The sequence below is a fragment of the Achromobacter sp. genome, assembly GCF_057314935.1.
Genome location: NZ_DBHKZA010000030.1, coordinates 1 through 54,443, shown reverse-complemented (window position 1 = coordinate 54,443; position 54,443 = coordinate 1). Strand labels below are relative to the sequence as shown.

The window sequence follows — 54,443 nt, the reverse complement described above, 5'->3', positions numbered from 1 at the left end:
ACCAGCGCCACGCCGGCGCCATGGAATGCGAGCACGATGCCCGTCATGGACGTCGAGACTTCCAGGCGGATGTCCAGGGGGCGGTCCATGAAGGCGCTCAGGCGATGCCTGAGCAGGGCCTGCGGCACGTACGTGATGATGGGGTAGGGCACCAGGTCTTCAATCGAAATCGCGGCCAGCTGAGCCAGCGGATGCGTATGCGGAAAAATACAGCTGAGCACCGCGCCGCCGACCCGCAGCGATTCGATGCCATGGCGGTCACCTTGCGTGAACGCCACGCCCAGGTCGATCTGTTCGTTGATGAGCCGCTCGGCGATCAGGTTGGAATCCATCGACTGCAGGGAGATGCGGACCTTGGGGCGCGTTTCGACGAATTCGGCGACCGCCTGCGCCAGCCACGCATTGGCGATCGGCGAGCTGGCGGCGATCGACAACGACCCCTGTATGCCCTCGGCCAGGTCTTGGCTGAAGCGCTCCAGGCCGGTGACGCGGCCGAAGATGTCCTGCACTTCGGGCAACAGCGCGCGCGCTTCCGGCGTGGGCTCCAGGCGCCCGCCTTGGCGCCGGAACAGGATGAAACCCAGGCGTTGCTCGAAGTGCTTGATCGTCGCGCTGATGGCGGGCTGCGTGACGTTCAGCAGCGCCGCCGCGCCGGTGATCGAGCCGGACATCATGACGGCGTGGAAGGCTTCCAGGTGGCGTAACTGGATCCGGGACAGCATCGTGGCGTCTCCATAAGCAGGCTTTATGGCCGGCATCGTTTTCGTGATTGGCTCCCATGTTAGGCCACTCCCTAGAATCCCGGAACGCTTCATTTTCTGCAGGAGTCCCCATGTCAGCCACTCAGCAAACGGTCTACCGTCCCGAACAGGAAGACCTCTACTTTCCCGCCTACCCCACGTTTGATTCGATCCCGGCAGAGCGCTGGCATCGCCGCCAGAGGCTGGCGGCGGTATGCCGGGTCTTCGCCAAATTCGGCTACGAGTACGGCTTCGCGGGCCACGTGACGGTGCGAGATCCCGAGCATCCGGATCTCTACTGGACGAATCCGTTCGCGATGGATTTCGGACGGGTCCGCGCCAGCGACATGCTGCTGGTCGACCATCTGGGCACGGTGCTGGAAGGACGCTGGGCAGTCAATCGCGCAGGCTTTGTCCTGCATTCGGCGATTCATGAGGCGAACCGCGACCTGGTGGCGTCCTGTCACGCGCACACCACCCATGGCATGGCGTGGGCCGCGCTGGGCCGCGAACTCGACCCCATCACCCAGACCGCCTGCGGATTCTACGAAGACCAGGCCCTGATCACCGAAGAAGCCGGTGCGGTGGTGGTCGAAAACCTCAAGGGCCATGCGGTGGCTCGGGCCTTCGGCAACGCCAAGATCGCCATCCATCAGAATCACGGGCTGTTTTCGGCCGGGCGCGAATCGGTGGAAGAAGCCGCCTGGTGGTTCATCGCTGCGGAACGCGCGTGCGAAATCCAGCTCAAGGCTGAGGCGACGGGCAAGCCGCTGAAGCTGATCGGCCGGGAGGCTGCCCTGCATTCCAAAAAGCATCTGGCGACGCCTTTCATGGCTTGGCTGCACTTCCAGCCCATTTATGACGCAATCGTGCGCCAACAGCCCGACTGCCTGCTCTAGCGCGCACGCGGGCCCACGCCTCAAAACAAGAAATAGACAGAACTCAAGGAGACAAACCATGGCAATCGCCTTTCATCAGGGCGCCCTGCGCGCCGCCATCCTGACCGTTGCAGGTTTCTGTTCGCCGGCGCTCGCCGCCTGGCCCGGCGACAAGCCCATCGAACTGGTGGTCGGATTCGCTGCGGGCGGGGAAACCGACGTGCTGGCCCGCACCTTGGCGCCTTACCTGCAGAAGCACCTCTCGGGCGCCGCCAACCTCATCATCGTGAACAAGCCCGGCGCATCGGGCGCGATCGCCAACGCCTATGTGCAGCGGGCCGCCAAGGACGGCTATACGGTCGCGATGGTGAACACGCCACCCATGAATTTCATGCCGTTGGTCCAATCGACGCCCTACGACCCCGACAAGTTCGCACTGATCGGCCGCGTCGTCAGCGACCCGACGCTATTGGTCGCGCGCGCCGACAGTCCGTACACCTCGTTGAAAGACCTGGTGGCAGCGGTCAAGGCCGGACGCGCCGATGTCAGCATCGGCCAGAACGGATTGGGCAGCAATGGCGGCGTGGCCCTGAGCATCTTGACGCAGGAGAGCGGAGCCGCGTTTACCGAGGTGCCGTTTACGGGAACCGGCCAGTCGAAAATCGCGTTGATCGGCGGCCACGTCGACATGATTTTCTCCAGCCATACGGCGGTGCCCAACCCGGCCGCAGAGCAGACCAAGCTGCGCGTGCTCGCCCAGTTCGTAGACAAGCGCGCGCCGATGCTGCCGGACGTGCCCACGGCCAAGGAAGAAGGGTTTGATGTGGTCGTCCCGTCGGACCGGGGGCTGGCAGTAGACAAAGACGTGCCGCCCGAGATTCGCGACCGCTTGCAGGCGGCATTGGAGGCCGCGCTGAAAGATCCGGAGTTCCTGGCCGCGGCACAGTCTTTTTCGGCCATCCTGGCCTATAAGCCGGGCGCCGCGTGGCAGCAGGACATCGATGCGGCCAAGGCGCCGCTGGCCAAGCTGGCGGCCAGCCTGAAACAGCGCGCGGCAGGCCGCTGAAGGGGCCTGCGCCTTGCGCGCGCAGGTTGCCCGCAGCTATCCCGCCGCGGGCAGCAGTCGCATCCCTGTCCGCCTGACAAACTCTTCATACGTGATCGGCGGGCCTTCCTTTGTGCTGGGGCTGTTGGCCTGCCAGTGCACCCAGGAGCGTCCCGTCGTCGCGTCATACACAAGCTTGAAGAGATGGCTGGGCACCGCCACGCCGGATCCAATAGTCTTGGGCTTGTCGCCGTAGACCGGGCCAGTGAAGATGTAGACATCGCCCGAGGCGCGCATGACGTACTTGCGCGTGTCTTGTTCGATGCGGCTCCATGCCCCGCTATTGTGTATCTGGTCCTGGGGCACCATGTTGGCCAGCGAGAAGCTTTGCGCCATGGTGTCCTTGGAATACATGTCCGCGGCGGGCGCCATGTGGCCGCGCGAATAGCCGGATCCCCGGTAGTCGTCGAGATTGGCGCGTTCCGCGTTGGGCAGGCGCGCCTCGGCGTAGAACTTGTCGGTCCGCTGCAAGCCTTGGGCCTGGGTCAGCATTTTCCGGTTCAGCCGTTCGGCGACGAACACCGATGTCTTGGTCTGGCCATTGTGCAGGATGGCGAAGCCGGAAAAGCAAAGTTCACGCAAATTCTGGCGCGCGGGGACCGCGGGCAGGTGGCCCCGTGGAAAGAACTGCGGGCATTCCGCGAACCGCGTCTGGGTCAGCGCCCCGTTTTGCACCGCCACGGGCGCGTAAGTATCTTGGCCGGGCCATCCCAACCGATCAAGGATGGCTTGCGGCGTGAACTGCGCCGGCCATTGCGGCTTCAGGACATAGGTGGCCGCGCCGAAACTCGCCAGCGACGAGAGAAGGAGGGCTCGCAGGAATCGATAGGCGCGATTCCCCGCTTTGGATTGGGACCGGGCTGCCGGGCGTCTTTTGGTTGAAGCTGTTTTTTTCGCGCGTGTCATGCTGCCTGTGTGTTGCTGCAGGCCGGCGCCTTGGTGGAGGCCGGCACGTCAACGGATTGTAGATGACGTGCCGCGAGGCCCTCTACAGGACCAGCTTGAGCCCGATGGCCGCCATCGCGACCCCGACGCAGCCATCGAGCACGCGCCAGGCTTTCGGGTTGGCGAAGAAGGGCCGCAGCAAGCGGGCGCCGTAGCCCAGCGTGAAGAAGAAGACGAACGACGCCGACATGGCGCCCAGCGCGAATGCGGTCTTGGCGCCTTCATACTGACTGGAAATCGACCCAAGCAGCACCACGGTGTCCAGGTAGACGTGCGGGTTCAGCCATGTGAAGGCCAGACAGGCCGCCAGCGTGGCGGCCAAGCCCGCCGTTTGCCTCGTCGAGGGCGACAGGCTGTCGTGTTGCGTGCGCAGGGCGGCGCGCAGGCTGCGCGCCGCGTAGACGAACAGGAACAGGGCGCCGCCATATCGCATGGCGGGTTCCAGCCAGGGCAGGGTGTCCACGGCCAGTCCGAACCCGGCCACGCCGGCGGCAATCAGGATGGCGTCTGACACCGCGCAGGTCAGACAGATGGCGAAGACGTATTCCTGGCGTAGTCCCTGCCGCAGGACGAACGCATTTTGTGCACCGATCGCGAGGATCAGGCCAAGACTGAGCAGGAAGCCGGGAATGAAGGCGGTTGTCATGGATCACCCTGTAAAAGGGCGACAGACTAGCCGTTGCGCGAAGATTAGAAAAACTAAATAGCCTAAACCAAGTTCAGTTCTGCTTAATGGGCCGCGTCCTGCCTGCGCCGCTTAATGCGGGCGTGCCGCAGCCAGGGAAGCATTCAATGTCTGCAATTGGGTTTGCAGGGATTCCAGCAGCATCTGGATCTGTTCGGAAGTCAGCGCGTAGACCCGCCCGCGGCTGGCTTGGTCGGGGGATTGCGCGGCTTGCGTGATGAAGTCCAGGCGGACCAGCAGCGAATCGTATTCCACGACGGGCATCATCGCCCAGCCGGTCACCGGCAAGACGGCCTCGCCTTCCTTGAAGTCTTTGTCCTGCATCTCGATGTTCCTCTTCCCGGTTTCAGGCGGTTGCCCGTGCGGGAGGGGATTTTATGTGTTCAGCTTAATGTAAGCAATGGGCGAATGCTGCTATATTCAAGCCGACGCATCCCGGCCTGCCTCCGGTTGCGGTTCCAACGGACGGCGGCGTACTTCCCATTCTGAAGCGCGAAGCACGCAACCGTCGTCAAGGGCGCGGGCGGCTCAGCCGCCGCCTTGGTCCGCTGCGCGCAGCAAACCGTACAGCTTGTCCTTCAACTGCAGCTTTTCCTTTTTCAGCACCTCGATATTGGTGCCGGAACTCGGCACGATGCCGTCTTCCATGTTCTTGATCTCCTGGTCCAGATCGTTATGACGTTGGAACAGCGCCGAGAAATGCGCATTCTCGGATTTCAGCTGGGTAATGAGTTGGCGATATTCAGGGAACATTGGGGCCTCTCTTGGATACCAGTTGACGGGACCGGTGTCGCGCCAGGCACGACGCGCATCGGCGTCAATTCCATGACACGCCAACGCCCGCGCCTTGTCAACCGCACGACCCGCCGCCACACGCCCGGCATTGACGCCACGCAAGGCGCGGCGCGGCGGTAGCAACTCTGTCGCGCATGCTCACGTTTCATTACATGGGTGTTGCCGCCCGGCGATACACTCGCTTCCCCGTGGTCAGCCATAAAAGTGACATGAAACAGCGCGTGCCTATCTATCGGCAGGTCTTTGAACTTTTCCGACAGGACGGACGTATCCACGCCGGCACAGGGATGATGAGCGGCGTGATCGCGCTCTTCCTGGCCATCCTGTCGGTGCTGGGCGTGCTGGCCTTCCATTTCCCGGCCTATCTGACCACGCCGGAGCTGCGTGCGTTCTATTCCGTGGACGCGATGCGCACCTTGCTCTTCGGCGCCCTGCTCATCTCGGGTTCGATCGCGCTGGCCAATACCGTGTTGGGCCGCCAGCGCTGGCTGAACATCACCGCCTTCGTGCTCGTCTGCTGCGCCGTGGCGGCCGGCGGCAGCCAGGTCGTGGTGACGACGACCAATACCGGCAATCACCCCTATCTGGGCCTGGACTGGTTCATCCTGGACCTGCTGGCCTCCAGCACGGTCTTCATCATTTTCGAGAAGCTCACGCCGCTCTATCCGGGCCAGCCGGTGTTCCGCGGCGAGTGGCAGGTGGACATGAAGCACTTCCTGTTCAACCACCTGTCGGTGGGTGCGGTGCTGCTGTGCATCAACTTCTTCATCCACCGCCTGTTTTCCTGGGCGGCATACGAGCCCCTGCAAGCCGCGATCCAGTCCATGCCGTATTTGCTGGAGCTGTTCGTGGCGGTGCTGGTTGCCGACCTGGCGCAGTACGCGGCGCACCGGGTGTATCACGAGGTGCCGGTCATGTGGCGCTTCCATGCGGTGCATCACAGCACGCGCACGCTGGACTGGCTGGCCGGCTCGCGCCTGCATATCGTTGAATTGCTGATCACGCGTGTCGCCGTGCTGGGCGTGCTGTTCGTGCTGGGCTTTTCGAAGTCGGTGCTGGACGCCTACATCATCATCGTCGGTTTCCAGGCGGTGTTGATCCATTCGAACGTGAAGCTGCCGTGGGGGTGGCTGCGCTACATCATCGTGACGCCTGATTTCCACCACTGGCACCACTCGTCGGACACGGAAGCGATCGACAAGAACTACGCCGCGCATTTCTCGTTCATCGACTATATCTTCGGCACCGCCGTGCGCGGCGTCGGCAAGCGCCTGCCAGAGAACTACGGCATCCTGGACAACGACATGCCGGGTTCCTTCCTGGCGCAGCAGGCGTATCCCTTCCAGCGCAAGAAGTAAGCCGCTCGCCTGTCCGGGCCGCTGCGCCCGGACGGCGCCTTCTACAGCATCTTGACCGCGCGCCCGATGAACTGGATGGGTCCCGTGGGCTTGCCGATCGGCGAACCGGTCTTGGGTTCCAGCGTCAGCTCGAAGAGCTGGTTGGGTTCCAGCGGCGGCAGCTTGTCCAACGGGATGCGAACTGCCTCGCCAGGTTTGATCAGGCCCAATGACACAGGGCCGGCCCAACCGTCGGCCTTGGTCCAGAACTCCAGTGCGCGGTCCGCCGGGACTTCAGTGGCGGCGAGCGGCACCAGTTGCACGGCGTTCTGGCCGGCCTGGGCCTGCACCACCCAGCCCGGCGCCTGCGATTGCGGCGCCACCAGCACCACGACGTATTGCGCGGCGCCCGGAGCAGGCGCGGGCCGCAGCGCCAGCGTGCTGCCCAGGATCAGCACTGCGGCCATGCCGCCGGCGGCCAGGCTGCGCCAGAAGAACAGGCTATCCCAAAGGCCGGGCGCAGGCCGGTCGGCCAAGGGTTTGCGTTGGGGGCTTTCCGCGTCAAGCGTGCGGGTGATGCGCGGCCAAAGACTGGCTGACGGTTCCAGGGGCGCAGACAGGTTCGCAAGCGGCAGCAGCCGCTCTTCCCAGCGTGCGATGGCGGTGCGCAACGCCGCGTCGTGCGGCAGACGGGCCTGAACATCGCGGCGCGCCTGGGCCGACAAGGTGCCCAGCACATATTCGCCCGCCAGTTCGTCCAGGCTGTCGGGGGATTCTTGGGGGGCGGTCATGCCAGGCACTCCTTGAGCGCTTGCAGGCTGCGCTTGATCCAGGCTTTGACGGTGCCCAGCGGCGCCCCCAGGCGTTGGGCGATCTCGCTGTGCGACAACCCTTCCACATACGCGTGCAGTACGCAGTTGCGGCGCACGGGTTCCAATTGTTCCAGGCACGGGCCGATCTGGCCGGCACTGGCGCGCCAATCGAAGGCGTCGCGCGTGTCGTGCCAGGCTTCGATGGCGTCGCGGGCGTCCAGGGCGGCGGCCGCCTCTTCATCGACGCCGGTCTCGCGCGCCGTGTCGCGCAGCGCGTTCAGCGCCAGGTTGCGGGTGATGCTGTAGACCCAGCCGCGCCCCGATCCGCGGGATGCGTCGAAGCTGCCCGCCTGGTTCCAGATCCTGACGAAAGCGTCATGCACGATGTCCTCGGCCCACGTGCGGTCGCGCAGCAGTCGTTGGGCCACGCCAAGCAGGCGCGGGCCTTCTTGCCGGTAAAGGGCTTCCAGCGCCGGGCGGCGGCCGGCGGCGCACTCCTTGATCGCAGCGTCGTAATCGAAATCCGGGGCCAGGCGATTCGGCATGCGAGAGCGGGAGCGGGAAGTGGGCGGCCGTGCGGAAAAGGTACGCACGGTGGTCGGTTGCGCCATCTTACCGGACTCCCCTTGACGCCGCCCGTGCCTGCCGCCGCATGCGGCCGGCCCGGGCGGGGCTTTTAGTTCGCCTTCCAGAAGATGTAGTCGGCCTGGTATTGCACCTGGCTCTTCTGGCCCAGCGTGGCCGGCGTGCAAGGCGTCTTCGGCGCCACGCCGCCCTTGAGCGCCACGCGCTGGATATACGTCACGCCCGTCAGCGCGCCGGCTCCCTCGGCGGGGTTGGCCTTCACCAGTTGAAAGGGCAGGTGGCCGTCGCCCGATGGCGCAACCGCCACTTGCGTGCCGGTCAGCTTGGACCCGTCCATGGCTTCCCAGGTGGCCGGGGGGCCGTAGTAGGTGCCTACCTGCTTGCCCTGGCGGTCGTTCAAGACCGCCTTGGGGCCGGCGAAGACCCATTCGGTCTGGCTCTTCATGTCCGCCTTGGCGCGGCATTCATAGGTGATTTCACCCACGCCTACGGTTTCCCAGGCTACCTTGTTGCCCGCGGGCACTCGGACGCTTGCGGGAAGGTCGGTCTGCGAATAGGCCATGGACTTGGCGCTCATCGAGCCGCAAGCGGCCAGGAGCGACACGGCGAACAGGCCGGCAACGGTGGGAATGCGATTCGGACGTTGGGTCTTCATGAGTGGTCTCCAGCGGCAGGAAAGTGCCTGTAGACGACGCGCCCGATGCGCGCCGGTACAGGTACTACACGCGGGAGACCCAATCGGATGCAGGCCGGATGCAATTATTTTGCGTCCGGCCTGTGGGGGAAGGGGCGTGATTACTTGGCGGACCGGTTGGCCGAGTAGGAGGCCATCAGGTTGCGGTAGTCGGGGATGTGGTTGGCGAACAGCGTGCCCAGACCCTCGACGTCATTGCGCCAGTCGCGATGCAGTTCGCATGCCACGCCGAACCACGACATCAATTGCGCGCCGGCCTGCTCCATGCGGCTCCAGGCGGCGTTGCGGGTGACTTCGTTGAACGTGCCCGAAGCATCGGTCACGACGAACACGTCGAAGCCTTCTTCCAGCGCCGACAGGGCGGGGAAGGCGACGCACACTTCAGTGACCACGCCGGCGATGATCAGTTGCTTCTTGCCGGTAGCCTTGACGGCCTTTACGAAGTCTTCGTTGTCCCAGGCGTTGATGTTGCCGGGGCGGGCGATATAGGGCGCCTTGGGGAACTTGTCTTTCAATTCCTGGACCAGCGGGCCGTTGGGGCCGTCTTCGAAGCTGGTGGTCAGGATCGTGGGCAGCTTGAAGTATTCAGCCAGATCGGCCAGGGCCAGCACGTTGTTCTTGAACTGGTCGGGTTGGAAATCGCGCACCAGGGAAAGCAGGCCGGCCTGGTGGTCCACCAGCAGGACGGCGGCTTCGTTCTTGTCCAGTTTCACATAGGGTTTGGTCATGGTTTGCTCCGTTATGTCGTCAGGTCGTGGTGCGCGGGATTGGCGCGGGGTTGAACACGTGAGTGCATGAACAGAATTCTAAATACAAGCCAATAACCCCGGTAGACGGAGTTTTCGCGCCTCAGCGTTCTATAAATCGGACGATGCGAGGCCGCTTTTCAGAAAGGGGATGCCGTGGCGTTGCTGGGTCTCGTATTCGCGTCGGGCGCTTTCACGGTACTCCGCATTCATGAAATCCAGAAGCTCGCGCACGGCGGGCAACAAGCCCCGACGCGACGGGAATACGGCATGGACGGCGCCCGGCTCCGGATACCAGGGCGCGCCGACCGGCACCAGCGTGCCCGCATCCAGTTCGTCGCGGATCATCATCAGGGGCAGGGCCGCTACGCCCACGCCGCGCAGCGTGGCTTGCTTGAGCGCCAGCATGTCGTCCGTGACCAGCCGGGGGGTGAACGGCACGTTCTGCCGGGCGCCGTCAGGGCCGTCCAGGCGCCATTGGCATTCGCGCTGCTCAGTGCCCAGCGCCAGCGTGGGCAGCTGGCTGATCTGGCTGACGTCGGCGCCCGCGGGCAGCGTGCGCGCCAGCGCCGGGCTGGCCACGAGGCTCTGGCAACTGATGCCCAGGTGCTTCATCACCAGGTCGCTGCTTTCGATGGGGCCGAACCGCACGCGCACCGCCAGGTCGAACCCCTCGCGCAGCACGTCGACCGGGCGCGAAAAGCTTTTCAGGTACACGTGCACCTTGGGGCACTTTTCCATGAAGCGCGCCACGACATCGCCCAGGAAGTAATAGATCAGCGCGGGCGGCGCGCTCATGCGGATCGTGCCTTGCGGCTCGGCGTGGGTGCGGTCGATGACGTCCTGCGCGGCTTCGGCGCCGGCCAGCATCGACAGGCACTGGTCGAAGTATTCCTGGCCCAGTTCGGTCACGGCGAAGGTGCGGGTCGACCGCTGGATCAGGCGCACGCCCAGGCGGTCTTCAAGCAGGGCGATGCGGCGGCTGAGGCGGGACTTGGGGATGTCCAGGGCGCGCCCGGCCGGCGCAAAACCGCCGTTCCTGACGACCTGGACAAAGTAATAGAGATCATTCAAGTCGTGCATGGACTTTCCGCTGTTCTGAAAATGGGATACAGCGGGGAGCATATAACGCCCGCTACGTCCCCAGGCGGAAAGCCTGCGCGCGGCGCCGGTTGCCGACGCCCTGCCGGATCAGGCCGGCGCGCCGACTGATTCTTCTTTCCAGCGCTGCTTGTCGCGCAGCGGTGGCGTGCCGAACAGGCGGCTGTATTCGCGGCTGAATTGCGACGAACTTTCATAGCCCACGGCGTGCGCGGCCAACGCCACGCCGGCATCGTCGCTCAGCATCAGGCGGCGGGCTTCCTGCAATCGAAGGTGCTTCTGGTATTGCAGCGGGCTCATCGCGGTGGCCTGCTTGAAGTGGTGATGCAGCGACGACACGCTCATGTGCACGTCGCGCGCGATCTCCTCCACGCGCAGCGGCTGGGCGTAGTTGTCGCGCAGGATGCGGATGGCCTTGGCCACGCGGTTGAGCTGGCTGTCCTGCAGCACCGTTTGGCGCAGCACCACGCCCTGGCCATTCATCAGCAGGCGGTAGAGCAGTTCGCGCTTGACCATGGGCGCCAGGATGGGGATGTCGCGCGGGGTGTCCAGCAGCCTCAGCAGCCGCAGCACGACGTCCAGCAGCGACCCGCCCAGCGGATTGACGCACAGCGCGCGCGACGCTTCGGCCGGCAGCAGTGGTGGGAGGTTCTCGTCGCTGATCAGTTCGGCGATCTCTTCCGGGTTCAGGTCCAGGCGCAGGCCCAGATACGGCAGGGTCGGACTGGCGACCGACACCTTGGCCACCACGGGCAGATCCACCGATGAAATCAGGTAGTGGAAGGGGTCGTACTCATAGGACTCGTCGCCGATCAAGAGGCGCTTGGACCCTTGGGCAATGACCGCCAGCGCCGCTTTCTGCAAACCGGGTTTGGCGCCGGTGGGCTGCGACAAGCGGTGCAGGTACAAGCCCTCGATAGGCGTGTCCAGCGAGCCTTCCAAGTGCCCCGTCATCCGGTCCAGCGTGCAGAGCAGCTCGCGGCGCGCCGGCTCGTAAGCGATGTCCAGGGAGGCGGCGTTCGCGAAATCTCCGGGTGCAGCGGTAGTAATAGGCATGGAGGCTCCTGAAAGCGTGCCGCCCGCGCGGGCGACCGGCGGAGCAGAGGATTAAGCGGGCTCCAGTGTATGCCCAGCAACGGCGGGCTGGACAGTCGCCATATCGGGGTGTGGAGAAATGGGCAAAAAGATTGGAGGATCGGGCGCATGCCTGATCCTCTGCCGCACCTGCCAGAGAATCAGGCAAAAAAGGGGCAGGATCAAGCAGCGCGCGGGCGGCCTTCCGGACGCATACTGTCTTCACCCCGGCAAGCCAGCGTCCGGCGCCCCATCCCGGGGTGCGCAGGCCGGCTGCCCCCCAGAAGGAGTGCAATCATGCGGTACAAGAAATTCGGCAGCACCGGCCTGTTCGTCTCGGAACTCTGCCTGGGCACCATGACGTTCGGCGGCGAAGGCGAGCTGTGGAGCAAGATCGGCGACCTGCAGCAAGAGGACGCCAACCGCCTGGTGGGCCGGGCATTGGATGCGGGCGTCAATTTCATCGACACGGCGGACGTGTATTCCGAGGGGCGGTCGGAAATGATCACCGGGCAGGCGTTGCGCGACCTGAAGGTGGCGCGCGATGAGGTCGTCATCGCTACCAAGGTCTTTGGCCAGACTGGCGCCGGCGTGAATGCGCGCGGTAATTCCCGCTCGCACATCCTGGACAGCGTCAAGAAAAGCCTGTCGCGTTTGCAGCTGGACCATATCGACCTCTACCAGATCCATGGGTTCGACCCGGCCACGCCGGTCGAGGAAACCGTGCGCGCCCTGGACAACCTGGTGCAGCACGGCCACGTGCGCTACGTGGGCGTCTCCAACTGGGCCGCCTGGCAGATCATGAAGGCGCTGGGCATCGCCGAGCGCCTGGGGCTGGCGCGGTTCGAATCGCTGCAGGCCTATTACACGATCGCGGGCCGCGACCTGGAACGCGAACTGGTCCCCATGTTGCAAAGCGAAGGGGTGGGCCTGATGGTGTGGAGCCCGCTGGCCGGCGGCCTGCTCAGCGGCAAGTATGGACGCGACGGCTCGGCCGAAGCCGGTAGCCGCCGTGCCGCGTTCGACTTCCCGCCCGTCGACCGCGACCGCGCCTATGACAGCATCGACGTCCTGAAAACGGTGGCCGACGCGCGCGGCGTGTCGGTGGCGCAGGTGGCCTTGGCCTGGCTGCTGCACCAGCAGGTGGTAACCAGCGTCATCATCGGCGCCAAGCGCGTCGATCAGCTGGACGACAACCTGGCGGCCACCGGCATCACCCTGACGCAGGACGAACTGGCCGCGCTGGACAAGGTCAGTGCGCTGCCGCCCGAATATCCCGGCTGGATGCATGTGCGCCAAGGCGAATTCCGGCGCAAGCAACTGGCCGAATCGGGCGCGGCGTAAGCGCGGCGGCGTTCAGGGCTGGACCAGGGACCAGGCGTCGACAAACGTCTCCAGGTCCAGCGGCCGCATCTGCGGGTTGCCGGCCTTGAACAGGCCGGCGAAGCTCAAGTCGTTCATCGCGCCGTTGAATCCCCCGTACGAGGCCTTGCCCCAGGGCCGCTGCTGATAGACGGCCAAGGGGCTGTCCAGATCGCGGGCGATGCCGGCGATGGCCGCGCGCAATTGCGCCCTGAGCGCGTCGGGCGCGTCGGCGGCCAAGGCCACCAGCAGCTTGCCGCCAAATTGCATCGGCGTGGCAAGGGCCACGGCGCAGGGGGGCGACACCGAGACGTAGCAGTCCGGCGCTTCATTGTCTTTTTCGCATTGGGTCCAGGACGGCGCCCAGGCTTCCGAGCCAATGAACGTCCAAGGCGCCGCGTCCGGCGCGTCATGCGTCCATTTTCGGTGGGATACCTCGTTCCAGGCGAGTCTGCCGAATTTGGCGCTTTTCCTTGTGTGCTTGTCGATCTGCACGCAGCGCACCGCCGCCTTGCCGCGCGCGGAAACGGTAAAGGGCGCAAGCGCCTGCGCGATGGGAAGCCAGACGTCGGTGGACCAGGGGCGGGCCGACTCGGCGCCCGTCAGCACCAGATAGACGTCATACGTTTTCGTGTGGAAAGCCAAGGGCAACCTCTGTGCGGCATCTGCGGCCGGCAATCTTATCGCGCAAGGGCGCTAGTAGAATCTCTGCAGCCGCAACTCCGAAGATTCCCCATGAGCGACTTCTTTTCCCCCGATGAATCGCGGGCGCTGCGCGAGCATGGCATTGCCCTGTTCGCGGATCGCGTCCTGATCGCCGTGCAGCCTCCCTTGGCCGAGACGCGCATCGCAGAAATCGAAGCGGCGTGCGCCGGCCCGTTGCCGGACGCGCTGCGCGACTTGTGGCGCCTGACCGCGGGCGGCGAGCTGGCCTACGATCTGCGCGCGAAAATGGACGGCAATGAAGAGGCGCTGAGCTGGGCCGAATTGTTCTATGACGGCAGCGACCACTACCGCGATCTGGCAGGATGGATCGAACACGAACAAGCGTGCGCCGAAGAGGCCGCCGACGAAGACGGGGAGACCTGGAACGGCAAGCTGCGCTATCTGCCGATCGGCGGTTTCGAGTATTGCGACCGCATCTATGTCGCCGTCGAACCGGGCCCGAGCGCAGGCAGCATCGTGGCGTGGAAGAAGGGCTTGCCGGGCTGGACCCATGCCTTGCAGCAGGACGGCATCGCGAGGATAGCGCCGGACCTGCACGCGGCATTCGCCGCGCTATGCCTTGAGACGGACCCGGAACAAGACGAGGACAGCCCCGGCGTGCGCGTGCTGGAGTATCTGGACGAGCGGGTCTCGGACCACGGCATGCCGCAGGCCCTGGCGGATAAAGTGATGGCGTTCTACCTGCGTGCGCGGGTGGACTGGCGCGGCCCGCTGGCGGCCGGCACGCTGCTGGCGTCGCCGCATCTGGCCGGCTTGGCATTGCAACATGCGCTAGCCCACGATGATGCCGCGCTGGTGCAGCAATTGGCCGGGCAGGGCATGTCTTTTGATTTGCCGCTGCGCGGCAGCGCCAAGCCGGTTGAGGTCGCGCTGATGCACCATGCCTACGCGGCGGCCGACGCCTTGCTGCAGGCCGGCGCCCCCGTCAGCCCCACGGCGATCCATCGCCTGGATCGCAAGCCGTCGCCCGGATTGGTTCAAGGCCTGCTCGCCCACGGCGCCGTCGCCGACGCGTTGGGCGTGGCGCGCTGCGTGGCCTGCGGATCGCCCGAGGCCGCGCGCCTGATTGCCCAGGCCTGCGGAGTAGGCATAGACGCCGCCTACGCCGAGGTGCGGGATTCCATGGCCAACAGCTACCAGGAAGACCTGCGTCGCGTGCGAGCGGGCAAACTGGGCCATTATCTAGGGGCCGAGGGCCTGGCCGAGCGCGTCGCCAACCTTCGGGAGTTCTCGCTGTGACGTTCAACGTTCTTGTTTTGAAGGGACTAGCGTGGCCATTCCGTATTTGCGGCGGTTGACGGCCGTCAGCCGCAGCCCGCAAGCCAACAGGCATCTTGCCTACTTCCTGACTTTCACCGCCGGTGCGGTCAATGCCGGCGGTTTCCTGGCCGTTCAGCAGTACACCTCGCACATGTCGGGCATCGTCTCGATGATGGCCGACCACATGGCGTTGGGCGGCATGATCGTGGTGCTGCAGGGCGTGGCCGCCTTGCTTTCCTTCCTGGCCGGCGCGGCCAGCTCCGCCTTCCTGATCAATTTCGGCCGGCGTTCCCACCTGGCCAGCGAATACGCCCTGCCGCTGTTGCTCGAAGCCATGCTGTTGCTGGCCTTCGGGCTGCTGGGCGCCAACCTGGAGACCTTGCGCTGGTTCTACGTGCCGGGCACGGTCATGCTGCTGTGCTACATCATGGGCCTGCAGAACGCGATGATCACCAAGGTGTCGCGGTCCGAGATCCGCACGACGCACGTGACGGGCATGGTGACCGACATCGGCATTGAACTGGGCAAGCTGTTTTACTGGAATGTGGCCAAAGGCGATGCCCAGACCATGCCGCCCGTGCGCGCCGACCGCGCGAAGCTGACCGTGCTGAGCCTGATGGTGACGCTGTTCTTCGTGGGAGGCGTGACGGGCGCCTATTCGTTCTTCCACTTCGGCTTCGGGTCCACCTGGCCATTGGCGTTGCTGTTGACCCTGCTGGCGGTGGTGCCGATCGCGGATGACATTCGCAGCTTCATCCACCGCGCCTAGCCACCGGGGCGCTATTGCTTCGCTTTGCTTGCGGCGGAGTGACCCAAAAACACTTGCAGCGCCGCCAGCGTTTCGTAGTGCAGCCGTTTCAGCCTGGCGTCCCGGGCGGGGTCGATCACGGCATAGCCCTTGCCGTCCACCGGATAGGGCTCGCCCAGCAGGCGGGCCATGTCGATCTGGTAATGGCTGGCATCGCCATAGGGCCGTTTGCCGTCGATGTACGGCATCGGCCAGAATCGTTCGCCTTCGCGCAGCACGGCCTGCAGCGACTTCGCATCCACCTCGCGCCAGACCGCTGCCCGCAGCAACGTCAGATGCGCCTGTTTCAGTGTGAACCCGCCTTGCGCGTCGACACCGCTTTCCGGGAAGTCGAACGCCTCTTTCATTTCAGCCGGCACGGCGTAACGTCCGGGCCGCAGCGTGCCAAGGGATCCCACGTAACGCGGCAGCAGACGGCACACTTCAGCCAGGCGGCGGATGGCGAGCGCGTCGTCCGTGGTCCTGAGCGTTTTGCATGCGATGGCCAGCGTGTCGGCGCCGCCCAGCAGCGGTTGCTCGAAATCGACGGTGGGGGCGCCGGATTCGACGGGCATCCACAGCACGCGCAACAGACGTACCAGGGCCGCATGCTGGCCGGTGTAGGCGAGCGCTGCGGATGGCGCCGCATAGACCTGACGGATGATCGCGTCGCGTTCCGGCGAGGCAATGGCGTGCAGCGGGCCAACGGTCAGGCCGGCCATGGCCAGCAGCAGCGTACGGCGTGTCATCGGATTTCCAGGCATGGGGGCGCTCACTTCGGCATGCTGTTCAATTCGGATTCCGCGAGCGGGTAGCCGGGTTGCAGGCGCAGCGCCTCTTCATAAGACAAGCGCGCGTCGCTTAAACGGCCAAGGCGGCGCTGCAGGTTGCCCATATTGGTCAGGATCAGCGCGCTGGCGGGTTTGGCGGCGACGGCCTTCTGATAGGCCGAAAGCGCTTGCGCTTCGCGGTCCATGGCATCCAGCAGCGAGGCCTGCAGGTTGTAGCCGATGCTCCAGTCGGGAAAGCGCCGGGTCAGCTCCTGCGTGGTGGCCAACGCGTTGGGCAGATCGGACCGTTCGGCCTGCGCGCCGGCCTTGTTGATGTAGGCCCACTTATTGTCGGGATTGAGTTTGATGGACTGGTCGATCAAATCCTGCGCGGCGGCGGCATTGCCTTGCTGGCCTTGCAGCTTGCCCAGGAACAGCAGGACATCCGCATTGCGCGGGTCCATGCGGGCCATCTCTTCGCCCAGGCGTTGCGCCTGCTGGCGGTCGCCCGCGCGCAATGCCGCGGACACTTGCGCGTTCAATTCCTGCATGGCGGGCGGCAACTGTTGAATGCGCGCGCGCAAGGCCTCGTTGTCGGCCTGCAGTTCGGTTTGATAGGCATGGTCCAGCTGCGAGGCCGACTGCGACCGGGCGCCCGACGGCGCCAGGGTCAACGCCAGCGCAAGCAGCGGCGAACACAGCACGATGGACGGCAAACGGCGGCGCAAGGTCGCAAGCATGAGGCGGGCGGTTCCGGATGGAGTGGAAACAAATCAGGCTCCCTACGATACCGGAACCGCGGCCGGCGGCAAAAAAGCCCGGCATCCGAGCCGGGCTTTTGCACTGGCGGTTAGCCGTGGCAATCACTTCGGCATCAGCACCGTATCGATGACGTGGATCACCCCGTTGGACTGGTAGACGTCGTAGGTGCTGATGGTGGACATGCCGCCTTTTTCGTCCTTCAAGGTCAGGTTGTGCTTGCCGTTCATCATCACCCACAGCTTGCCGCCGCTGGCGGTGGCCAGTTCGGCGGAGCCGCCGCCCTTCTTGACCTTGGCGGCCAGCGCGTCGAAGTCGAGCTTTCCGGGCACGACGTGATAAGTCAGGATCTTCGTCAGCGTCGCCTTGTTTTCAGGCTTGACCAGGGTATCGACCGTGCCGGCCGGCAGCTTGCCGAACGCGGCGTTGGTTGGCGCGAAGACCGTGAACGGGCCCTTGCCTTGCAACGTGTCCACCAGGCCGGCGGCCTTTACCGCTGCGACCAGCGTGGTGTGGTCCGCGGAATTCACCGCATTGGCCACGATGTTCTTCGAGGGCATCATCGCCTGTCCGCCGACCATGACATCGGCGGCATACGTGGGCGACAGGGTCAGGGCGGAGCAGGCGATGGCAATAGAGGCTAGCAATTTCATGACGATCTCCTTTTGTGTGGCCGTCATGAGCAGATACGGGGCTGGCCCGCGATTGGATGCGCTTTTTCTCTAGGTGTAAACCCGGATCGAATGGCGTCGCGCCCGGCGCGGGCTGAAACGGAACCGGGCGCCGGCCCCGTCGGCGGAACGCCGTGCCGCCGCTGCGCACGCCGCGACCGCCCGTCGGCTTGCCCGGTTCGGGGCACTACAATGCCGGGCACCGGATTGCGCGGAATCAAGCGCGCCGGCGGCGATACCCGCTACGCTGGGTGCGCCAAGGCGTCCGGGCCCCGGCCGGCCCGGTACAAGCGATGAGCTTGCAACCGAAATACAGGAGGAGCAGACAAGGTATGGACGCAGAATTCTGGTTGGAACGCTGGCGCGAAGGGCGCACGCACTTTCATCAAACCCGGATCACACCGCTCTTGCAGAAGTACTGGCCCACGCTGGCCGTGCCGAAGGGTGGACGGGTGTTGGTGCCGCTTGCCGGAAAGTCGCTGGACATGGTCTGGCTGGCGGCGCAGGGCCACGCGGTGTTGGGGGTCGAACTCTCCCAGCTCGCGGTGGACCAGTTCTTCGAAGAGAATGAGCTTCGACCCGCCACGCACGAATCCGTTTACGGCAAGCACTACGTGTCGGGCAACATCGAGATCATCTGCGGCGATATCTTCAAACTGGATGCGCAGGTGCTGTCGCACTGCGTGGGCGTCTATGACCGCGCGGCGCTGGTCGCCCTGCCCGAGGCCATGCGCGCCGAGTATGTGCGCCATGTCTACGGACAATTGTCGCCCGCCTGCCGCGGCCTGCTGATCACGCTGGACTACCCGCAGGAAGAAATGGCCGGGCCGCCGTTCTCGGTGGTGGACAGCGAAGTCCAGGCGATCTTCGCAGGCGTTGCGCCCGCGGTGATCATCGACCGCCGCGACATCCTGGACAAGGAACCCAAGTTCCAGGGGGCAGGCGTCAGCCGTCTCGACACCGTGGTCTACCGCCTGGGCGTGTAGGGTGGGGGCAGCGCGCGGGGTGTCGGCAAGAACGCGATCGTCCCGCGCGCGCAACCCATCACCCGGCGTCAGGTCATCAGCCACCCACCGGCCACGTCCAGGACCTGGCCGGTGACGAACCTGGCCTGATCGGACGCGAAGAACAGGCAGGCGTCGGCGACTTCCTCAGGCGTGCCCAGCCGGCGTAGCGCGGTCACCTGGGCCACGGCGTCATTGATCGCTTTCGGCACGCTTTTCAGCAGCGGCGTACTGATGCGGCCCGGCGCCAGCGCATTCACCGTCACGTTGTATTCACCCAGTTCCGCCGCCCAATGCCGGGTCAGGCCAATCAGGCCGGCCTTGGTGGCCGCGTAGTGCGCCGCCACGATGTCGCAGTAGGCCTTGCCGGCTACCGACGACATGTTGATCACGCGTCCCTGGCGCTGCTTGACCATGTGGGGCGTCGCCAGGTGCGTCATGTAGAACACGCTGTTCAGGTTCACCGACACCACGTTGTCCCATTCTCCGGGCGCCATCTCCCAGACCTTCAGCGCGCGGCCGTCCGTCTTGGGCGAGATGCCGACGTTGTTCACCAGGATCGTGGCTGCGCCCAGTTCGGACGTGATGCGGTCGTAAGCCGCCTGGCATTGGTCGTAATGCGCCACATCGGCGTGCACGAACGCGACCTGGTGGCCATGCTTGCGCAGTTCCTTCTCGAACGCCTGGCCCGCCTGCGAATTGAAGTCGACGAGGCCGACCCGGCCGCCTTCGGCGAGGAATCCCTCGACGATGGCCGAGCCGATGCCGCCTACCGCGCCGGTGACGATCGCGACCTGGTCCTGGAAACGGCCGCTCATGCCTGTACCTTCAGCATGATCTTGCCGATGTGCTTGCTGCTTTCCATCAACGCATGCGCCTGAGCCGCTTCGGCCAGCGGGAACACTTCATGGATCAACGGCAGGCATTGCCCCTGCTCCATGAGCGGCACGACCTTGCTGGCCAGCGACTTAGCGATGTCGCCCTTGTCCTCGTCCGAGCGCGGGCGCAGCGTCGAACCGGTGAATTGCAGCCGCTTGATCATGATGGGCAGCGCGTCGATCTCGGCCTTGCTGCCCTCCAGAAAGGCGATCTGAACCAGCCGGCCATTCACGGCCAGCAGGCGGATGTTCTTGTTGATATAGGCGCCGCCCACCATGTCCAGGATCACGTCCACGCCGGCGCCGCCGGTGGCCTGGCGGACCTCGGCCTCGAAGTCCGCATCCCGGTACAGCACGGCGTGATGCGCGCCGGCCTTCAGGCAGGCATCCGCCTTGGCCTGGTTGCCGACCGTGGTCCAGACTTCGGCGCCGAAGGCGCGGGCCAGCTGGATGGCCGTCAGGCCAATGCCGCTGGACCCGCCATGCACCAGGAATTTTTCGCCGGGCGACAAGCGGGCGCGGTCGAATACGTTGGTCCAGACCGTGAAGTAGTTTTCGGGGATGGCGGCCGCGGACAGCAGGTCCATGCCGCGCGGCACGGGCAGGCAGTGGCGTTCGTCGGCCAGGCAATACTGAGCGTAGCCGCCACCCGGCGTCAGCGCGCACACGGCGTCGCCGGCCTTCCAGGCGGTGACGTCCGGGCCGACGGCGAGGATGGTGCCGGAGACTTCCAGCCCCAGATAGGGGGAAGCGCCCGGCGGCGGCGGATACGAGCCGGAGCGTTGCAGCACGTCCGGGCGGTTGACGCCGGCGTAGGCCACTTCGATCAATACTTGCCGGCCGGTGGGGGGCGCCATGTCGCGCTCGGCGATCTGCATGCAGTCGGGGGCGCCCCCTTTGCCGTGGTCGATGAATGTGCAGCGTAAGGTCATAAGAATGGGGTCCTGGTCATCAATGGCCCAGATAGGCCTTTTTCACGTGGGGGTCGCTAAGCAGTTCGGCGCCGGTGCCGGTGCGCACGATGGCGCCGTTCTCCAGCACGTAGCCGCGGTCGGCCAGCCGCAGGGTGCGGAACACGTTCTGCTCCACCAGCAGCACCGTCACCCCGTGCGAGGTAACGTCGCGGATGATGTCGAACATTTGCTGCACCAGCAGCGGCGACAGGCCTAACGAGGGTTCGTCGAACACCAGCAGCTTCGGGTCCGCCATCATGCCGCGGGCGATAGCCACCATCTGTTGTTCGCCGCCGGACAGCGAGCCGGCGTACTGCGACAGCCGTTCCTTCACGCGCGGGAAGATGCGCAGCACCTCGTCCAGCTTGCGCTGCACGATGGGGCGCGCGGCGCGCTTGTAGGAACCCATCAGCAGATTGTCGCGCACGGTGAAGTGCGGGAACAGCTGGCGGCCTTCGGGAATCATGGTGATCCCGGCGTCCACGATGTCATAGGGGTTGCGGTTGGTCAGGTCCTGGCCTTCGAATTCGACCTTGCCCTGCATGGCGGGGATGACTCCGCACAGGGTTTTCAGCGTCGTCGTCTTGCCCGCGCCGTTGGCGCCGATCAGAGTGACGATCTCGCCCGCATTGACCTCGAAGTTCAGGCCGTTCAGCACCTGGCTCTTGCCATAGCCCGACGACAGATTCGTCACCTTAAGCATCCTGATACTCCTTGCCCAAATAGGCTTCGATGACGGCCGGGTTCTCGACCACGTCCTTCGGCGCGCCGCTGACCAGCACCGCCCCTTCGTTCAGGACGATGATGCGGTCGGACAGCGCCATGGTGGCCTGCATCATGTGTTCGATCAGCAGCACCGACACGCCCGAGTCGCGGATGCGCCGGATCATCTGGATGGACTTCTCGATGTCGGTGGGGTTCAGCCCCGCCATCACTTCGTCCAGCAGCAGGATGCGCGGCTTGATGGCCAGCGCCCGGGCGATTTCCAGCCGCTTCATGCCGCCGACCGTCAGGCTGCGCGCTTCGGTGTTCAGGTACTTGACGAGGTCCGTCTGCTCGGCCACCTTCAGTGCGATCTGCTCGGCCTCGTCTCGGCTGGAAGTGCGGATGAAGGCGCCCAGCATGATGTTCTCAAGCACCGTCAGGCCGGTGAACGGCTTGGCGATCTGGAACGTGCGGCCCAGCCCCTTGTGCGCGTACTCGTCCGGCGTCCTGCATGTGACCCAGTTGCCGTCCGCGTCCAGCATCGAGATGCCGCCCTTGTCCGGCGACAGGAAGCCCGACAGCAGATTGAAAACCGTGGTCTTGCCGGCGCCGTTCGGTCCGATCATGCCCAGGATCTCGTTCTGATTCAGCGTCAGCGACACGTCGTTGGTGGCGCGCAGGCCGCCAAAACTCTTGAACAGCTTGTCGGCTTTCAGCACCGGCTGCTCGGAACGCGTGGCATTGTGGAGCCGCAGCTCGTCGGCCAGCTTGAGCTTCTTGCGGGGCGAACCCAGATAGGGCAGGCGCGCCAGGCCGCGCTCGATGGCAGGGCCGAACGCGCCGGCCAGGCCGCGCGGTATGGTCAGCACCACGGCCACCAGGATCAGGCCGTAGATCAGCCCGTGCATGCCGTTGCCCACGCTGGACAGCCAGCCGCGCGCGAGTTCCGCGATCGGCAGCACCAGGAAGGTGCCCGCGATCGGGCCCGCCACGGTGCCCAGGCCGCCGATCAGCGCGAACATGGCGACCTGGATCGACAGCTCCAGCGAGAACGCCGAACTGGGGTCCACGAAGGTCAGGTAGGTGATGTGGAAGGTGCCGATGATGCTGGTCAGCATGGCTGACACGACCGCGGCGATGATCTTGACGCGCACCGTGGGGATGCCCACGGCTAGCGCCGCGTCTTCGCGTTCGCGGATGGCGATCAGGTAATGGCCGATGCGCGACTTGCGGATGTACCAGGACACCCAGGTCACGAACACGAACAACCCGAACGCGATGATCACGTAGTTGAGTTTTTCGCGGAACACGATCCACGCCCAACCGATGTTCAGCGGCAGGCTGATGCCGCTGGAGCCGCCCGTCCAGCTTTCTTCGTGGATGACCAGCAGCCGCACCACTTCCAGGATGGCGATGGTGGCCAGCGCGAAGAATGGGCCGCGCAGGCGCAGTGTGGGATAGCTGATCAGGATGGCGACGCCGGCCGAGATGGCGGCGCCGGCCAGCATGCCGAACCACGGCGAAATGCCGAAGTTCTGCGTCAGCAGCGTCGCGGTGTAGCCGCCGATGCCGTAGAAGACCGCGTGGCCCAGCGACAGCTGGCCCGCGTAGCCGCCCACGATGTTCCACGCGACGGACAAGGACGAAAAGACGAACAGCAGGACGAAAAGGTTGGTCCAGAAGGGCGTGCCCATGACGGCGGGCACGATGAACATGACGATCAGCAGAATCAGGCTGACGTAGGCTTTGGGGCTTCTAAAGTCGGGAAACACGTCTCGCTCCTTGTGGCTCTGATCACTCGGTTCCAACGCCGAACAGGCCGTTCGGACGCAGGACAAGGATCAAGAGGAAGATCCCGAAATACACGACCTCTTTCAGGTCGGGGGCGATGTAATAGCCGGCCAGCGTGTCCACGATGCCGATGATCATGGAGCCGGCGACCGCGCCGTACAGGCTGCCCAGGCCGCCCAGCACCACGATCACGAATGCCGTCAGCACGAAGTACGTGCCGACGGTCGGAAACACCGGATATTGCGGCGCCAGCAGGCCTGCGGCGATGCCGACGAATGCGGTGCCCAGGCCGAAGGCGATGGCGTAGACGTTGTTGACGTTCACGCCCATCAGGGTGGCGGCGTAGCGGTGTTGGGCCACGGCGCGCAGCGCGCGGCCCAGGTAGGTGCGATGCATGAACAGATGCAGCAGCACCGCCAGGCTGATGCCGACCACGAACGTGATCAACTGGCCCGTCACCATCGAATAGTTGCCCACGTCGATGGCATTCGTGCCCAGTTCCACCGGCGCGCGATACACGTTGGCGCCGAAGATCACCAGCGCAAGGTTCAGCAGGATGGTGGACACGCCCACCGTGGCGAAGATCTGGATGTGCTGGTCGGCGTTGAGCAGCGGCTGGATGATGCCTTTCTGCGTCAGCGCGCCCAGCGCGAACAGGATGACGGCAACCGGAACCAGGCCTACGTAAGGATGGACGCCGAATTGCGCGGCGATCAAATAGACCAGGTACATGCCGATCATCAGGAACTCGCCGTGCGCGAAGTTCACGACGCGCACGACGCCGAAGATCAATGTCAGCCCCAGGCTGATGATGGTGTACGCGCCGCCCAGCAACAGGCCGTTGATGACCAGTTGAATGAATATATCCATGGTGCAACCTCTTAGAGCGGGATGCGGCCCCGGCACGGCCGCGTGAAAGGCGGCCGCGCCGGAGCGCGCGATTCCCGGGAAACGTCAGGCGCCCCCGAGCGCCTGATCACTGGCGTCGCGCTTATTTCTTGAAGACAGGCTTGCCAAGTGCGAGGTTGCTGGGTGCGATGGTGACGAGCTTGCCGTCCTGCCACTGCATCACGTAGAACGTGGAGGCATTGTTCTGGCCGTCTTCGCCGAAGTCGAAGGCCCAGCCGTTGGCGGTCTGGCCGGCCGGCTTCTTGTAGGCCAGGACCGCGGCGCGGATCTTGTCCTTGTCGGTGGACTTGGCGTTGCCGATGGCTTCGAAGAAGGCCTTGGCGCCCACGTAGTTGGTCAGGCTGTGGCCCGATTGCGGGTCGCTCTTGTAGGTGGCCTTGTAGGCTTCCAGGAACTTGTCCAGGCCGGGCGCCCCAGCCGGATTGATGGACGACTGCGGGAAGTCCAGGTCGAACACGCCGTTCATGTCGGCGCCGACGGCCTTGGCCGTATCGGCCAGCGAGTAGCCGCCGCCAGCACCGATCACGACTTTGGGCTTGAAGCCCGCGGCGCGCGCCTGGCTGAAGAACAGGATGGCGTCGTTCTGGTAGGCCGTCTGGAGCACCACGTCCACCTTGGCGCCTTTCAGGCGCAGGATCAGGGACGACAGGTCCACCGTCTTGGCGGAGTAGGGCAGCACTTCGGCCACCGTGTAGCCCAGTTCCTGGGCGCGTTTCTTTTCGGTAGCCGCCACGTCGGTGCCGTAGGGCCCGTCTTCGTGGATGATGCCGATCTTGATGTCCTTGGGGTTCAGCCCCATGCCCGGAGCGATCGTGTCGTGCAACGCATTGACGACCGACACGCCGTACAGCGCGGTATTGGGGTTGCTGCGGAACAGGTACTTGTAGCCGCGCGTGGTGATCTTGTGGGCGGTGGCGCCCAGTTCGAAATACGGCACGCCCGCCAGTTCCGTCACCGGCGAGGCCGCGTACGAAATGCCTGAGGCATAGCTGCCGAACACGCCGACCACGTTGGCCGAGATCAGGCGCTTGGTTTCCGACACGGCTTGCGTCGGATCCACGGCGTCGGCCTTGACGATTTCGATCTTCTCGCCGTTCACGCCGCCTGCGGCGTTGATTTCGTTGACGGCCAGTTCCAGACCGCGATAGCTCTCTTGTCCCAGGAGCGCAAGCGCGCCGCTGAACGGGAAGAGGGCGCCCACTTTCATGTCGGCCGCTGCGGTGCCGCTTGCCAGGGCGCCGCACACGCCCAGCGCCAGAATAATCTTATTGAACTTGAACACGGTCTACGCTCCTTTGTCGGTATGGGATGCGGACTGTTTTTTAGTGGTGTCCGTCTTTTTTAAATATATGATATATGTGCCGGCCAGGTACAAAAACCCCGCCTTGGATTCTAGTGGGGGCCGCAGCAAGCCGAATCGGGGAATTCCCTAAAGCCGCATGAATAAAGCCTTAGCGGCCGATACGAGGCGAAATGAACCGCAATATTCCGCCAGGCGGGCGTACCTGCCAGAGTGCTCTCCGGGTTGCCGAAAGTACGAGAATTTACCCGGTTTAATCATATATCCTATATCATCAAACACGCGCTTTTCCATAAAAACCCAGGAGACAGAAGCATGTTCGAGGAAGTCGATTTCGCCGGAAAACGGGTCCTGATCACCGCCGGCGCGGATGGTCTGGGCCTGGAGATGGCCAAGGTGTTCCACCACGCGGGCGCCACGGTGTTCGTGTGCGACGTGAACGAAGCGCGCCTGGCTGCGCTGCCGGCCGAATTGCCGGGCGTGCACACCGCGGTCGCGGACGTGTCCGACGAGGACAGCGTGGGCGCGCTTTTCGCTGCGGTCAAGCAGAAGTTGGGCGGACTGGACATCCTGATCAACAACGCGGGCGTGGCGGGCCCCACCGGTTATGTCGAGACCTTGTCCAAGGCGGACTGGGACCGCACGCTGGCCGTGAACATCACCGGCCAGTTCCTGTGCGCGCGCCAAGCCATCGGCATGCTCAAAGCGTCCAAGGCGGGCGTGATGATCAACCTGTCTTCCGCTGCGGGTCACCTGGGCTTTGCGGGGCGGTCGGTATATTCCGCGTCCAAGTGGGCGGTGATCGGCTTCACCAAGTCGCTGGCGATTGAACTGGGGCCGCATGGGATCCGGGTCAATGCCATCCTGCCCGGCGCCGTCGAAGGCCCGCGCATCCGCGCCGTCATCGCGGCCAAGGCCGATACGCTGGGCCGTCCGGTGGACGAGATCGCCGCGCAGTACGAAAACCAGGCGGTGCTGGGCCGCATGGTCACGGCGCGCGACATCGCCAACATGGTGCTGTTCAACGCCAGCGACGCTGCGCGCAGCGTCACGGGCCAGGCCATCGTGGTGGATGGTTTCACGCAGAAGCTCTACTGATGGGCGCCGGCTCCCAGGGGCGCTGCGCCGCCATCATCGGAACGGGCCTGATCGGCCAGGGCTGGGCCATCGTGTTCGCCCGCAAGGGTTGGAGCGTGCGCCTGTACGACGTCAATGCGGCCATGCTGGCCGAGGCGCGCTCGCTGATCCTGCAGCAACTGCGCGAACTGGAAACCCAGGGCCTGTTGGAAGATGCCGACGGCATCATCGGACGGGTGCATGTGGCCGACAGCCTGGCCGATGCCGTCAAGGGCGCGTGCTACATCCAGGAGAACTCGCCCGAAAAGGTCGAGATCAAGCGCGCGCTGTTTTCGGAACTGGATGCCGTGGCCGAACCCGATGCGGTGATCGGCAGTTCGACGTCCAGTATCCCCGCCAGCCAATTCACCGAGCATCTGCCGGGGCGGCATCGCTGCCTGGTCGCTCATCCTGTCAACCCGCCTTATCTGATCCCGGTCGTGGAGCTATGCCCCGCGCCCTGGACCAGCCCGCAGGCCCTGGACGCCGCCCGTGAGGCCATGACGGCCGTCGGCCAGAAACCGGTGCTGGTCCGCCGCGAGATCGAAGGCTTCATCCTGAATCGCCTGCAGGGCGCCTTGCTGCACGAGGCGTTCCGGTTGGCAAAGGACGGCATCGCCAGCGCCGAAGACATCGACGTGACGGTGAAGGACGGCCTGGGTTTGCGCTGGTCGTTCATGGGGCCGTTCGAAACGATCGACCTGAATGCCCCCGGCGGCATTGCCGACTACTGCGCGCGGTACGGTGGCCTGTACCAGTCCATCGGTGCCGACCAGGGCGAATGCGTGGCCTGGGACGGCGCGTTGGTCGGCGCGCTGGAGGACGAACGCCGCGGCTTGCTGCCGCAGGAAGACCTTGCCAAGCGCCGCTTCTGGCGCGATGAAAAGCTGATGCGCCTGATGCGCCACAAACAAGAGAACGGAGACAACAATGGCTAAGCCCAAACAGAAAGTCGTCATCACTTGCGCCGTGACGGGCGCCATCCATACGCCCAGCATGTCGCCGCACCTGCCGGTGACCGCCGATGAAATCGCGGAAGCCGCTATCGGCGCGGCAAAGGCTGGAGCCGCGGTGCTGCACTTGCACGCGCGCGATCCGCAAACGGGCAAGCCGTCGCAAGACCCGGCGCTGTTCAAGCCGTTCCTTGAGCGGATCAAGAACGAGACCGACGCCATCATCAACATCACCACCGGCGGCAGCCCGCACATGACGGTGGAAGAGCGCATGCGCCCGGCCACGACCTTCCAGCCCGAACTGGCTTCGTTGAACATGGGGTCGATGAACTTCGGTCTCTTCCCCATGCTGGACCGCTTTCAGGACTTCAAGCATGACTGGGAAAGGGAACACCTGGAGAACAGCCGCTCGCTGATCTTCCGCAATACCTATCAGGACATCGAATCCATCCTGACGCTCGGCAACGCCAACGGCACGCGCTTCGAATTCGAGTGCTACGACATCAGTCACCTGTACAACCTGGCGCATTTCGTGGACCGAGGGCTGGTGAAGTCGCCGCCGTTCATCCAGTCGGTGTTCGGCATCCTGGGCGGCATCGGCCCGCACCCGGAAGACCTGATGCACATGAAGCGCACGGCAGATCGGCTGTTCGGCAACGACTACGAATGGTCGATCCTGGGCGCGGGCCGCAACCAGATGCCGCTCGCCACCATTGGTGCTGCGATGGGTTCCAATGTGCGCGTGGGCCTCGAAGATTCGCTGTGGATCGGTCCCGGGCAGTTGGCGGAGTCCAACCGCGTGCAGGTCGAGCGCATCCGCTCCATCCTCGAGGCGCTGAATCTGGAGGTGGCGACGCCCGACGAAGCACGTGCCAAGCTGGGCTTGAAGGGCAGGGAAAACGTGAAGTTCTGATCGGGGCGGCAGGCCGGCGCGCGTGCGCCGGCTGCGTTCAAGCGTGGCGGCGCAGCGCGTCGGCAAGCGTGGCGACGTCCAGCTCGCGATCGAAATTGGCGGCGTGGCGCGCTTTCAAGGTCAGTTCCGCCGCCAGGGTCAAGTCGGCGTCGCCAGGGGTATCGGCGGCGCCCAGTTCGCGCAGCGTGGTGGGCAGGCCCACTTGGGCGTACCACTGGGTCAGGTCCGCCAGCATGCCGTCGTTGCGTTGTTCCAGGTTCAGTTGCACCAGCAGGCCGACCGCGACTTGCAGGCCATGCAGCGCCGTCGCCACGCCGCCGATCTTAGGCAGCCCGCGCGTGAGCGCGTGGGCGATGGACAGGCCGCCGCTTTCAAAACCGAGACCGCTCATGAGGATCATCGCTTCCACCACGCGCTCGAACGCCGGCGTGGGCTGGCCGGTGCCGGCGGCCGCCACGGCGTCCACGCCATCGGCCAGCAGGGTGCGCAGGCAGCCATCGGCGATCAGTTGCGCCGACAGCAGCGGCGCGCCGTCGTACATGTTCTTGCCGCCGTTGCGTTGGCATTGCTCGGCTTCGAACTTCTTCGAAATGGCGTCGCCCAGGCCGGCGCGGAAAAAGTGCACCGGCGCGGTGGCGATGATGGCGGTGTCCACCAGCACGACCGTGGGGTTGAACAGCATGTGTTCGACGGCCAGGAGGTTGTGATGTTCGTCGTACAGCACATAGTTCTTGCTGGTGGGCGCGTCGTTGGACGCTACCGTGGGCACCGTGATCAGATGGCAATGGGCCGACTTCGCCACCGCTTTGCCCGCATCCAGCGATTTGCCTCCCCCCACCGCGACCACCATGTCGATGGCGGCGTCGGATGCCTGCGCGCGCAATTGCGCGATCAGTTCAGGCGTCAGGTCGCCGTCGACGATCAGCGGCGTCAACGCCACATCGTGTTCCGCGCACAAAGCCTCGATTCTTGGTCCCAGCACGCCATGGACGTAGCGGTCGATGACCAGGGCGGCGCGGCGCCCGAACAGCGCGGCGTACTGGCCCAAGGTGTCGAGTGCGCCGGCTCCCTGTATGTAGCGGCTGGGAGCGCCAAAAATCTTCAGCATGAAGTCTTCCTATTTGCGTGGGACGGGAGGGCGGTAGTCGAGCTCTTTCTCGCGCTCGACCAGCCAGTCGATCATGATCTTGCCGCCCCAGACCAGGTCGGCCTGGATGGCGCTGCGCGCCGCTTCGGAGTCCCGCGCTTCCAGCGCTTCCAGCACGGCTTCGTGGCGATGCTCGTTTTCGGAGTAGTCCAGGCCGGCCGTCTTGACGTGGAACACCTTCAGGATGGGGCCGGTGATGACCCAGAACGATTCCACCGTGCTGCGCAGGATGGGCTTGTTGCTGGCTTCCAGGATGGCGAAGTGGAACCTGCGGTTCAGGTAGCTGGCGCGCTTGGGGTCCGTCGAGGTGCAGGAAATGAAGTCCCGCTGCAAGGCGATCAGGTTGTCCAGCTGCTTGCGCGTGATGTTCTGCGCGGCCTCGGCCGCGCCCATGCCTTCCAGATGGAAACGGATCTGCTGAATTTCGCGCAGCTTCTCCGAATTCACATAGGGCACGTAGACCGCCGTGGCGGCCTGCATTTCCAGGCCCTGCTCGCTGATCAGGCGGAAGATGGCCTCGCGTACGGGCGTGATGGATACGCCCATCTCTTGGGCCAGTTCGCCGATGATCAGGCGTTCTCCGGGTTCGTACTGCCCGTTGATCAGGGCATTGCGGATTTCGTTGTAGACCCTGACGGAGAGGTTCTCTTTCTTTACCGGTTTGAGGCTGGGCATGACGTTTCGGGCTTGCTGTATTAAGGGAACGGGTGAATCCGGAATGAATTCTAGCCCGCCATAGCCAATTCACGCTCAATGGGTATATTATATATCATATATCCTAACGAAGAAAGGACGCGCCATGCGCCATCACCAGGAGGCCCCCACCGCGGGGGAGGTCAGGATGCTGCGGGAGAAGGCCCGCCATATCCGGCTGGAGACAATCAGACTGATCGAAATCGCGAAGGTCGGGCACTACAGCTCGGTCTTCTCGTGCGCGGAAATCTTCGCGTCGCTGTATTACGACGTGATGCGGCTGCGTCCGGGCGAACCCCATTGGCCCGACCGCGACCGCTTCCTGATGGGCAAGGGCCATGCCGCCGTGGGCCTGTTCCCCGTGCTGGCCGACCACGGCTTCATCGACCGCGAACTGCTGGATGGCTACACCCGGTTGGGCAGCCCCTTGGGCGACCACCCCGACATGAGCAAAGTGCCTGGCGTGGATTTCAGCTCGGGCTCGATCGGGCATGCGCTGTCCAACGGTGTGGGCATGGCGGTGGGCGGGCGCATGAGCCAGCGCGACTTCAATGTCTTCGTAATGCTGGGCGACGGCGAAATGCAGGAAGGACAGGTGTGGGAAGCGGCGCTGTTCGCGGCGCACAACCAGCTGTCGCGCCTGATCGCCATCGTCGACCGCAACGGCTACCAGCTGGACGGCAAGGTGGACGATGTCATGGGCGTGGAGTCGCTCAAAGAGAAGTGGCAGGCGTTCGGCTGGGAAGTGCACGAAGTCGACGGCCACAACCTCGTGGGACTGACGGCGCTGTTGCGCCGTCTGCGTGCGGACGACGCGCGCACCCGGCCGGCATGCGTGATTGCCAAGACCATCAAGGGCAAAGGTGTGTCCTACATGGAAACCGAGCCGGGCTGGCACCTGGGCTACCTGGCGCCGCAAGACGCACAGAGCGCTGTCGACGAAATCCTCTCCCGCGAGATCTGAATGGCACAGGCACAAGTCCTCTCCCCCGACTCCTGGCAGTACCGCGCGCTGAATGCGGTGAACCCCGGGCTGTCCTATCTTTCCGATGCGCTGATCGAACTGGCCCAGGCCGGGCACCCGGTGGTGGCCGGGTCGGCCGACCTGCAATATTCCAACGGCCTGAACCGCTTTGCCCAGGCCTACCCGGACCGCTACGTCCAGTTCGGCATTTCCGAGCAGAACATGGTGTCGGCGGCGGCCGGCCTGGCGACCACCGGCATGATGCCTTTCGTGGCCACCTTCGCCTCGTTCCTGGGGCTGCTGTGCTGCGAACAGATCCGCATGGACGTCGCCTACACGAAGCTGCCGGTCCGGCTGATTGGCCACCATACGGGCATCAGTCTTGGCTTCTACGGCACGTCGCATCACGCCACCGAAGACATCTCGACGATGCGCGCGCTGGCCGGCCTGACCGTCGTCTCGCCCGCGGATGGCCCGCAACTGGCGTCCGCCATCAAGGCATCGGTCAACTGGCCCGAACCCATCTACTTCCGCATCGGGCGGGGCCGCGACCCCCAGGTCTACCAAGACGGCGCGCCGTTCGAATTCGGCCGCGCGATCGTGCATTCGACGGGCAGCGATCTGAACATCATCGCTTGCGGCATCACGCTGCATGCCGCGCTGGCCGCTGCGGAACAACTGCGCCAGGAAGGGGTGTCGGTCGGCGTGATCGACATGCCCACCATCAAGCCGCTGGACCGCGACGCCGTGCTGGCGGCGGCGGGGCAGGCGCGCCTCATGATGACGGTGGAAGAACACAATGTGCTGGGCGGGCTGGGTTCCGCCGTGGCCGAAGTGCTGGCGGACGTCGGCACGGGCACCAAGTTGCGCCGTCACGGCATCTATGATGAATACAGCCTGATCGCCCCGCCCACCACGCTGTACGCCCACTACAAGCTGGACGCCGCCGGCATCGGCGAAGTAGCCCGCGAATTGATCAAGACCTCAGATAAAGCCTGACCCGGAGAACACGATGAAGGAAATCAGCGGAAACACGCGCCTGTTCGGCATCCTGGCCGACCCGATCCATCATGTGAAGACGCCGCAGCGCATGAACGAGCTGTTCGCCAAGATCGGTTTTGACGGCGTGTGCGTGCCGTTCCATGCGCGGCCCGACAACCTGGCCGCCGTGGTCGACGGCCTGCGGCGCCTGGAGAACCTGGGGGGCGTCATCATCACCATGCCGCACAAGACCGCCATCCTGGACCTGGTGGACGAGGTCACGCCCGTCGCCCGCAAGATCGGCGCGGCCAACGTGGTGCGCCGCGACCCGGACGGCCGGCTGGTGGCGCACATGCTGGATGGCGAAGGGTTCGTGCGAGGCCTGCTGACGGCAGGCGTCCCCGTACAGGGGAAAAGCGCCTACCTGGCGGGCGCCGGCGGCGCCGCCAATGCCATCGGATTCGCGCTGATCCAGGCGGGCGTGTCCCGGCTGACCATCGCCAACCGCACGCCGGCCAAGGCCGAAGACCTGAAGGCGCGCATCCTGTCGCTGCATCCGGATGCCAAGATCACGGTGGGCTCGCCTGACCCTGCGGGCCACGACCTGGTCATCAACGGCACGTCGCTGGGCATGAAGGAAGGCGATGCGTTGCCGCTCGATGCCAGCCGCCTGACGCCAGACCAGCTGGTGTGCGAAGTCATCATGCAGCCCAAGGACACGGCGTTGCTGCTGGCCGCTCAGGCCAAGGGCTGCAAGGTGCATTACGGCGCGCCGATGCTGGCCTGCCAGATCGAGCTGATGGCCGAGATGCTGGGCGTGGCCCCCGCTAAGTAGGACCATGCGGCCAATCTCAGGACGGGGTGGATAAAAAGATGGGCGACTACGATTTCATTATTGCGGGCGGCGGCACGGCCGGTTGCATCCTGGCCAACCGACTCAGCGCCGACGGCAAGCATCGCGTCCTGATGCTGGAAGCCGGCTTCGAGGCCCGCAGCATGTGGATCTCGATCCCGGCGGGCTTCTCCAAGCTGCTGGTGAACCCGGACTACAACTGGCGCTTCGCGACCGAACCCGAAGACAACGTCCATGGGCGCACCATCGCCGTGCCGCGCGGCAAGGGGGTGGGCGGGTCCACGTTGATCAACGGCATGATCTACGTGCGCGGCCAACCGCAGGACTACGACGCCTGGGAAGCCGCGGGTGCGACGGGTTGGGGGCATGCGCAGGCCGATCGGCTGTTCCGCAAGATCGAGCACTACGAGCCCGGCGGCGAAAACCGCGGCAAGAACGGACCCATGCATCTGGAGGAAGTTGCCGAACGCTTTCCCGTATCCGACGCTTTCCTGCGTGCGGCACAAGAGGATGGCCAGCCGCTGAATGCCGACTACAACAGCGGCGATCAGGAAGGCGTGGGCTATTACCAGGTGCTGCAGCATCGAGGCAGGCGCTGGAGCGTGGTGGACGGCTACATGAAGCCCGCCGCCGGCCGCAATAACCTGAAAGTGGAATGCGGCGCGCATGTGACGCGGCTGCTGTTCGAGGGCAAACGTTGCGTAGGCGTGGCGTATCGCCAGAACGGCCAGGAGCACACGGTGCGGGCGCGCCGAGAAACCGTGTTGTGCCTGGGGGCGGTGCAGTCGCCGCAATTGCTGGAACTGTCCGGCGTGGGCGATCCGGCGCGGTTGCAATCCTTCAACATCCCGCTGGTGCATGCGCAGGCGCAGGTAGGCGAAAACTACATCGATCATTTCGCGACCCGCATGAATTGGCGCGTGAAGAACGCCGTGACCTTGAACGAGATGTCGCGCGGCTGGCGCTTGGCGCAGCAGGTGGCGCGCTACTACACGAGCCACACCGGCATCCTGACGCTGGGGACGGGTCTTGTCCACGGGTTCGTCAAAAGCGTCCCTGACCTGCCGACGCCCGACGTGCAGTTCTTCTTCGTGCATGCCAGCTATGCCAACGCGGCAGAGCGCATCCTTGACCGCCAGCCGGGCATGACGATCGGCGTGGCGCAGCTGCGGCCGGAATCGGTAGGCAGCATCCACATCAAATCCGCCGATCCGTTGGCAGGGCCGTCGATCCGCCCCAACTTCCTGTCGGCGCAGATCGACCGCGATAGCCTCGTCGGCGGCATGAAGGTGGCGCGCCGCATCGTGGGGCAGCCGGCCATGCAGCGGTTCATCGAGGCCGAAGTCAGCCCCGGCGCGGGCGTGGAAAGCGACGAGCAATGGCTGGATTTCGCGCGGCGCAACGGACAGACGATCTATCACCCGATCGGCACCTGCCGCATGGGCTCGGATGCCGCCGCCGTGACGGACGTGCGTTTGCGGGTGAACGGCCTGACCGGGCTGCGCGTCGTGGATGCGTCGGTGATGCCGAAGATGGTGTCGGGCAATACGCAGGCGGCCGTCATGATGGTGGCCGAGCGCGGCGCCGAGATGATCCTGGAGGATGCCGCTCGAGGATCCTGAGCGATCGTAGGATGGGTGAAGCGGGAGAGTCCTTGCCCAAGGACCCCCGCGCTCCACCCATCCTGCGGCCTGACGGGATCAGCGGATCAGGAAGCCCGCGCCGACCGGGTCGTTGCGGTCGATCACCCAGCGCGCGGTGCCCAGGATGCTGGCGGTGCCCTTGACGGTAGGCCGGACCGCGCGCGTGCCGTTCAGGTCCACCTCGCCCAGCAGGCAGCCTTCAAACGTGCCGCTGCCCAGCAGGCCTTCGGATTTGATCGGCTGGTTCAACCCCATCTTTCCGCGCGCCTCGAACATGGCCATCATGGCGCTGGTGCCTGTGCCGCCGGGCGAACGGTCCAGCTGGCCGGCGCTGAACACGTGCACGTTCTTGTAGAACGCACCTTCAATCGTCGGCTGATGCCAGAACGTGATGAAGTTCAGGTTGTTGATGTGCGCTTCGGTCGGGTGCTGGATGCGGTGGCGCGCGTTCAGTTGGTCACGCACGATCAGGCCCATGCGCGACAGCTCGGTGCCGTTGTCGGGCGAGATCCGCAAGTCGCAGCCCGACAGGTCCACGATGCCGAAGTAGTTGCCGCCCCAGACGATGTCGGCGGACAGCTTGCCGTAGCCCGGCAGTTCCACCGGAATGTCCTGCGCCGCTACATAGGCCGGCACGTTTTCGAAGCGAGTCCACAGCACGTTGTCGCCTTCGGAAGCCACTTCCGACACGACCAGGCCGGCCGTGGTTTCAAAGCGGATCTTGGTGATGCCGTCCTTGCCGCGCGCGACCAGGCCATTGGCCACCATCGCCATGCTGACGGCGATCGTGCCGTGGCCGCACATGTGGGAGTATTCGGTGCCGTCGATGTAGATCAGGCCGGCGTCGAACTCAGGGCTGGACGGCGGCGTGAGGAACACGCCGAACATGTCTTTGTGGCCGCGCGGTTCGCGCATCAGCGCTTGACGCAGCCAGTCGTAGTTCTGCTCCAGGAAAGCCCGCTTTTCCAGGATGGTGGATCCGGCGGGGTAGGGGATGCCGCTATGCACGATGCACAGGGGCTCGCCTTCGGTATGGGTATAGATGACATCGAACGCGTCTTGCTTGCGCATGACTGTGGCTCCAGACAAAAGTAGGATGAGGGGAAAACCCGGGAGTCGAGAAACTATTTGCCGCGTTCGGACAGCATGTCCAGCCCGACGGTCAAATCAAGAATGACGATGGCGATCACCGCAACCACGATCGTGGCGCCCGATACGGCTGCGATGGTCGGATCTATCGTGTACTGCACGTAGTTGAAAAGCTTCACGGGGATGGTGTTCAGGTCCGCCGTGGTGTTGAAGATGGAAAGCTCCACGTTGATCCATGACGAGATGAACGCGAAGATCGAACCGGTCACGATGCCCGGCCGGATCTGCGGCAGCACCACCAGGAAGAACGTGGTCCAGGGGTTGGCGCCCAGGTCGGCTGACGCCTCTTCCAGCGCGCGCTGCTCCGGCGTCAGCAAGGTCAGCGTCGAGCGCAGCACGAACGGCGCGATGATGACGATGTGCCCGATCAACAGCGACAGGAAGCTGCGCGTCAGGCCGAAATACGCGCCGTACTGCAGCAGCGCCGCGCCCAGCACGATGTGCGGCAGCACCAGTGGCGACATCAGCACCGAGGTCAGCGCCGCCTTGCCCGGGAATTCGTAGCGCGCCACCGCCAGCGCGGCGGGCACGGTCAGCACGACGGCGGCCACGGTCGCCGCCAGCGCCAGCACCGTGCTGGTCGTGAACGCGGCGACATAGCCGGCTTCCACCAGCAACGTGCGGTACCACTCCAGTGTCCAGCCCTGGGGCGGGAACGCCAGGTACGGGGTGGCCGTGAACGACGAGCCCAGGATCACCACCAGCGGCAGGGCCAGGTAGGCCAGCACGGCCAGCGCGATCAGGCGGATCAGGTTGCGGGCGATCATCGCGCGGCTCCAGGCAGGGTGGCGGCGCGGTTCGCCAGCGCAACCAGGATCAGGGTGAAGACCAGCAGCACCATGCTCAGTGCGCCGCCGTAATGGAAATCGAAGACCGAGCTGTATTGCTGGAAGATCAGCATGGACAAGACCGAGATCCGTCCGCCGGAAAGCAAGGCGGGCGTCACATACGCGCTGACCGCCAGCGTGAACACGATGATGGCGCCCGACACCACGCCGGGCAGCGTCAGCGGCCAGGTGATGTGGAAGAACGTCGCGGCTGGGCTTGCGCCCAGATCCGCGGACGCCTGCTCGCAAGCGGGGTCCACCCGGGCCAGCGCATTGCCCACCGCCAGCACCACGAAGGGCAACAGCACATACACCATGCCGATCAGGATGCCGAGCTCGGTCCCGATGAATCGCACCGGACGGTCCGCGGCGCCCATGCCGACCAGCGCCTGGTTGACCAGGCCGTTGCGGCCCAGCAGCACCATCCAGCCGAACGCGCGCACGATGTTGCTTGTGAACAGCGGCACCACCAGCAGGATCACGCAGAAGCGCCGCCAGGCTTGCCAGCGCACCACGCGCACCAGGTACCACGCCAGTGGGTAGCCCAGGATCACGCATACGACAGTGGTAAAAAAGGCCAGCCGGAAGGTCACCAGAATCACATCCCAGTGATACTGGTCGGCCAGCACGCGCAGGTACTGCTGCAAGGTCAGCGTCACGCCGTCCGGCCCGCCCGTGATGCTGGCCAAGGCCACCACCGCCAACGGCGCCAGGAAGAAAGCCGCAAAGAACAGCACGGGGGCCGCCAGCAGCAGGCCGGGCGAGAGCCAGGCGCGCCGGTTCATGGCTGCTCACCGATCAGGTGCAGGTGTTCCGGCGCGAAGGCCAGGTGCACCGTCTTGCCGGGCCGCAGCTCGGCGGGCGCAATGCCGCCATGGCGTGCCACGACCGATTGGCCGCCGATATCCACATGGAGCATGCTGTGGCTGCCCACGTTGATGACGTCCGTGACCGCGCCGGTCAGCGTGTGCCCGGACGCCTCGGCGCTCAGCCGCAGGTCTTCGGGCCGCAGCACCGCCACCCCGCGCGCGGGCGCCGGCTTGCCGCCTAGCGGCACGCGCAGGCCCTGGGCGTCCAGCTGCAGCCTGTCGTCTCCTGCCGAGGTGAACGCCATGAAGTTCGCGTCGCCGATGAACTCCGCCACGAAGCGGGTGGCGGGCTGGCGGTAAATGTCCGTGCCTGCGCCCACTTGTTCGATGCGCCCCGCGTGCATGACGACGACCCGGTCCGCCATGGTCATGGCTTCTTCCTGATCGTGCGTGACGAAGATGAAGGCGATGCCCAGCTTGGCTTGCAGATGCTTGAGTTCCAGCTGCATGCGCTTGCGCAGCTTCAGGTCCAGCGCGGACAGCGGCTCGTCCAGCAGCAGCAGCTTGGGCTGGTTGACGATGGCGCGCGCCAGCGCCACGCGCTGCTGCTGGCCGCCCGACATCTCGCGGGGGTAGCGCGGCCCGAAGTCCGCCAGCCCCACCATGTCCAGCGCCGCACGCGCGCGCTCGGCGGCCTCGGCTTTGGATGCGCCCTGGCGCCGGGGACCATAGGCCACGTTCTCCAGCACGGTCATGTGCGGAAACAGCGCGTAGTTCTGGAACACCGTGTTCAGCGGGCGATGGTGCGCGGCCAGGCGGCTGATGTCCTGGCCGTCGATCAGGATGCGGCCCGATTCGGGCTTGAGGAAGCCGGCGATCGAACGCAGCAAGGTGGTCTTGCCGCAGCCGCTGGGCCCCAGCAAGGCGACGAATTCCCCCTGCTGAATGTCCAGGTCGATGTGGTCCAGCGCCTGGTAGGCGCCAAAGCGCATCGACACGCCTTCGATGGTGAGCAAAGCGGACATGATTGATCCCTGGACCCTAGCGCTTGCGGGCAACCTGGCGGTTCCAGGCGTCCGTCACTTCGGCGCGGCGGCTGTTGATGAGGTTCCAGTCGAAGAGGCTCAGGTTTTTCACCGAGCCCTCGGCGCCCCACGGCAGCTTGCGGGCCACGTCCTTGGGTACCTGCACGTCCTTGACGGCCGGTCCCAGGTACAGGCGCGTGGCCAGGCAAGCGGCGGCGTCCGGCGTCAGCGCGGTATCGATGAACTTCCTGGCGGCAGCGGCATTGGGTGCGCCCTTGACCAGATGCAGGCGGGCGTCCGTGGCCCACGCGCCTTCCTTGGGCACCGCAAAGCCGATGGGCAGGCCCTTGTCGATCAAGTCCCAGGCGCCCACGTTGAAGTGCGCGCCGATGATGGCTTCTCCGCTTTGATAGGCGTTGCTGGCCGCACCCGAGCTGTCGAAGAACAAGGCGGTGTCCAGGGTGGCCAGCTTGGCGTACAGCGGCGCCAGGTTGGACGGGTCGATGGCCCAGACGCGCGCCAGGAAGAAAATGAACGGGACGCCGGACGAATTCGCGGGCGAGGGCACGGCGACGGCGCCGGCGTACTCGGGCTTCCACAAGTCCTTCCAGCTGGTCGGCGCCTGCGGCACTTCCTTGGTGTTGTAGGTGATGCCGAGCGAGTAGTAGCCCGTGCTGACGGCATACGCGGCGTCGCCGTTGCGGTACACGCCCTGGTCGATGACGTTCTTCAGGTTGGGGATGGCCGCGGGGTCCAGCGTGTCCAGCACGCCGGCCTGGGCAGCCAGTTCGCTGATGCCGCCGTCCATCCAGGCCACGTCGATCGTGGGCGCGTTCTTCTGCTGCTGCAGCTTGGCCAGCGTGGTGGTCGACGTGCCGACTTCCGGCACGACCGTCACGCCCGTGGCCTTGGTGTAGGGATCGGCGACGCAGGCGCGGAACGCGTCGCCCCAGTTGCCGCCATACCAGGCGACGGTGATCTTCTGCTGCTGCGCCATCGCCTGCGTGGCCAGCAATAGCCCGGCGCCCAGCAAGGCGGCGCGGAGTGCGCTGCGGGTAGGTGTTGCCATGTCGGATTCCCCTTGTCGATTTATCGGCTTGTCGCGGCGGCCTCTGGAACAGGGTGCCCCAGGACGGAGCCGTGACGTTGCCATACCTGCATCTTGGGCGATCCCCGGGAAAACGAGCTTGAAGGCGCGGGACAAAAACTTGAATAATTGCGTCATGACTGCCGTCGAAACCGTCGCCTCCGCCACTTCCTCCTATGAGGACGCTGCGGAAGGCCTTCCCCCGGGGAAACCCGCACTGACCATCGGTATCGTGCTGATGGACCAATTCACGCTGGCTGCCTTCGCCGGTCTGGTGGACGTGCTGCGTCTGGCCGGCGACCACGGTGGACGCAGCCGGCAGATCCATACGGCATGGCGTGTCATGAGCTGGGACGGCAAACCGCGCTGCTCCAGCGCCGGCTTGACCATCGATGTGGCCGACAGCCTGCCCGACGATCCCGCCCAGTTCGATTACGTGGCGGTATGCGGGGGCAACGACTACATCAACGGCCGCATGCCTGAGCCGTTGCGCGACTGGCTGCGGCTGGCGGCGGCGTTGCGGGTGCGCTTGCTGGGTATCTGCACCGGCACGTTCGCGCTGGCGCAGGCGGACGTGATCGGGCCGCGCACGGTCTGCGTGCACTGGAACGTGCTGGATGCGTTCCGCGAGCGTTTTCCCCAGACCCGCGCGGTGGTGGACCGCCTGTTCGTGGACGAGGGCGACCTGATCTCCTGCGCAGGATCCACAGCGGCAATCGACCTGGGCCTGTACCTGGTGGCCCGGCATTGCGGGCGCGACAAGGCGCAGCAGGCGATGCGGCACATGATGCTGCAGGGCGTGCGCCCAGGCCGGGTGCCGCAGGCGCATTTCCGCACCGACCTGTCCGGCATCCAGGACCTGCGCGTGCGCCAGGCTGCGCACTTCATCGAGCAGCGCATCGACAACCCGCCACCGCTGGACGCCATCGCGCGCTACGTCGGCGTCGGGCGGCGGCAGTTGGAGCGCGCGTTCCGCCTTGCCACAGGCATGTCGCCCATGGCATTCCAGCGACAACTTCGGCTGGAATACGGAAGCTGGTTGTTGCTCAATAATCCTTGCAGCATCACGCAGATTGCGTTGGACTGCGGTTTTGCGGACGGCGCGCACTTCTCGCGCGACTTCCGGGCGCACTTCGGATTATCTCCGCGCCAGTATCAACAGGCCCGAGGCCAGCAGGCTATCGGGCAAGAGGGCGGTGTCAGCGTATTTCCTGCCTAGCCTTCGTTCACCCAAGGAGACGGCATGACGTATGACCTCTGGTATTGGGATGGCATTCCCGGGCGCGGCGAATTCGTGCGCCTGGCGCTGGAAGCAGGGGGCATCCCCTATCGCGAACGCGTCCGCGAACCCGGTGCCTCGGAAAACGCGCTGATCGACGACATGCAGTCGCCGCGCAAGCATCCGCCTTTCGCGCCGCCCTATCTGGTAGCCGACGGCATGACGCTGGGCCAGACCGCCAACATCCTGCTGTTCCTGGGGGAAAAGCATGGGCTGGCGCCGGAGTCGTTGGAAGGGCGGCTTTGGGTGAACCAGTTGCAGTTGACCGTCGCCGACATGGTGACCGAGGCGCACGATACGCATCACCCCATTTCCGCCAACGATTATTACGAAGACCAGAAAGAAGAGGCGGCGCGTCGTGCGCGTGGTTTCCGGGAAGAGCGCATCCCGAAATTCCTGGCGTACTTCGAACGCGTGCTTGCCGGCCCGACAGCCTGGCTGGCCGGCGGCCGGCGCTGGACCTATGTCGACCTGTCGTTGTTCCATCTGGTCGACGGCCTGCTCTATGCGTTCCCGAAACGGATGGGCACGGTGGCCTCGGATTATCCGAACGTGATGGCCTTGCACGCGCGCGTGGCGTCGCTGCCGGCGTTGCAGCCCTATTTCGACAGCGGCAGGCGCTTGCCTTTTGGCGAGTGCATATTCCGCCAGTATCGCGAACTGGATGCCGCCTGACGTCCGCGTAAACGACGTCTTGAAGCAGGGTTAACGACCGCGTCGTCGTTTTCTAAATGGCGCGTGATGCCGCCCGCATTTTCATATGCCATTTAATAAAGGGGTCATTGAGTGACCCCTTTATTATTGGGGCGGGCCAAATTTGCAGAAAATAGATGCAGAGTTGGTATTAACCCTGAATCACGTAATGAGCACAGGCTGATTGCGCAGTTGAAAGGCCGCTGAATGATTATCCGGTGCCAGATCGCAGCACGTTTTTTTTCCGCAAAGCCATCGGTAATAGGTTGAGAACCGCTCATTTTTAGGATTAAATATTTTCGACTGGATACATTCTCCTTTTTTAATTTTGATCCAGGCCTGCCGTTACCGCAGTGGCGACGGACTACCAGGTAGCAAGTGCATGCGGCGCGGCGTGCACTGACTGAGTTTGGGACGCGCCAAGCAGTTCTGATTCAGAGATTCCGCTTGTCGACCGTTGTCAGAAACTTCGTCCCATTCCTGGCAGGAGAAGCCACTATGCAATGGATCACCCTAAGTCGCCTGTTCCGCGGTGAACGCGGCATGCAGAAGGCGGATTTATACGGCCAGATCTCGGCTATCCATAAAGCCCAGGCCGTCATCGAATTCGATCTGGAAGGCCACATCCTGATGGCCAATCAGAATTTCCTGGATACCATGGGTTATTCCCTCGACGAGATCCTGGGGCAGCATCACCGCATGTTTGTCGATCCGGACGAGCGTGAATCTGCCGAATACCTGGCTTTTTGGCAAAAGCTCGGGCAGGGCGCTTATGACGCAGGCCGTTACCGCCGCGTCCGTCACGATGGGCGGGACGTCTGGCTGCAAGCGTCCTATAACCCCATCTTCGACAAGCGCGGCCGGCCGATCAAAGTCGTCAAATACGCCACCGACATCACCGATCAACAGCGGCGCCAGGCGGACACCGAAGGCCAGTTGGCCGCGATCTCCAAGGTCCAGGCGATTATCGAGTTCGAACTGGACGGCACGATCATCCGCGCCAACGACCTGTTTCTGAAAGCCGTGGGGTATCACGCGTCCGAAGTGGAAGGCCGGCACCACAGCATCTTCGTGCGGCCTGAAGAGGCACGCTCGGCCGCCTACCAGGAGTTCTGGCGCAAGCTGCGCCGCGGTGAGCATGACACGGGCCAATACCTGCGGATCGGCAAGGGCGGCCGCCAGGTCTGGATCGAGGCCAGCTATAACCCGATTCTCGACGCTGAAGGCCGGCCGTTCAAAGTCGTGAAGTACGCCACTGACATCACCAAGCGGTTCACCGCCGCGCAGACCTTGCGGGTGGCCGTGCAGGGCCTCACGGAAAACGCCGAGCGGGCCAGCCAGGCCAACGCCTTGGCGCTGGATGCCAGCAAGGTCGCCGAGCAGGGCGGCAAGACGGTCAAGGGCGTAGTACAGACGATGGGCGCCATCACCGATAGCTCGCGACGCATCTCCGAGATCATCGGCGTGATGGACGGCATTGCCTTCCAGACGAACATCCTGGCGCTGAACGCTGCGGTGGAGGCGGCCCGGGCCGGCACGCACGGCAAGGGGTTCGCGGTGGTCGCGGCCGAAGTCCGCAGCCTGGCCCAGAACAGCGCCGCCGCCGCCAAAGAGATCAAGGGGCTGATCACGACGTCGGTCGAGCAGATAGAAAGCGGCGCCGGGCAAGTGCAGTCGGCGGGCACCACGATGGAAGACATCGTGGCCTCGTCGCGCCGCGTCACCGAAATCATGGCGGAAGTGGTGAGCGTGTCGTTGGCGCAATCGGCCAAACTGGGGGATGTCACGGAAGACATCACGCAGATGACCGCAGAGGCCGCCCAGACCTTGCGCGCCACCCAGGAGGCCGCCGACGCGCAGGCCGCTCGCAAGGACCATCGGCCCGTCGGGGTGGTCAAGCCTGTGGCCGCGACCGTGCAGGCGCGGCCGGCGGCCAATACGCCGCTGCCGCCGAAGCCGGTGCTGGAGTACGTGCGCTACTGACGTCCGCGCGGGCCGGCGCCCGCGCGAGTGCGCTATAAAGACGGTATTGTCTGAATCCCAGGCCTGGGCCGGATCGCTTCCGCCCGGGCCGCATTATTTGCGGCACCGTCCATGACCGAATCCGAAGCGCTTGCCCTTGCCTCGCACCGCCACTACAAAGGCGGCCTTTACCTGTACGTGGGCACCGCCCGCCATTCCGAGACCGAAGAGTCCATGGTGGTGTACGAACACCTTTGGCCGCACGCGCGCGGCCTCTGGGTGCGCCCCGCCACGCTGTTCTTTGGCCAACTGGCCGACGGCTCGCCGCGCTTTGCGCCGTTGCGTCCGACGGAGTAGCGCCGTGACGTTCTTCAACCGGCGGCCACGGGCCAGCGGCGGGGCGTCGCGCACGACCGTCAACCGGGCGCAAGCCTCCGCGGCGCTGGATTCGGCCTTGCAGGCGCTGCGCGGCCCGTTCATCGTGGCCGACTTGGAAACCACCGGCCTGTCCACCGCCACATGCGAAATCCTGGAATTCGCGGCTGTGCGGGTCGAAGCATGCGGCACGCTGGCCCGCGAATACACGCAGGTAGTTCGCACGAGGTCGCCGGTGCCGTCATTCATCACGCGGCTGACCGGCATCACCCAGGCGGAAATCGACCGCCATGGCGTGCCGGTGGTGCAGGCGTTTTCGTCCTTCCTGGCGTTCGTGGAGGACCTGCCCGTGTTCTTCCACAATGCATCGTTCGACCGGCGCTTTCTGGGTGCGGCGGCTGACCAGACCGGCCTGCCGTTTGCGAATCCCACGCATTGCACGCTGGCGCTGGCGCGGCGCGCCTGGCCGGAACTGCCGTCGCACAAGCTCGACATCCTTGCGCGCCACGTGGGCGCGTCGGACCCCACTCACCGCGCATTGGCCGACGTGCGCACGACGGTGGCCGTGGCGCTCGCAGCCAGTTCACGTCTGGCTGCCGCCTGACGCCGCAGGTTATCTGGAAAATTCGATGTCCGACCTTGAACAGATCAAACATGCGGTGCGGGCTTTCACGGCAGAAAGGGCATGGCAGCCCTTTCATTCGCCCAAGAATCTGGCGATGGCCCTTTCGGGCGAGGCCGGAGAACTGGTGTCCCTGTTCCAATGGCTGACCGAAGCCGAATCGCGCAATATGGCGCCGGAACGCCTGGCGGATGCCGCCGATGAAATCGCGGATGTGCAGATGTACTTGGTGGCGCTGGCCGATCAGTTGGGCATCGACATCGCCGGCGCCGTGGCGCGCAAGATGGTGAAGAACGCGCAGAAATATCCGGCGGACCGTTTTGCCGGCAGCGCGCGCAAGTACGACGATCCGCCAGAGCAGGCCTGACGGTCAGATCACTTTCTGTTCGTGATGGACTTGGGGCGGCTCGACGAAGAAGCCCGCGACCAGCTTGCGCCATTCCTGGAAGTCGGGCGACTCCCGGAAATCCACCATGTGGTTCTCGACGGTTTCCCAATCGACGACCAGCGTATAGCGCTGCGGTTGTTCAATGCTGCGGTGCAGCGCCACCCCGTGGCATCCGCGAGCGCGCAGAAACAGCGGCTTGGCCTGTGCGACGCCTGCCTCGAACAGCGCTTCCTGTCCTTCGCGGACATGAATGCTGGCAATCTCCTGGATCATGACGATGTCTCCAAATAATTGGGGCCGGGTGAGGCCCGACCGGCGGGAGTAGTATGGCTGAAAATTCCAATTCCATCCTGTCCGATTTCCTCGAGCCGTGACCTTGACTCGTCTCATTGCCGTTCGCCTGCTGTGGTACGCGGGCATCGCCGTTATCGCCGTCATGGCGCTGGCGCTCAACACGCAGTTCAGTGTGGTTGTGCTGCTATCGGCCATCGCCATCTACATTCCCTTGTCGGTACTGTGCTTGCCGCTGACGGCATGGCTTTGCTGGAGCCGCGGCTTGCGTGCCCCGGTCAAAGGGCTGCCGCCCGCGTGGCCTGCCTGGCTGGCCGGCGGTTTAGGCGTCGCGCTGCTGGCCAGTTACCACGTGCTGGCGGACCTGGATCTGGCGGAATGCGGCTTCCTGCTGGTTCTCGTCGCGGGCGATCTCTGGCTGCTCCGCCGGGAGGCCGCGCAATGCTTCAACCTGGCGCTTGCGCGTTCTGGCTGACAGTAAGCCGAACGGCCATCAACGGCTTGCCTACCGGCGTGCGCGCTAGGCACCTTGTCCGAGCCAAAGGCGCGTCGCGCCATCCTTAAAGTTGAGCCCGCTTGCCCCACACGCGGTTGCCCTGTCTTTTTCATCGTCCATACGCATGGCGTGGCGCTCCTGCGCTCGTCTGTTTCGCTTGCCGACTGTCTGGCCAGCCTCGTCCACAAAGCTGCGGTCGCCCGTTTAACCGATATCGACCTGCCTAGGACGGAGCAATCATTCCGTACCAATACATAAGTCCCACGCCACTCGTCTATGTGCGGGCACGGGGGAGGGACGTAGCGGTCCGCGCCGGTCGGCCACCGGCACCTGTGCATCCGCATGAAGCGGATCAGGAGGAGCTCAAATGAAAAAGCTCGCAGCAGTCGCAGCCATGTCCTTGTTTGCCGCATCGGCCTATGCCAGTGGGCCAGGCATGCCTTCCGTGTCGATCACCGGCCACGCCGGCACGATCAACGGCACGGCGTCATCCGTCTCCACGGGTAGTTCGGTGGTGGCCACCCAGGTCAACGGTTACGGGTCTTCCAGCCAGACGTCGTTTGGTGAAACCGGCGGCGTCGCGCAAGTCGGCGGCACGTTCAACCGCGACGGCACGCAAGTCGTCACCAGCACGCGCCAGTACGCCACCAGCGAGTCGTACGGCAACGTGACGGGCAACGCGCCCATCATGGTGGGCGACAGCATCGCCAACGGCGGCGCCTCGTTCGGCAAGACCGATACCGCCGCGTCGGCGACGGGGACATTCGTTGCCGGCAATATTGGCGCGTTTGGGTCGATCGGCGGTGTGGGCGGGGTGGGCCACATCTCTGGCTTCAATCACTGACCCAATTATCCGGACGGCTTCGGCCGTCCGGTCGAGGGGACATCATGAAAACCATAGTGCTTGCAATCTCCCTGTCGCTGGCGGCGTGCACGGCCGCGGCGCAGACCAGTAATTCCAGTTCCACGACCTCGGCGTCGTCGGGGTCGACCAATGCCGGCAACAACCAGGGCATCACGCTGAATTCCAATAACAGCGGCTCCAGCACCGTGAAGACGGTTCCGCCAGTAGGGGGCCAAAGTTTCTATGGGTCGTTCTCGTCGGACAGCTGCATGGTGTCGGCGGGCGGCGGGGGCTCCGTGGTGGGCTTCGGCATGAACGTCGCCATACCGATCGAAGACCAGAAATGCAGCCTGCGGCGCAACTTCGAGCGCACGATGCAGGCGGCCGCTTCGACCAAGGACGCCGACCGTTCGCGCCGACTGGAAACCGCAGCCATCGACATCCTGTGCCAGACCGACGACCGCACCAAGGCGGCGCTGGTGGCGCAAGGGCTGTGCACCAACCCTGCGCTGACGACGGCCGATCATCGTTTCGATACGACTGCGGTTGCGCAATCTTCGCCAACGACGGCCACCGTCGTCGTGCCGCCCGCGCCGGTGCAAGGCCAGACTCAAGCGCCGGCGCCTGCGGTGCAGGCGTATCCGGTCCAGGCCGTTCAGACCACCGCGCTGGCCTCGCCGCCCTTGCGCAATCCGCGGCTTGACCGGCAGCAGTTCGCCGACCTGTATTCGCCCGGCTGACGCCTGCGGGCGTCGTGGGGCAGCCGGGTCAGGGGGTGGAGGCGGGCGGCAGGATGGCGGCAGGCGCCGCCACTGCCGCCGGCTCCGGCGCGGAGGCCAGCAGCATGGTGGGGGGCGAAGACACTTCCAGGCCGGCGTCGTTCAGGCGCTTGAGCACCGTGAACAGCATCGCGCTGCGCACGCCGTACGAGGCGCGCGGCGACGAGACATAGCCCTTGGCGTTGAAGATCAGGTGGCCGCCTTCGATGCCGTCCAAAAACACGTTGGGCGCGGGCGTGTCCAGCACGTCCTCGTGGTCGGCAAAGGCCTGCAGGATCAGTTCGCGCACTTGCTCGGCGTCCGTCGACAGCGGCAAGGGCAGCTTGATCTGCACCAGCCCCAAAGGGTTGGATCGGGTCACGTTGCGCACTGTCTTGGTGACGAATTCCGAGTTCGGCACAATCACCGTGGACCGGTCGCCCATCTGGATTTCGGTGGCGCGGACATTGATGCGCAGGATGTCGCCCTCGACGCCGCCCAGCGACACCCAGTCGCCCACCTTGACCGGGCGTTCCGCCAGCAGGATCAGGCCCGACACGAAGTTCTGCACCACCGCTTGCAGGCCGAAACCGATACCCACCGACAGCGCGCTGGCAATCCACGCCACACGCTCCAGGCCGATGCCGGCCGCCGACAACGACAACGCGACCGCCAGCACGAATCCGGCGTATCCGAACAAGGTGGCCGCCGACAACTGCATGCCCGGATCCAGTTCGGTCGTCGGCAGGTAGCGGTTCGATAACCAGCGCTTGAGCATCTTCACGCTCAGCAGCGACACGCCCAGCACTATCAGCGCTTGCAGCACCGCGCCGGGACGGATCTGCGCTTCGCCAATAGCCAGGCCTTTGCGCAGTTGGTCAAAGCGCTGCAGCAAATCGGCGGGTCCTTCGCCGAAGGGCGCCAGCAGCAGGATGACCGCCAACAGGCCCACGGCCACGCGGCCGACGCCGGACAGCAGCACGGCAGCCTGGTCGCGCAGGCTTGGGCCGTCGTTCTCGCCTTCGCGATGCGACGTGCCCAGCAGCGTGCTGAAGCCGTCCTCGATCAGCGTCGACACCAGGTAGGCGGAGGCCAGCACGATCAGCGTCCACAGGACCTGCTTGGTCAGGAAGGCACCGAACGCCACATATCCCGCCAGCAGGCTGGCCAGGCCCAGGACCAGCACGGTCCATACGGTGCCCAGCAGGAGCGAAACCCAGAACGGGGCGGGCGCGTCGTTTTCCTGGATGCTCAGGCGCCTCAGCCTGCGGCAGATCGCCAGCACGATGGCCATCGTGGTCATGATGATCACGGCGACGATGCCGGTCAGCGTGATGGTTGTCGTGAGGCTGGCGTTCAGCAATACCGGCAGGCGTTCGGCCAGCCAGATCATCACGACCAGCGTGCCAAGCAGATTGGGCAGCCAGCTCAAACGCGTCGCCACGGCGTCGCTGATGGGCGGCAGGCGCCAGGACGGGCGGTGCGTCGACAGCAGGGCATTGCCCAGCCCCGAGACATAGCCGCCGAAGCAGACGGTCGCCACCAGCGTGGCCAACAGCGCGCCGGTGTTGTCGGTAAGCTGCGAATTCCAGTCCAGGCCGGCATGGATCAATAGCGCGATCACGCCGGGCGTCGCCACCGACAGCGTCAATTGCGCCACTGCCAGGAACGAGCGCCGCAGCCGGCCCGGAGGCACCCGGGTTGCGGTCAGGCGCAGGAACAGGCGGCCGATCCAGATGCGTAGCGCGATCGTCAACGCCGCCGCTGCAGCCAGCAGAAGCCATCCCCATATCGGCGTCTGCCCGATCGCGGTGGAAAGGTCGTCGCGCAAGGCTTCAAGGCGTTCCAGGTCGCGCGGGAATTCCTCGTGGAACTCCACCCAGAACTGTTTGGACAGGAACGAATTTCGCCGCTCGCCCAGGCGAGCCTGGAATTGCGTGCGGCGCTGCGCGGAGATCTGTTCCGCGGTCTGGGCGGCATCCACGGACAGCAAGCGGGCCAGCTTGATCTGCGCATCCAGCGCGCGGCTGCTCTTTTCCAGCTGCATGCGCTGGGCTGCGACGTCGGGGGCTTCCTTGGCGCCTTCGGGCGGCGTGCCCAGTTCGCTCAACCTCGCGGTCAGGCTGGTCAACTGGGGGGCGAGCGCCTCGCTGGCCGCATCGGCCTTGGACTGGATGTCCAGCGCGTCGCCGCGCTGTTTGACCAGGGTGGCGTCGTCGGTCTCGTCGGCGACGCGTTTGCGGATGTCGTCGATCTGCTTGCGGGCGGCCGCCAGCAGCGTTTCGGTTTCCGCAGGATTGGGAGGCGGCGCCGCGAAAGCGGGCATCAGACAGAGCGCCAACAACAACGCCGCGACAAGCGCGGCGAGATGGGCGGGCAAGCGCCGGGTGCGTAAGAGCAGGGGGGTGCGGATCGGGTTCATATTCTTGTGCGAGACACTCGCGTCGAGGCGGCAGCATAACAAGCCGCGGACCCGCCCGTTGCAACAAAAACTAGTGCTGCGTCCCCCTATTTTCGGATCGAGATCCGGGGCCATATCCCGCCGGCGCCCCGGGGGCGGAATCAGGGCCACATCCAATGCTGGGCTTCGGGGGGCGCCTGCCGCGTCTCTGTCCGACATCCACGTTTACCAGGCCAACGTTTGGAATCAACTCGGACGCGTCAGCGCGCCTCGGGGAAGGGCTTTTCTGGGCTTGCCCAGCACGGCGTCGCAGACATCCAGCCAGGCGCGCGCGGCAAAAGACAGATAACCGGATTGCAGCCAGATGTGGCCTACTTCCCACTGCATGCCGGACTTGGCCAGTTTCGCCGTGCTCAGCCCCCGCGTCTTCATGCGTTGCATCAGCGGCTCGGGCAGCAGCGCTACACCCAGGCCCGCGGACGCCATCGCCACCAGAAAGTCCCAATGCGCGCTCTGCGCGGCGATGCCGGGCTGAAAGCCCGCGTCGGCAAAAGCCTGCCGCAGGCGCCGGGTGACCGCGAAGTCGTCGGTGGGGATCAATAACCGCGCGTCGCGCAGGGCGCTCAATGGCAAGGACGTCTTGCCGGCCCAGGGGGCATCGGGCGGGCCGATGACCCAGATGGGGTAGCTGCCGAACAGCTGGGCGGCAAGTCCGCCGTCGGGGGCGACGGGCAAAATCGTGGCGCCCACCTCCAATTCACCGCTGGCGACCAGGCCCTCGACGGCCTGGCCCGTGCCCTCGCGCAAGGTCAGGTGGATGCCGGGATGCAATTCCCGGAAGCGCTTGACCACAGGCGTGAACAGCAGGTTGATCATCGGCGGGATGCCGACCTCCAGCGCGCCGCGGTCCAGATCGGCGGTCTGGCGCAGCTCTTGCGACAGTTGCCGCATCGTTTCCAGCACCTGCATGCCGCGCTGGTACATGACTCGGCCGGTATCCGTCGGCCGCGCGGTGTGGCCGTCGCGGATCAGCAGCGGCGTGCCCGCTTCTTCCTCCAGTTGGCGAATCATCTTGCTCACGGTCGATTGCGTGACGAACAGCGCTTTGGCCGCCTGCGTGAAGCTCGCGTGCCTGACCGTCTCGACGAAATAACGCAACGCACGCACGTCCATGACTGGGAACTCCCTGTGCGCGTTGCGCGCAAAAACGTCAAACGATGAAAAAAACGACTGGTTTGAATGATTTTAAGTCATTACGAGATTTAAGCAGGCCTTCCTATACTGCCGAAAATTCATCCTGAGGCGGGCCGTGAGCCCGCACCGGGATATCGGGAAACGCCGCGAAAGACGGTGCCCGGGCGCTGAAAGGCGGCCTCGCCGCGCCCGGCCGCAAGCCGTTGGCCTTTAAATTTGGAGACACCATGCATCTCGACCGTATCCGCCACCCAGGGCTGCGCGCCAAGATCACATCCGCCGAACAGGCGGCATTGCTGGTTGAAGACGGCATGACCGTCGGAATGAGCGGCTTCACGCGCGCCGGGGACTGTAAGTCCGTGCCGGCGGCGCTGGCGGCACGGGCCGAGCGCGAGCCGTTGTCGATCACGCTGATCACCGGCGCCTCGCTGGGCCACGATACCGACAAGATGCTGGCCCAGGCCAACGCGTTGTCCCGGCGCATGCCGTTCCAGGTCGACACCACGCTGCGCCGCAAGATCAATCAGGGCGACATCGCCTTCATCGACCAGCACCTGTCCGAAACGGTCGAACAGCTGCGCGCCGGCCATATCGGACCCATCAATGTGGCCATCATCGAAGCCGCCGCCATCACGGAGTCGGGCGCCATCGTGCCGACGATGTCGGTGGGAAATTCGGCTTCGTTCGCGCAGCAGGCCGACAAGATCATCATCGAACTGAATATCGGCGTGCCCGCGGCCATTGAAGGCCTGCACGATATCTACGTGCCCGAAGACCGCCCCGCGCGCCAGCCGATCGGCCTGGTGTCGGTCGACCAGCGCATCGGCCAGCCCTTCATTGAAGTGGACGCGGCGAAGATCGCCGCCATCGTCATCACGCACGAGCCCGACAGCCCCTCCAACGCCTTGCCGCCCGACGGCGACACCAACGCCATCGCCGGCCATATCAATACGTTCCTGCGCGGTGAAGTCGACGCAGGCCGCCTGACCAACGCGCTGCTGCCGCTGCAGGCCGGCATCGGCACCATCGCCAACGCAGTGCTGCACGGCTTCGAGTCGTCGGACTTCGATAATCTGACGATGTACTCCGAAGTGCTGCAGGACAGCGCCATTGAACTGCTGGACCAAGGCAAGCTCGCCTTCGCGTCGGCCTCGTCCATCACGGTGTCCAAGCCCGTGTACGACAAGATCCTGGCCAATATCGACCACTATCGCGAACGCATCGTGCTGCGTCCGCAGGAAATCAGCAATGCGCCCGAGATCGTCCGCCGCCTGGGCATCATCGGAATCAACACGGCGCTGGAATTCGATATCTACGGCAACGTGAACTCCACGCACGTGGGCGGCACGCACATGATGAACGGCATTGGCGGCTCGGGGGACTTCGCGCGCAACGCCCATCTGGCGATTTTCGTGTCCAAATCGATGGCCAAGAACGGCGACATCTCCAGCGTCGTGCCCATGGTGTCCCATGTGGACCACACCGAACACGACGTGGATGTGCTCGTGACCGAGTGCGGTCTGGCGGATTTGCGCGGCCTGGCGCCGCGCGAACGTGCCCGTGCCATCATCCAGAACTGTGTGCATCCTTCCTACCGCGATGCCCTGCAGGACTATTTTGATCGCGCGTGCCAACGCGGCGGCCAGACGCCCCATCTGCTGGAAGAGGCGTTCTCCTGGCACCAGCGCTTCAATGAAACGGATTCGATGCAGCCGGCCAAGTCGCCCGCGCGCAAGGCGGCCTGAGGGCACGCAACGTTGACTGCCGCCGTCGCGGCGTCCGCCAGGCTATTCGAGCGAAGCGAATCCTGGCTTGCGGGGAGTGCTCCCGCCGGGCGCCGTGTTTGGGTAGGGGTAAAGGAGCGAACGCTGCTTTACCTTTTTTTTCGCGCTGAGTTCGCGGGCAGCGCGTCGGGTTCCGCTGGCGTGGTGACAAGCGCGCAGCGGGACAGCTCCAGCTCGTCGCGCAGCCATTGCTTCAAGGCGACCAATGGCGCCCACTCCCGCAGGCTCGGCGGATAGACCAGATGGTAGGTCTGCGCCTGTTCATATTGCACGCTCATGGGCGATATCCGCACCAGGCGTCCGGCGCAGAGGGCGTCTGCAGCCAGCAGCTCGCGGCCCAGCGTAATGCCCAGTCCTTGTTCGGCCGCCTGCAGCATCATCCCGGCATCGTTGAAAGTGGCCACCGGTGTGACCGGGGTGCGCAGGCCAGCGGCATTGAACCAGTGCTGCCACATCTCGCGTTCCCCCAGCAGCGGCTGACGGGCCAGCGTCTCCGGCGAATTGTCTTCCAGCTTCGCCGCAGTCTCCGGCGACGCCAGCGCAATCAACGGCAGGGGCATGTCGAACAAGGGTTCGGACTCCACGCCCGCCCAGGGGCCACGGCCAAACCGCAGCGCCGCATGAAAGCCGTCGCGCACCAGGTCCACCACTTGTTGGGACGTCTCGATCTCCAGCGACAGGCCCGGATTTCGCACGCGCCACCGCGCCATGCGGGGCAGTAACCAGCGCTGCGCAAAAGAGGGCAGTACCGACACGCGCAATCGTTGTTCGCTGCCGGTCGCAGCGGCTGCCGCTGCCATTACGCCTTCGTCCAGCACGGACAGCGCACTCTGCACGCTGCACAAGAGCGCAGCGCCCGCGCTATTCAAGACGATTCCGCGTCCGCTGCGTTCAAACAACGGAAAGCCCAGTTGTTCCTCCAGCCCCTTGATCTGCTGGCTGACCGCACTGTGCGTCAGGTGCAGCCGGTCGGCGGCGGCGCGCAGGTTCTGCAACTCGGCGACAGCGCGGAAGGCGGGCAGGGTGTTCAGAGGTAAACGCATGGGATCGTCGCTGAAGGTCAATATTTGGTTAGCTTAGCTGACCAATACACGGAAAACAATTCGATTTTCACGCGATTGATGGGCGGCTACGCTTACCAAAACGTCGGCATCCCAGGAGCCCATCATGTCTGCCCAAACTTGTACGTCACCGTCACCCTCGTTTCGGCCGCAACGGCAGCCCCCACAACCGGCGCCCTCCCAGGCATCTCCCGCCAGAAAAGCGCAAACGGAAACTGCGGCTGTCCACGCAGCGTCGCCGCGCGGCTGGCTCGGCAAGCTTTGGGCCGCCTATTGCAAGCGGCGCGAAACGTCCCGGCTACGCAACCTTGCCGTCGACATGGACCCGCACATCCTGCAAGACGTGGGCGCGCCCAACTGGCTCGTCAACGAAACCACCATGCAACGAGACCTGGCTCGGCTGAAACACACGGACTACATGCGCTGGTAGCCCCTCGCGACGGGAAGGGTGCAAGGCTCGGGCGCCGGTGCTTCCCCAGGAAGACCGGCGCTTCGCTTTGGCGGGGCGGGAGGGGAAGCGAATGGTGGATGCTGTGCTATCCGTGTTCTTCGCTGTCTCTATACATAGCGTGCATTCCTCTCTCTATATAGAGGAGCTTGGAAGTGGGGCGATCCGGGAGAGCGGCGGGAGCCCGAAGGGGGTGGCGCCCCTCTTCTATATAGAGGAGCACGAGATTTCCTGCCGGCCGCAGGAAATTACGGGTGTCTTTGCTTCCCGCGCATGACAGCGCCAAAACTTGTGCTATAGTCTCGCTCCTTCGCA

At 64.9% G+C, this 54,443-nt stretch carries 55 protein-coding genes and 1 pseudogene (1 of these 56 running past the window's edge); 24 read left to right on the top strand and 32 right to left on the bottom strand.

Going from position 1 to position 54,443, the window contains the following annotated elements:
• Positions 1-722, bottom strand: partial view of a LysR family transcriptional regulator gene (locus ACO6D5_RS13405; RefSeq protein WP_485825644.1) — the 5' portion only. 172 nt of this gene lie to the left of the window's left edge; 722 of the gene's 894 nt are visible here — the first part of the coding sequence; its start codon is at positions 720-722; the stop codon falls past the left edge of the window.
• 110 nt (positions 723-832) lie between these two features.
• On the opposite strand from ACO6D5_RS13405, the gene ACO6D5_RS13400 reads away from it, so the two are divergent.
• Together ACO6D5_RS13400 and ACO6D5_RS13395 are read left to right on the top strand one after the other, a co-directional pair.
• Positions 833-1,639 carry a class II aldolase/adducin family protein gene (locus ACO6D5_RS13400; protein ID WP_088591310.1) on the top strand — a complete coding sequence of 269 codons (807 nt, stop codon included), beginning with the start codon at positions 833-835 and terminating at the stop codon, positions 1,637-1,639.
• Positions 1,640-1,697: 58 nt separating this feature from the next.
• The gene (locus ACO6D5_RS13395; RefSeq protein WP_485825643.1) at positions 1,698-2,684 is read left to right on the top strand and encodes a tripartite tricarboxylate transporter substrate binding protein; all 987 of its coding nucleotides are present in this window, start codon (positions 1,698-1,700) and stop codon (positions 2,682-2,684) included.
• 36 nt (positions 2,685-2,720) lie between these two features.
• Here ACO6D5_RS13395 and ACO6D5_RS13390 read toward each other — a convergent pair whose 3' ends face one another.
• The 4 genes from ACO6D5_RS13390 to ACO6D5_RS13375 form a co-directional block, all read right to left on the bottom strand.
• Positions 2,721-3,629, bottom strand: a complete 909-nt coding sequence (locus ACO6D5_RS13390; RefSeq protein WP_485825642.1) for a DNA/RNA non-specific endonuclease — start codon at positions 3,627-3,629, stop codon at positions 2,721-2,723.
• An 82-nt stretch (positions 3,630-3,711) separates the two neighbouring features.
• The gene (locus ACO6D5_RS13385; RefSeq protein ID WP_485825641.1) at positions 3,712-4,314 is read right to left on the bottom strand and encodes a LysE/ArgO family amino acid transporter; all 603 of its coding nucleotides are present in this window, start codon (positions 4,312-4,314) and stop codon (positions 3,712-3,714) included.
• Positions 4,315-4,425: 111 nt separating this feature from the next.
• Positions 4,426-4,677 (bottom strand): hypothetical protein, encoded by a 252-nt coding sequence (locus ACO6D5_RS13380; protein WP_315528748.1) that lies wholly within the window; start codon positions 4,675-4,677, stop codon positions 4,426-4,428.
• A 204-nt stretch (positions 4,678-4,881) separates the two neighbouring features.
• The gene (locus ACO6D5_RS13375) at positions 4,882-5,106 is read right to left on the bottom strand and encodes an HP1242/YdcH family protein (RefSeq protein ID WP_006227831.1); all 225 of its coding nucleotides are present in this window, start codon (positions 5,104-5,106) and stop codon (positions 4,882-4,884) included.
• A 251-nt stretch (positions 5,107-5,357) separates the two neighbouring features.
• Between ACO6D5_RS13375 and ACO6D5_RS13370 the strand changes: the two genes are divergently transcribed.
• On the top strand, positions 5,358-6,506 hold the full coding sequence (locus ACO6D5_RS13370; protein WP_315528750.1) for a sterol desaturase family protein: 1,149 nt from the start codon (positions 5,358-5,360) through the stop codon (positions 6,504-6,506).
• A gap of 41 nt (positions 6,507-6,547) precedes the next feature.
• On the opposite strand, the gene ACO6D5_RS13365 is transcribed toward ACO6D5_RS13370, so the two are convergent.
• From ACO6D5_RS13365 to ACO6D5_RS13340, 6 genes are all read right to left on the bottom strand, one after another.
• Complete coding sequence (locus ACO6D5_RS13365) at positions 6,548-7,276, bottom strand: anti-sigma factor (RefSeq protein ID WP_485825640.1); 729 nt, start codon at positions 7,274-7,276, stop codon at positions 6,548-6,550.
• Positions 7,273-7,842, bottom strand: coding sequence for a sigma-70 family RNA polymerase sigma factor (locus ACO6D5_RS13360; protein ID WP_485825639.1), 570 nt, complete (start codon positions 7,840-7,842; stop codon positions 7,273-7,275). The genes ACO6D5_RS13365 and ACO6D5_RS13360 overlap by 4 nt, the downstream gene beginning before the upstream one ends.
• A gap of 131 nt (positions 7,843-7,973) precedes the next feature.
• The gene (locus tag ACO6D5_RS13355) at positions 7,974-8,537 is read right to left on the bottom strand and encodes a DUF3455 domain-containing protein (RefSeq protein ID WP_485825638.1); all 564 of its coding nucleotides are present in this window, start codon (positions 8,535-8,537) and stop codon (positions 7,974-7,976) included.
• Positions 8,538-8,677: 140 nt separating this feature from the next.
• Positions 8,678-9,304 (bottom strand): isochorismate family cysteine hydrolase YcaC, encoded by a 627-nt coding sequence (gene ycaC / locus ACO6D5_RS13350; RefSeq protein WP_006227836.1) that lies wholly within the window; start codon positions 9,302-9,304, stop codon positions 8,678-8,680.
• Between the two features lie 129 nt (positions 9,305-9,433).
• The gene (locus ACO6D5_RS13345; protein WP_485825637.1) at positions 9,434-10,405 is read right to left on the bottom strand and encodes a LysR substrate-binding domain-containing protein; all 972 of its coding nucleotides are present in this window, start codon (positions 10,403-10,405) and stop codon (positions 9,434-9,436) included.
• 108 nt (positions 10,406-10,513) lie between these two features.
• Entirely contained in the window at positions 10,514-11,479 is a 966-nt protein-coding gene (locus ACO6D5_RS13340; RefSeq protein ID WP_485825636.1) for an AraC family transcriptional regulator, read from the bottom strand.
• A 315-nt stretch (positions 11,480-11,794) separates the two neighbouring features.
• On the opposite strand from ACO6D5_RS13340, the gene ACO6D5_RS13335 reads away from it, so the two are divergent.
• A complete protein-coding gene (locus tag ACO6D5_RS13335; protein WP_315528761.1) occupies positions 11,795-12,841 on the top strand; it encodes an aldo/keto reductase in 1,047 nt (348 codons plus the stop codon).
• Between the two features lie 12 nt (positions 12,842-12,853).
• Here the strand turns inward: ACO6D5_RS13335 and ACO6D5_RS13330 are convergent, their stop codons facing one another.
• Positions 12,854-13,504, bottom strand: a complete 651-nt coding sequence (locus ACO6D5_RS13330; protein ID WP_485825635.1) for a hypothetical protein — start codon at positions 13,502-13,504, stop codon at positions 12,854-12,856.
• 90 nt (positions 13,505-13,594) lie between these two features.
• Between ACO6D5_RS13330 and ACO6D5_RS13325 the strand changes: the two genes are divergently transcribed.
• Both ACO6D5_RS13325 and ACO6D5_RS13320 read left to right on the top strand, forming a co-directional pair.
• Positions 13,595-14,824, top strand: a complete 1,230-nt coding sequence (locus ACO6D5_RS13325; RefSeq protein ID WP_485825634.1) for an SMI1/KNR4 family protein — start codon at positions 13,595-13,597, stop codon at positions 14,822-14,824.
• 31 nt (positions 14,825-14,855) lie between these two features.
• A pseudogene (locus ACO6D5_RS13320) lies at positions 14,856-15,593 on the top strand (YoaK family protein); the annotation flags it as partial.
• 32 nt (positions 15,594-15,625) lie between these two features.
• Here ACO6D5_RS13320 and ACO6D5_RS13315 read toward each other — a convergent pair.
• From ACO6D5_RS13315 to ACO6D5_RS13305, 3 genes are all read right to left on the bottom strand, one after another.
• Complete coding sequence (locus tag ACO6D5_RS13315) at positions 15,626-16,381, bottom strand: hypothetical protein (RefSeq protein ID WP_485825633.1); 756 nt, start codon at positions 16,379-16,381, stop codon at positions 15,626-15,628.
• 23 nt (positions 16,382-16,404) lie between these two features.
• A complete protein-coding gene (locus ACO6D5_RS13310) occupies positions 16,405-17,142 on the bottom strand; it encodes a tetratricopeptide repeat protein (protein WP_485825632.1) in 738 nt (245 codons plus the stop codon).
• Between the two features lie 123 nt (positions 17,143-17,265).
• Positions 17,266-17,814 (bottom strand): fasciclin domain-containing protein, encoded by a 549-nt coding sequence (locus tag ACO6D5_RS13305; protein WP_485825631.1) that lies wholly within the window; start codon positions 17,812-17,814, stop codon positions 17,266-17,268.
• A gap of 350 nt (positions 17,815-18,164) precedes the next feature.
• On the opposite strand from ACO6D5_RS13305, the gene ACO6D5_RS13300 reads away from it, so the two are divergent.
• The gene (locus ACO6D5_RS13300) at positions 18,165-18,818 is read left to right on the top strand and encodes a thiopurine S-methyltransferase (RefSeq protein WP_315528768.1); all 654 of its coding nucleotides are present in this window, start codon (positions 18,165-18,167) and stop codon (positions 18,816-18,818) included.
• Between the two features lie 68 nt (positions 18,819-18,886).
• On the opposite strand, the gene ACO6D5_RS13295 is transcribed toward ACO6D5_RS13300, so the two are convergent.
• The 6 genes from ACO6D5_RS13295 to ACO6D5_RS13270 form a co-directional block, all read right to left on the bottom strand.
• On the bottom strand, positions 18,887-19,654 hold the full coding sequence (locus ACO6D5_RS13295; RefSeq protein WP_485825630.1) for an SDR family oxidoreductase: 768 nt from the start codon (positions 19,652-19,654) through the stop codon (positions 18,887-18,889).
• Positions 19,651-20,646 (bottom strand): NAD(P)H-quinone oxidoreductase, encoded by a 996-nt coding sequence (locus ACO6D5_RS13290; protein ID WP_485825629.1) that lies wholly within the window; start codon positions 20,644-20,646, stop codon positions 19,651-19,653. The genes ACO6D5_RS13295 and ACO6D5_RS13290 overlap by 4 nt, the downstream gene beginning before the upstream one ends.
• A 19-nt stretch (positions 20,647-20,665) precedes the next feature.
• A complete protein-coding gene (locus ACO6D5_RS13285) occupies positions 20,666-21,370 on the bottom strand; it encodes an ABC transporter ATP-binding protein (protein WP_169271687.1) in 705 nt (234 codons plus the stop codon).
• Positions 21,363-23,144: an ABC transporter permease subunit gene (locus ACO6D5_RS13280; RefSeq protein ID WP_315528772.1), complete on the bottom strand. Its 1,782-nt coding sequence runs from the start codon at positions 23,142-23,144 to the stop codon at positions 21,363-21,365. The genes ACO6D5_RS13285 and ACO6D5_RS13280 overlap by 8 nt, the downstream gene beginning before the upstream one ends.
• 22 nt (positions 23,145-23,166) lie before the next feature.
• The gene (locus tag ACO6D5_RS13275) at positions 23,167-24,033 is read right to left on the bottom strand and encodes a branched-chain amino acid ABC transporter permease (RefSeq protein WP_006227849.1); all 867 of its coding nucleotides are present in this window, start codon (positions 24,031-24,033) and stop codon (positions 23,167-23,169) included.
• 121 nt (positions 24,034-24,154) lie between these two features.
• Positions 24,155-25,354 (bottom strand): ABC transporter substrate-binding protein, encoded by a 1,200-nt coding sequence (locus ACO6D5_RS13270; protein ID WP_315528774.1) that lies wholly within the window; start codon positions 25,352-25,354, stop codon positions 24,155-24,157.
• A gap of 333 nt (positions 25,355-25,687) precedes the next feature.
• Between ACO6D5_RS13270 and ACO6D5_RS13265 the strand changes: the two genes are divergently transcribed.
• From ACO6D5_RS13265 to kce, 3 genes are read left to right on the top strand one after another with little or no spacing between them, the layout of a single operon-like run.
• Positions 25,688-26,470 (top strand): SDR family oxidoreductase, encoded by a 783-nt coding sequence (locus ACO6D5_RS13265; RefSeq protein ID WP_485825628.1) that lies wholly within the window; start codon positions 25,688-25,690, stop codon positions 26,468-26,470.
• Entirely contained in the window at positions 26,470-27,426 is a 957-nt protein-coding gene (locus ACO6D5_RS13260) for a 3-hydroxyacyl-CoA dehydrogenase (protein ID WP_315528778.1), read from the top strand. Before ACO6D5_RS13265 ends, ACO6D5_RS13260 begins: the two co-directional genes overlap by 1 nt.
• Positions 27,419-28,354: a 3,5-dioxohexanoate:acetyl-CoA acetone transferase gene (kce, locus tag ACO6D5_RS13255; RefSeq protein WP_280027986.1), complete on the top strand. Its 936-nt coding sequence runs from the start codon at positions 27,419-27,421 to the stop codon at positions 28,352-28,354. Before ACO6D5_RS13260 ends, kce begins: the two co-directional genes overlap by 8 nt.
• 37 nt (positions 28,355-28,391) lie before the next feature.
• Here kce and ACO6D5_RS13250 read toward each other — a convergent pair whose 3' ends face one another.
• A complete protein-coding gene (locus ACO6D5_RS13250) occupies positions 28,392-29,462 on the bottom strand; it encodes a glycerol dehydrogenase (protein WP_485825627.1) in 1,071 nt (356 codons plus the stop codon).
• A gap of 9 nt (positions 29,463-29,471) precedes the next feature.
• On the bottom strand, positions 29,472-30,176 hold the full coding sequence (locus ACO6D5_RS13245) for a GntR family transcriptional regulator (protein WP_485825626.1): 705 nt from the start codon (positions 30,174-30,176) through the stop codon (positions 29,472-29,474).
• 124 nt (positions 30,177-30,300) lie between these two features.
• Between ACO6D5_RS13245 and ACO6D5_RS13240 the strand changes: the two genes are divergently transcribed.
• From ACO6D5_RS13240 to ACO6D5_RS13225, 4 genes are read left to right on the top strand one after another with little or no spacing between them, the layout of a single operon-like run.
• Positions 30,301-31,158 (top strand): transketolase, encoded by an 858-nt coding sequence (locus tag ACO6D5_RS13240; protein ID WP_485825625.1) that lies wholly within the window; start codon positions 30,301-30,303, stop codon positions 31,156-31,158.
• Complete coding sequence (locus ACO6D5_RS13235) at positions 31,159-32,157, top strand: transketolase family protein (protein ID WP_485825624.1); 999 nt, start codon at positions 31,159-31,161, stop codon at positions 32,155-32,157.
• A 13-nt stretch (positions 32,158-32,170) separates the two neighbouring features.
• Positions 32,171-32,974 carry a shikimate dehydrogenase family protein gene (locus ACO6D5_RS13230; RefSeq protein WP_485825623.1) on the top strand — a complete coding sequence of 268 codons (804 nt, stop codon included), beginning with the start codon at positions 32,171-32,173 and terminating at the stop codon, positions 32,972-32,974.
• A 38-nt stretch (positions 32,975-33,012) separates the two neighbouring features.
• Positions 33,013-34,614 (top strand): GMC family oxidoreductase, encoded by a 1,602-nt coding sequence (locus ACO6D5_RS13225; protein WP_485825622.1) that lies wholly within the window; start codon positions 33,013-33,015, stop codon positions 34,612-34,614.
• Positions 34,615-34,692: 78 nt separating this feature from the next.
• Here ACO6D5_RS13225 and ACO6D5_RS13220 read toward each other — a convergent pair whose 3' ends face one another.
• Genes ACO6D5_RS13220 through ACO6D5_RS13200 form a run of 5 tightly spaced genes read right to left on the bottom strand, consistent with a single transcriptional unit; the run spans position 34,693 to position 39,514 of the window.
• Positions 34,693-35,706 (bottom strand): proline racemase family protein, encoded by a 1,014-nt coding sequence (locus tag ACO6D5_RS13220; protein ID WP_006227860.1) that lies wholly within the window; start codon positions 35,704-35,706, stop codon positions 34,693-34,695.
• A 53-nt stretch (positions 35,707-35,759) separates the two neighbouring features.
• Positions 35,760-36,551 carry an ABC transporter permease gene (locus ACO6D5_RS13215; RefSeq protein ID WP_006227861.1) on the bottom strand — a complete coding sequence of 264 codons (792 nt, stop codon included), beginning with the start codon at positions 36,549-36,551 and terminating at the stop codon, positions 35,760-35,762.
• The gene (locus ACO6D5_RS13210; RefSeq protein ID WP_485825621.1) at positions 36,548-37,396 is read right to left on the bottom strand and encodes an ABC transporter permease; all 849 of its coding nucleotides are present in this window, start codon (positions 37,394-37,396) and stop codon (positions 36,548-36,550) included. Before ACO6D5_RS13210 ends, ACO6D5_RS13215 begins: the two co-directional genes overlap by 4 nt.
• Positions 37,393-38,445 carry an ABC transporter ATP-binding protein gene (locus ACO6D5_RS13205; RefSeq protein ID WP_485825620.1) on the bottom strand — a complete coding sequence of 351 codons (1,053 nt, stop codon included), beginning with the start codon at positions 38,443-38,445 and terminating at the stop codon, positions 37,393-37,395. Before ACO6D5_RS13205 ends, ACO6D5_RS13210 begins: the two co-directional genes overlap by 4 nt.
• A 16-nt stretch (positions 38,446-38,461) precedes the next feature.
• On the bottom strand, positions 38,462-39,514 hold the full coding sequence (locus ACO6D5_RS13200; RefSeq protein WP_485825619.1) for an ABC transporter substrate-binding protein: 1,053 nt from the start codon (positions 39,512-39,514) through the stop codon (positions 38,462-38,464).
• Positions 39,515-39,668: 154 nt separating this feature from the next.
• Between ACO6D5_RS13200 and ACO6D5_RS13195 the strand changes: the two genes are divergently transcribed.
• The 6 genes from ACO6D5_RS13195 (at position 39,669) to ACO6D5_RS13170 (ending at position 44,830) form a co-directional block, all read left to right on the top strand.
• Entirely contained in the window at positions 39,669-40,751 is a 1,083-nt protein-coding gene (locus ACO6D5_RS13195; RefSeq protein WP_315528794.1) for a GlxA family transcriptional regulator, read from the top strand.
• A gap of 24 nt (positions 40,752-40,775) precedes the next feature.
• Positions 40,776-41,486, top strand: coding sequence for a glutathione S-transferase family protein (locus tag ACO6D5_RS13190; protein ID WP_315528795.1), 711 nt, complete (start codon positions 40,776-40,778; stop codon positions 41,484-41,486).
• A gap of 516 nt (positions 41,487-42,002) precedes the next feature.
• The gene (locus tag ACO6D5_RS13185) at positions 42,003-43,487 is read left to right on the top strand and encodes a methyl-accepting chemotaxis protein (protein WP_315528797.1); all 1,485 of its coding nucleotides are present in this window, start codon (positions 42,003-42,005) and stop codon (positions 43,485-43,487) included.
• A gap of 111 nt (positions 43,488-43,598) precedes the next feature.
• Complete coding sequence (locus ACO6D5_RS13180) at positions 43,599-43,823, top strand: DUF1653 domain-containing protein (protein WP_315528799.1); 225 nt, start codon at positions 43,599-43,601, stop codon at positions 43,821-43,823.
• 4 nt (positions 43,824-43,827) lie between these two features.
• Positions 43,828-44,445, top strand: a complete 618-nt coding sequence (locus ACO6D5_RS13175) for an exonuclease domain-containing protein (RefSeq protein WP_315528801.1) — start codon at positions 43,828-43,830, stop codon at positions 44,443-44,445.
• 25 nt (positions 44,446-44,470) lie between these two features.
• Complete coding sequence (locus tag ACO6D5_RS13170; protein ID WP_315528803.1) at positions 44,471-44,830, top strand: MazG-like family protein; 360 nt, start codon at positions 44,471-44,473, stop codon at positions 44,828-44,830.
• Positions 44,831-44,833: 3 nt separating this feature from the next.
• On the opposite strand, the gene ACO6D5_RS13165 is transcribed toward ACO6D5_RS13170, so the two are convergent.
• A complete protein-coding gene (locus tag ACO6D5_RS13165) occupies positions 44,834-45,124 on the bottom strand; it encodes an antibiotic biosynthesis monooxygenase family protein (RefSeq protein ID WP_485825618.1) in 291 nt (96 codons plus the stop codon).
• Between the two features lie 97 nt (positions 45,125-45,221).
• Here ACO6D5_RS13165 and ACO6D5_RS13160 point away from each other — a divergent pair, with 97 nt between their 5' ends.
• The 3 genes from ACO6D5_RS13160 (at position 45,222) to ACO6D5_RS13150 (ending at position 47,222) form a co-directional block, all read left to right on the top strand.
• Positions 45,222-45,617 carry a hypothetical protein gene (locus ACO6D5_RS13160; RefSeq protein WP_315528808.1) on the top strand — a complete coding sequence of 132 codons (396 nt, stop codon included), beginning with the start codon at positions 45,222-45,224 and terminating at the stop codon, positions 45,615-45,617.
• Between the two features lie 388 nt (positions 45,618-46,005).
• Positions 46,006-46,482, top strand: coding sequence for a hypothetical protein (locus tag ACO6D5_RS13155; RefSeq protein ID WP_315528809.1), 477 nt, complete (start codon positions 46,006-46,008; stop codon positions 46,480-46,482).
• A 44-nt stretch (positions 46,483-46,526) separates the two neighbouring features.
• Positions 46,527-47,222 carry a hypothetical protein gene (locus ACO6D5_RS13150; RefSeq protein WP_315528810.1) on the top strand — a complete coding sequence of 232 codons (696 nt, stop codon included), beginning with the start codon at positions 46,527-46,529 and terminating at the stop codon, positions 47,220-47,222.
• A 28-nt stretch (positions 47,223-47,250) separates the two neighbouring features.
• Here the strand turns inward: ACO6D5_RS13150 and ACO6D5_RS13145 are convergent, their stop codons facing one another.
• Positions 47,251-49,662: a DUF3772 domain-containing protein gene (locus ACO6D5_RS13145; RefSeq protein WP_485825617.1), complete on the bottom strand. Its 2,412-nt coding sequence runs from the start codon at positions 49,660-49,662 to the stop codon at positions 47,251-47,253.
• Positions 49,663-49,887: 225 nt separating this feature from the next.
• Positions 49,888-50,814 carry a LysR family transcriptional regulator gene (locus tag ACO6D5_RS13140; protein WP_485825616.1) on the bottom strand — a complete coding sequence of 309 codons (927 nt, stop codon included), beginning with the start codon at positions 50,812-50,814 and terminating at the stop codon, positions 49,888-49,890.
• Positions 50,815-51,062: 248 nt separating this feature from the next.
• Here ACO6D5_RS13140 and scpC point away from each other — a divergent pair, with 248 nt between their 5' ends.
• On the top strand, positions 51,063-52,580 hold the full coding sequence (scpC, locus tag ACO6D5_RS13135; RefSeq protein WP_315528815.1) for a succinyl-CoA:acetate CoA-transferase ScpC: 1,518 nt from the start codon (positions 51,063-51,065) through the stop codon (positions 52,578-52,580).
• A 128-nt stretch (positions 52,581-52,708) separates the two neighbouring features.
• Here scpC and ACO6D5_RS13130 read toward each other — a convergent pair whose 3' ends face one another.
• Positions 52,709-53,662 (bottom strand): LysR substrate-binding domain-containing protein, encoded by a 954-nt coding sequence (locus tag ACO6D5_RS13130; protein WP_485825615.1) that lies wholly within the window; start codon positions 53,660-53,662, stop codon positions 52,709-52,711.
• Between the last annotated feature and the right edge of the window lie 781 nt (positions 53,663-54,443).

Bases quoted from the DNA above. Each gene is read 5' to 3' on its own strand.
- ACO6D5_RS13400 (WP_088591310.1), top strand. From the start codon at position 833: ATGTCAGCCACTCAGCAAACGGTCTACCGTCCCGAACAGGAAGACCTC.
- ACO6D5_RS13395 (WP_485825643.1), top strand. From the start codon at position 1,698: ATGGCAATCGCCTTTCATCAGGGCGCCCTGCGCGCCGCCATCCTGACC.
- ACO6D5_RS13390 (WP_485825642.1), bottom strand. From the start codon at position 3,629: ATGACACGCGCGAAAAAAACAGCTTCAACCAAAAGACGCCCGGCAGCC.
- ACO6D5_RS13385 (WP_485825641.1), bottom strand. From the start codon at position 4,314: ATGACAACCGCCTTCATTCCCGGCTTCCTGCTCAGTCTTGGCCTGATC.
- ACO6D5_RS13380 (WP_315528748.1), bottom strand. From the start codon at position 4,677: ATGCAGGACAAAGACTTCAAGGAAGGCGAGGCCGTCTTGCCGGTGACC.
- ACO6D5_RS13375 (WP_006227831.1), bottom strand. From the start codon at position 5,106: ATGTTCCCTGAATATCGCCAACTCATTACCCAGCTGAAATCCGAGAAT.
- ACO6D5_RS13370 (WP_315528750.1), top strand. From the start codon at position 5,358: ATGAAACAGCGCGTGCCTATCTATCGGCAGGTCTTTGAACTTTTCCGA.
- ACO6D5_RS13365 (WP_485825640.1), bottom strand. From the start codon at position 7,276: ATGACCGCCCCCCAAGAATCCCCCGACAGCCTGGACGAACTGGCGGGC.
- ACO6D5_RS13360 (WP_485825639.1), bottom strand. From the start codon at position 7,842: ATGCCGAATCGCCTGGCCCCGGATTTCGATTACGACGCTGCGATCAAG.
- ACO6D5_RS13355 (WP_485825638.1), bottom strand. From the start codon at position 8,537: ATGAAGACCCAACGTCCGAATCGCATTCCCACCGTTGCCGGCCTGTTC.
- ycaC (WP_006227836.1), bottom strand. From the start codon at position 9,304: ATGACCAAACCCTATGTGAAACTGGACAAGAACGAAGCCGCCGTCCTG.
- ACO6D5_RS13345 (WP_485825637.1), bottom strand. From the start codon at position 10,405: ATGCACGACTTGAATGATCTCTATTACTTTGTCCAGGTCGTCAGGAAC.
- ACO6D5_RS13340 (WP_485825636.1), bottom strand. From the start codon at position 11,479: ATGCCTATTACTACCGCTGCACCCGGAGATTTCGCGAACGCCGCCTCC.
- ACO6D5_RS13335 (WP_315528761.1), top strand. From the start codon at position 11,795: ATGCGGTACAAGAAATTCGGCAGCACCGGCCTGTTCGTCTCGGAACTC.
- ACO6D5_RS13325 (WP_485825634.1), top strand. From the start codon at position 13,595: ATGAGCGACTTCTTTTCCCCCGATGAATCGCGGGCGCTGCGCGAGCAT.
- ACO6D5_RS13315 (WP_485825633.1), bottom strand. From the start codon at position 16,381: ATGACACGCCGTACGCTGCTGCTGGCCATGGCCGGCCTGACCGTTGGC.
- ACO6D5_RS13310 (WP_485825632.1), bottom strand. From the start codon at position 17,142: ATGCTTGCGACCTTGCGCCGCCGTTTGCCGTCCATCGTGCTGTGTTCG.
- ACO6D5_RS13305 (WP_485825631.1), bottom strand. From the start codon at position 17,814: ATGAAATTGCTAGCCTCTATTGCCATCGCCTGCTCCGCCCTGACCCTG.
- ACO6D5_RS13300 (WP_315528768.1), top strand. From the start codon at position 18,165: ATGGACGCAGAATTCTGGTTGGAACGCTGGCGCGAAGGGCGCACGCAC.
- ACO6D5_RS13295 (WP_485825630.1), bottom strand. From the start codon at position 19,654: ATGAGCGGCCGTTTCCAGGACCAGGTCGCGATCGTCACCGGCGCGGTA.
- ACO6D5_RS13290 (WP_485825629.1), bottom strand. From the start codon at position 20,646: ATGACCTTACGCTGCACATTCATCGACCACGGCAAAGGGGGCGCCCCC.
- ACO6D5_RS13285 (WP_169271687.1), bottom strand. From the start codon at position 21,370: ATGCTTAAGGTGACGAATCTGTCGTCGGGCTATGGCAAGAGCCAGGTG.
- ACO6D5_RS13275 (WP_006227849.1), bottom strand. From the start codon at position 24,033: ATGGATATATTCATTCAACTGGTCATCAACGGCCTGTTGCTGGGCGGC.
- ACO6D5_RS13265 (WP_485825628.1), top strand. From the start codon at position 25,688: ATGTTCGAGGAAGTCGATTTCGCCGGAAAACGGGTCCTGATCACCGCC.
- ACO6D5_RS13260 (WP_315528778.1), top strand. From the start codon at position 26,470: ATGGGCGCCGGCTCCCAGGGGCGCTGCGCCGCCATCATCGGAACGGGC.
- kce (WP_280027986.1), top strand. From the start codon at position 27,419: ATGGCTAAGCCCAAACAGAAAGTCGTCATCACTTGCGCCGTGACGGGC.
- ACO6D5_RS13250 (WP_485825627.1), bottom strand. From the start codon at position 29,462: ATGCTGAAGATTTTTGGCGCTCCCAGCCGCTACATACAGGGAGCCGGC.
- ACO6D5_RS13245 (WP_485825626.1), bottom strand. From the start codon at position 30,176: ATGCCCAGCCTCAAACCGGTAAAGAAAGAGAACCTCTCCGTCAGGGTC.
- ACO6D5_RS13240 (WP_485825625.1), top strand. From the start codon at position 30,301: ATGCGCCATCACCAGGAGGCCCCCACCGCGGGGGAGGTCAGGATGCTG.
- ACO6D5_RS13235 (WP_485825624.1), top strand. From the start codon at position 31,159: ATGGCACAGGCACAAGTCCTCTCCCCCGACTCCTGGCAGTACCGCGCG.
- ACO6D5_RS13230 (WP_485825623.1), top strand. From the start codon at position 32,171: ATGAAGGAAATCAGCGGAAACACGCGCCTGTTCGGCATCCTGGCCGAC.
- ACO6D5_RS13225 (WP_485825622.1), top strand. From the start codon at position 33,013: ATGGGCGACTACGATTTCATTATTGCGGGCGGCGGCACGGCCGGTTGC.
- ACO6D5_RS13220 (WP_006227860.1), bottom strand. From the start codon at position 35,706: ATGCGCAAGCAAGACGCGTTCGATGTCATCTATACCCATACCGAAGGC.
- ACO6D5_RS13215 (WP_006227861.1), bottom strand. From the start codon at position 36,551: ATGATCGCCCGCAACCTGATCCGCCTGATCGCGCTGGCCGTGCTGGCC.
- ACO6D5_RS13210 (WP_485825621.1), bottom strand. From the start codon at position 37,396: ATGAACCGGCGCGCCTGGCTCTCGCCCGGCCTGCTGCTGGCGGCCCCC.
- ACO6D5_RS13205 (WP_485825620.1), bottom strand. From the start codon at position 38,445: ATGTCCGCTTTGCTCACCATCGAAGGCGTGTCGATGCGCTTTGGCGCC.
- ACO6D5_RS13200 (WP_485825619.1), bottom strand. From the start codon at position 39,514: ATGGCAACACCTACCCGCAGCGCACTCCGCGCCGCCTTGCTGGGCGCC.
- ACO6D5_RS13195 (WP_315528794.1), top strand. From the start codon at position 39,669: ATGACTGCCGTCGAAACCGTCGCCTCCGCCACTTCCTCCTATGAGGAC.
- ACO6D5_RS13190 (WP_315528795.1), top strand. From the start codon at position 40,776: ATGACGTATGACCTCTGGTATTGGGATGGCATTCCCGGGCGCGGCGAA.
- ACO6D5_RS13185 (WP_315528797.1), top strand. From the start codon at position 42,003: ATGCAATGGATCACCCTAAGTCGCCTGTTCCGCGGTGAACGCGGCATG.
- ACO6D5_RS13180 (WP_315528799.1), top strand. From the start codon at position 43,599: ATGACCGAATCCGAAGCGCTTGCCCTTGCCTCGCACCGCCACTACAAA.
- ACO6D5_RS13170 (WP_315528803.1), top strand. From the start codon at position 44,471: ATGTCCGACCTTGAACAGATCAAACATGCGGTGCGGGCTTTCACGGCA.
- ACO6D5_RS13165 (WP_485825618.1), bottom strand. From the start codon at position 45,124: ATGATCCAGGAGATTGCCAGCATTCATGTCCGCGAAGGACAGGAAGCG.
- ACO6D5_RS13155 (WP_315528809.1), top strand. From the start codon at position 46,006: ATGAAAAAGCTCGCAGCAGTCGCAGCCATGTCCTTGTTTGCCGCATCG.
- ACO6D5_RS13150 (WP_315528810.1), top strand. From the start codon at position 46,527: ATGAAAACCATAGTGCTTGCAATCTCCCTGTCGCTGGCGGCGTGCACG.
- ACO6D5_RS13145 (WP_485825617.1), bottom strand. From the start codon at position 49,662: ATGAACCCGATCCGCACCCCCCTGCTCTTACGCACCCGGCGCTTGCCC.
- ACO6D5_RS13140 (WP_485825616.1), bottom strand. From the start codon at position 50,814: ATGGACGTGCGTGCGTTGCGTTATTTCGTCGAGACGGTCAGGCACGCG.
- scpC (WP_315528815.1), top strand. From the start codon at position 51,063: ATGCATCTCGACCGTATCCGCCACCCAGGGCTGCGCGCCAAGATCACA.
- ACO6D5_RS13130 (WP_485825615.1), bottom strand. From the start codon at position 53,662: ATGCGTTTACCTCTGAACACCCTGCCCGCCTTCCGCGCTGTCGCCGAG.